Source organism: Paenibacillus paeoniae (assembly GCF_003388735.1).
GTDB lineage: Bacteria > Bacillota > Bacilli > Paenibacillales > Paenibacillaceae > Pristimantibacillus > Pristimantibacillus paeoniae.
The window spans coordinates 1-56091 of record NZ_QUBQ01000010.1 but is presented as its reverse complement, the minus strand read 5'-3'; the positions used below and the strand labels follow the sequence as shown (position 1 = coordinate 56091).

The 56091-nt window shown below is 48.6% G+C and carries 70 protein-coding genes and 1 other annotated feature (1 of these 71 only partly in view); of the genes, 67 read left to right on the top strand and 3 right to left on the bottom strand.

Translation table 11 applies throughout. From position 1 onward, the window contains the following. From cysE to truA, 58 genes are all read left to right on the top strand, one after another. Window positions 1–606, top strand: the 3' portion of a protein-coding gene (gene cysE, locus DX130_RS25915) for a serine O-acetyltransferase (RefSeq protein ID WP_116050290.1). The gene continues 27 nt to the left of window position 1, outside the view; only the last 606 of its 633 coding nucleotides appear in the window; its start codon lies beyond the left edge, outside the window; the stop codon is at window positions 604–606. A 31-nt stretch (window positions 607–637) separates the two neighbouring features. Next, window positions 638–2059, top strand: coding sequence for a cysteine--tRNA ligase (cysS, locus tag DX130_RS25910; protein WP_116050288.1), 1422 nt, complete (start codon window positions 638–640; stop codon window positions 2057–2059). After that, window positions 2056–2502: a Mini-ribonuclease 3 gene (locus tag DX130_RS25905; RefSeq protein WP_420818559.1), complete on the top strand. Its 447-nt coding sequence runs from the start codon at window positions 2056–2058 to the stop codon at window positions 2500–2502. Before cysS ends, DX130_RS25905 begins: the two co-directional genes overlap by 4 nt. Before the next feature lie 810 nt (window positions 2503–3312). Beyond that, window positions 3313–4068: a 23S rRNA (guanosine(2251)-2'-O)-methyltransferase RlmB gene (rlmB, locus tag DX130_RS25900; RefSeq protein WP_116050285.1), complete on the top strand. Its 756-nt coding sequence runs from the start codon at window positions 3313–3315 to the stop codon at window positions 4066–4068. Between the two features lie 3 nt (window positions 4069–4071). Then, a complete protein-coding gene (locus DX130_RS25895) occupies window positions 4072–4596 on the top strand; it encodes an NYN domain-containing protein (RefSeq protein WP_116050283.1) in 525 nt (174 codons plus the stop codon). Between the two features lie 180 nt (window positions 4597–4776). Continuing rightward, window positions 4777–5430 (top strand): RNA polymerase sporulation sigma factor SigH, encoded by a 654-nt coding sequence (gene sigH, locus DX130_RS25890; protein WP_116050281.1) that lies wholly within the window; start codon window positions 4777–4779, stop codon window positions 5428–5430. 297 nt (window positions 5431–5727) lie between these two features. Then, on the top strand, window positions 5728–5877 hold the full coding sequence (rpmG, locus tag DX130_RS25885; RefSeq protein WP_082967189.1) for a 50S ribosomal protein L33: 150 nt from the start codon (window positions 5728–5730) through the stop codon (window positions 5875–5877). 18 nt (window positions 5878–5895) lie between these two features. After that, window positions 5896–6105, top strand: a complete 210-nt coding sequence (gene secE / locus DX130_RS25880) for a preprotein translocase subunit SecE (protein WP_116050280.1) — start codon at window positions 5896–5898, stop codon at window positions 6103–6105. A 24-nt stretch (window positions 6106–6129) separates the two neighbouring features. Beyond that, window positions 6130–6663 carry a transcription termination/antitermination protein NusG gene (gene nusG / locus DX130_RS25875; protein WP_116050278.1) on the top strand — a complete coding sequence of 178 codons (534 nt, stop codon included), beginning with the start codon at window positions 6130–6132 and terminating at the stop codon, window positions 6661–6663. A 58-nt stretch (window positions 6664–6721) separates the two neighbouring features. Continuing rightward, on the top strand, window positions 6722–7147 hold the full coding sequence (gene rplK, locus DX130_RS25870; protein ID WP_116050277.1) for a 50S ribosomal protein L11: 426 nt from the start codon (window positions 6722–6724) through the stop codon (window positions 7145–7147). 130 nt (window positions 7148–7277) lie between these two features. Beyond that, entirely contained in the window at window positions 7278–7970 is a 693-nt protein-coding gene (gene rplA, locus DX130_RS25865; RefSeq protein WP_116050275.1) for a 50S ribosomal protein L1, read from the top strand. 19 nt (window positions 7971–7989) lie between these two features. Next, window positions 7990–8151 (top strand) — a sequence feature (ribosomal protein L10 leader region). A 59-nt stretch (window positions 8152–8210) separates the two neighbouring features. Then, window positions 8211–8714 carry a 50S ribosomal protein L10 gene (gene rplJ, locus DX130_RS25860; RefSeq protein WP_116050273.1) on the top strand — a complete coding sequence of 168 codons (504 nt, stop codon included), beginning with the start codon at window positions 8211–8213 and terminating at the stop codon, window positions 8712–8714. An 89-nt stretch (window positions 8715–8803) separates the two neighbouring features. Beyond that, complete coding sequence (gene rplL, locus DX130_RS25855; protein WP_116050271.1) at window positions 8804–9163, top strand: 50S ribosomal protein L7/L12; 360 nt, start codon at window positions 8804–8806, stop codon at window positions 9161–9163. 349 nt (window positions 9164–9512) lie between these two features. Then, the gene (locus DX130_RS25850; RefSeq protein WP_116050270.1) at window positions 9513–10109 is read left to right on the top strand and encodes a class I SAM-dependent methyltransferase; all 597 of its coding nucleotides are present in this window, start codon (window positions 9513–9515) and stop codon (window positions 10107–10109) included. Between the two features lie 346 nt (window positions 10110–10455). Then, window positions 10456–14001 (top strand): DNA-directed RNA polymerase subunit beta, encoded by a 3546-nt coding sequence (gene rpoB, locus DX130_RS25845; RefSeq protein ID WP_116050268.1) that lies wholly within the window; start codon window positions 10456–10458, stop codon window positions 13999–14001. A gap of 101 nt (window positions 14002–14102) precedes the next feature. After that, on the top strand, window positions 14103–17729 hold the full coding sequence (gene rpoC / locus DX130_RS25840) for a DNA-directed RNA polymerase subunit beta' (RefSeq protein WP_116050267.1): 3627 nt from the start codon (window positions 14103–14105) through the stop codon (window positions 17727–17729). A gap of 251 nt (window positions 17730–17980) precedes the next feature. Further along, window positions 17981–18208: a hypothetical protein gene (locus DX130_RS25835; protein ID WP_116050265.1), complete on the top strand. Its 228-nt coding sequence runs from the start codon at window positions 17981–17983 to the stop codon at window positions 18206–18208. A 44-nt stretch (window positions 18209–18252) separates the two neighbouring features. Then, window positions 18253–19344, top strand: a complete 1092-nt coding sequence (locus DX130_RS25830) for a hypothetical protein (protein ID WP_116050263.1) — start codon at window positions 18253–18255, stop codon at window positions 19342–19344. A gap of 156 nt (window positions 19345–19500) precedes the next feature. After that, on the top strand, window positions 19501–20289 hold the full coding sequence (locus tag DX130_RS25825; RefSeq protein WP_116050262.1) for a hypothetical protein: 789 nt from the start codon (window positions 19501–19503) through the stop codon (window positions 20287–20289). Between the two features lie 218 nt (window positions 20290–20507). Beyond that, window positions 20508–20927 (top strand): 30S ribosomal protein S12, encoded by a 420-nt coding sequence (gene rpsL / locus DX130_RS25820; RefSeq protein WP_116050260.1) that lies wholly within the window; start codon window positions 20508–20510, stop codon window positions 20925–20927. Window positions 20928–20993: 66 nt separating this feature from the next. Next, window positions 20994–21464, top strand: a complete 471-nt coding sequence (gene rpsG / locus DX130_RS25815; protein ID WP_116050258.1) for a 30S ribosomal protein S7 — start codon at window positions 20994–20996, stop codon at window positions 21462–21464. 29 nt (window positions 21465–21493) lie between these two features. Beyond that, window positions 21494–23572 carry an elongation factor G gene (fusA, locus tag DX130_RS25810; RefSeq protein ID WP_116050256.1) on the top strand — a complete coding sequence of 693 codons (2079 nt, stop codon included), beginning with the start codon at window positions 21494–21496 and terminating at the stop codon, window positions 23570–23572. Between the two features lie 120 nt (window positions 23573–23692). Next, window positions 23693–24883 (top strand): elongation factor Tu, encoded by a 1191-nt coding sequence (tuf, locus tag DX130_RS25805; RefSeq protein WP_116050254.1) that lies wholly within the window; start codon window positions 23693–23695, stop codon window positions 24881–24883. A 293-nt stretch (window positions 24884–25176) separates the two neighbouring features. Beyond that, window positions 25177–26154 carry an ABC transporter substrate-binding protein gene (locus DX130_RS25800; RefSeq protein WP_116050252.1) on the top strand — a complete coding sequence of 326 codons (978 nt, stop codon included), beginning with the start codon at window positions 25177–25179 and terminating at the stop codon, window positions 26152–26154. A 101-nt stretch (window positions 26155–26255) separates the two neighbouring features. Next, complete coding sequence (locus DX130_RS25795) at window positions 26256–27167, top strand: ABC transporter permease (protein ID WP_116050251.1); 912 nt, start codon at window positions 26256–26258, stop codon at window positions 27165–27167. Then, a complete protein-coding gene (locus DX130_RS25790; RefSeq protein ID WP_116050249.1) occupies window positions 27167–27961 on the top strand; it encodes an ABC transporter ATP-binding protein in 795 nt (264 codons plus the stop codon). Before DX130_RS25795 ends, DX130_RS25790 begins: the two co-directional genes overlap by 1 nt. A 1007-nt stretch (window positions 27962–28968) precedes the next feature. Further along, a complete protein-coding gene (gene rpsJ / locus DX130_RS25785; RefSeq protein WP_005544556.1) occupies window positions 28969–29277 on the top strand; it encodes a 30S ribosomal protein S10 in 309 nt (102 codons plus the stop codon). Between the two features lie 39 nt (window positions 29278–29316). Next, window positions 29317–29940: a 50S ribosomal protein L3 gene (gene rplC, locus DX130_RS25780; RefSeq protein WP_116050247.1), complete on the top strand. Its 624-nt coding sequence runs from the start codon at window positions 29317–29319 to the stop codon at window positions 29938–29940. Window positions 29941–29968: 28 nt separating this feature from the next. Then, window positions 29969–30592: a 50S ribosomal protein L4 gene (rplD, locus tag DX130_RS25775; RefSeq protein WP_116050246.1), complete on the top strand. Its 624-nt coding sequence runs from the start codon at window positions 29969–29971 to the stop codon at window positions 30590–30592. Further along, on the top strand, window positions 30592–30885 hold the full coding sequence (gene rplW, locus DX130_RS25770) for a 50S ribosomal protein L23 (protein WP_116050244.1): 294 nt from the start codon (window positions 30592–30594) through the stop codon (window positions 30883–30885). Before rplD ends, rplW begins: the two co-directional genes overlap by 1 nt. A 17-nt stretch (window positions 30886–30902) precedes the next feature. Next, window positions 30903–31733, top strand: a complete 831-nt coding sequence (rplB, locus tag DX130_RS25765) for a 50S ribosomal protein L2 (protein WP_116050243.1) — start codon at window positions 30903–30905, stop codon at window positions 31731–31733. A 67-nt stretch (window positions 31734–31800) separates the two neighbouring features. Beyond that, the gene (rpsS, locus tag DX130_RS25760) at window positions 31801–32082 is read left to right on the top strand and encodes a 30S ribosomal protein S19 (protein WP_068679361.1); all 282 of its coding nucleotides are present in this window, start codon (window positions 31801–31803) and stop codon (window positions 32080–32082) included. A 43-nt stretch (window positions 32083–32125) separates the two neighbouring features. Continuing rightward, window positions 32126–32461, top strand: a complete 336-nt coding sequence (gene rplV / locus DX130_RS25755) for a 50S ribosomal protein L22 (RefSeq protein WP_116050241.1) — start codon at window positions 32126–32128, stop codon at window positions 32459–32461. A 13-nt stretch (window positions 32462–32474) separates the two neighbouring features. After that, on the top strand, window positions 32475–33137 hold the full coding sequence (gene rpsC / locus DX130_RS25750) for a 30S ribosomal protein S3 (protein WP_068679357.1): 663 nt from the start codon (window positions 32475–32477) through the stop codon (window positions 33135–33137). 2 nt (window positions 33138–33139) lie between these two features. After that, window positions 33140–33574: a 50S ribosomal protein L16 gene (gene rplP, locus DX130_RS25745; protein WP_068679355.1), complete on the top strand. Its 435-nt coding sequence runs from the start codon at window positions 33140–33142 to the stop codon at window positions 33572–33574. Then, window positions 33564–33764: a 50S ribosomal protein L29 gene (gene rpmC / locus DX130_RS25740; protein WP_116050239.1), complete on the top strand. Its 201-nt coding sequence runs from the start codon at window positions 33564–33566 to the stop codon at window positions 33762–33764. The genes rplP and rpmC overlap by 11 nt, the downstream gene beginning before the upstream one ends. Before the next feature lie 51 nt (window positions 33765–33815). Further along, window positions 33816–34079: a 30S ribosomal protein S17 gene (rpsQ, locus tag DX130_RS25735; protein WP_116050237.1), complete on the top strand. Its 264-nt coding sequence runs from the start codon at window positions 33816–33818 to the stop codon at window positions 34077–34079. Window positions 34080–34128: 49 nt separating this feature from the next. After that, window positions 34129–34497: a 50S ribosomal protein L14 gene (gene rplN / locus DX130_RS25730; protein ID WP_087570318.1), complete on the top strand. Its 369-nt coding sequence runs from the start codon at window positions 34129–34131 to the stop codon at window positions 34495–34497. Between the two features lie 51 nt (window positions 34498–34548). Then, the gene (rplX, locus tag DX130_RS25725; protein ID WP_116050236.1) at window positions 34549–34902 is read left to right on the top strand and encodes a 50S ribosomal protein L24; all 354 of its coding nucleotides are present in this window, start codon (window positions 34549–34551) and stop codon (window positions 34900–34902) included. Between the two features lie 31 nt (window positions 34903–34933). Further along, complete coding sequence (gene rplE / locus DX130_RS25720) at window positions 34934–35476, top strand: 50S ribosomal protein L5 (protein WP_116050235.1); 543 nt, start codon at window positions 34934–34936, stop codon at window positions 35474–35476. A 26-nt stretch (window positions 35477–35502) separates the two neighbouring features. Beyond that, window positions 35503–35688 carry a type Z 30S ribosomal protein S14 gene (locus tag DX130_RS25715; RefSeq protein WP_013312154.1) on the top strand — a complete coding sequence of 62 codons (186 nt, stop codon included), beginning with the start codon at window positions 35503–35505 and terminating at the stop codon, window positions 35686–35688. 32 nt (window positions 35689–35720) lie between these two features. Then, window positions 35721–36119, top strand: a complete 399-nt coding sequence (rpsH, locus tag DX130_RS25710) for a 30S ribosomal protein S8 (RefSeq protein WP_116050234.1) — start codon at window positions 35721–35723, stop codon at window positions 36117–36119. Window positions 36120–36150: 31 nt separating this feature from the next. Then, window positions 36151–36693 (top strand): 50S ribosomal protein L6, encoded by a 543-nt coding sequence (rplF, locus tag DX130_RS25705; protein WP_116050233.1) that lies wholly within the window; start codon window positions 36151–36153, stop codon window positions 36691–36693. 60 nt (window positions 36694–36753) lie between these two features. After that, on the top strand, window positions 36754–37122 hold the full coding sequence (gene rplR, locus DX130_RS25700; RefSeq protein WP_116050232.1) for a 50S ribosomal protein L18: 369 nt from the start codon (window positions 36754–36756) through the stop codon (window positions 37120–37122). A 24-nt stretch (window positions 37123–37146) separates the two neighbouring features. Beyond that, window positions 37147–37644: a 30S ribosomal protein S5 gene (gene rpsE / locus DX130_RS25695; RefSeq protein ID WP_116050230.1), complete on the top strand. Its 498-nt coding sequence runs from the start codon at window positions 37147–37149 to the stop codon at window positions 37642–37644. 13 nt (window positions 37645–37657) lie between these two features. After that, window positions 37658–37837: a 50S ribosomal protein L30 gene (rpmD, locus tag DX130_RS25690; RefSeq protein ID WP_116050228.1), complete on the top strand. Its 180-nt coding sequence runs from the start codon at window positions 37658–37660 to the stop codon at window positions 37835–37837. A 55-nt stretch (window positions 37838–37892) separates the two neighbouring features. Continuing rightward, window positions 37893–38333 (top strand): 50S ribosomal protein L15, encoded by a 441-nt coding sequence (rplO, locus tag DX130_RS25685; protein WP_116050227.1) that lies wholly within the window; start codon window positions 37893–37895, stop codon window positions 38331–38333. Continuing rightward, window positions 38334–39635 carry a preprotein translocase subunit SecY gene (gene secY, locus DX130_RS25680; RefSeq protein WP_116050225.1) on the top strand — a complete coding sequence of 434 codons (1302 nt, stop codon included), beginning with the start codon at window positions 38334–38336 and terminating at the stop codon, window positions 39633–39635. Between the two features lie 80 nt (window positions 39636–39715). Next, the gene (locus tag DX130_RS25675) at window positions 39716–40366 is read left to right on the top strand and encodes an adenylate kinase (protein ID WP_116050224.1); all 651 of its coding nucleotides are present in this window, start codon (window positions 39716–39718) and stop codon (window positions 40364–40366) included. Beyond that, on the top strand, window positions 40366–41130 hold the full coding sequence (gene map, locus DX130_RS25670) for a type I methionyl aminopeptidase (protein WP_116050222.1): 765 nt from the start codon (window positions 40366–40368) through the stop codon (window positions 41128–41130). The genes DX130_RS25675 and map overlap by 1 nt, the downstream gene beginning before the upstream one ends. Window positions 41131–41134: 4 nt before the next feature. Further along, window positions 41135–41416, top strand: a complete 282-nt coding sequence (locus DX130_RS25665) for a KOW domain-containing RNA-binding protein (RefSeq protein WP_116050220.1) — start codon at window positions 41135–41137, stop codon at window positions 41414–41416. Window positions 41417–41419: 3 nt separating this feature from the next. Then, window positions 41420–41635, top strand: a complete 216-nt coding sequence (infA, locus tag DX130_RS25660; RefSeq protein WP_015847200.1) for a translation initiation factor IF-1 — start codon at window positions 41420–41422, stop codon at window positions 41633–41635. Window positions 41636–41681: 46 nt separating this feature from the next. Next, window positions 41682–41795 carry a 50S ribosomal protein L36 gene (gene rpmJ / locus DX130_RS25655; RefSeq protein ID WP_003333770.1) on the top strand — a complete coding sequence of 38 codons (114 nt, stop codon included), beginning with the start codon at window positions 41682–41684 and terminating at the stop codon, window positions 41793–41795. 19 nt (window positions 41796–41814) lie between these two features. Next, window positions 41815–42183: a 30S ribosomal protein S13 gene (gene rpsM, locus DX130_RS25650; protein ID WP_116050219.1), complete on the top strand. Its 369-nt coding sequence runs from the start codon at window positions 41815–41817 to the stop codon at window positions 42181–42183. 19 nt (window positions 42184–42202) lie between these two features. Next, window positions 42203–42598 (top strand): 30S ribosomal protein S11, encoded by a 396-nt coding sequence (rpsK, locus tag DX130_RS25645; RefSeq protein ID WP_116050217.1) that lies wholly within the window; start codon window positions 42203–42205, stop codon window positions 42596–42598. A 124-nt stretch (window positions 42599–42722) separates the two neighbouring features. After that, window positions 42723–43667 (top strand): DNA-directed RNA polymerase subunit alpha, encoded by a 945-nt coding sequence (locus tag DX130_RS25640; RefSeq protein ID WP_116050216.1) that lies wholly within the window; start codon window positions 42723–42725, stop codon window positions 43665–43667. A 47-nt stretch (window positions 43668–43714) separates the two neighbouring features. Beyond that, window positions 43715–44080, top strand: coding sequence for a 50S ribosomal protein L17 (gene rplQ, locus DX130_RS25635; RefSeq protein WP_116050214.1), 366 nt, complete (start codon window positions 43715–43717; stop codon window positions 44078–44080). Window positions 44081–44368: 288 nt separating this feature from the next. After that, the gene (truA, locus tag DX130_RS25630; RefSeq protein WP_116050212.1) at window positions 44369–45157 is read left to right on the top strand and encodes a tRNA pseudouridine(38-40) synthase TruA; all 789 of its coding nucleotides are present in this window, start codon (window positions 44369–44371) and stop codon (window positions 45155–45157) included. Window positions 45158–45392: 235 nt separating this feature from the next. Here the strand turns inward: truA and DX130_RS25625 are convergent, their stop codons facing one another. Then, a complete protein-coding gene (locus DX130_RS25625; RefSeq protein ID WP_116050211.1) occupies window positions 45393–46364 on the bottom strand; it encodes a DUF4097 family beta strand repeat-containing protein in 972 nt (323 codons plus the stop codon). A 473-nt stretch (window positions 46365–46837) separates the two neighbouring features. Here DX130_RS25625 and rplM point away from each other — a divergent pair, with 473 nt between their 5' ends. From rplM to DX130_RS25595, 6 genes are all read left to right on the top strand, one after another. Further along, window positions 46838–47275 carry a 50S ribosomal protein L13 gene (rplM, locus tag DX130_RS25620; protein ID WP_116050209.1) on the top strand — a complete coding sequence of 146 codons (438 nt, stop codon included), beginning with the start codon at window positions 46838–46840 and terminating at the stop codon, window positions 47273–47275. Window positions 47276–47295: 20 nt separating this feature from the next. Next, entirely contained in the window at window positions 47296–47688 is a 393-nt protein-coding gene (gene rpsI / locus DX130_RS25615) for a 30S ribosomal protein S9 (protein WP_028609625.1), read from the top strand. Window positions 47689–47940: 252 nt separating this feature from the next. Further along, the gene (locus DX130_RS25610; RefSeq protein WP_116050208.1) at window positions 47941–48636 is read left to right on the top strand and encodes a phosphoadenylyl-sulfate reductase; all 696 of its coding nucleotides are present in this window, start codon (window positions 47941–47943) and stop codon (window positions 48634–48636) included. Between the two features lie 39 nt (window positions 48637–48675). Continuing rightward, window positions 48676–49842, top strand: coding sequence for a sulfate adenylyltransferase (sat, locus tag DX130_RS25605; protein ID WP_116050206.1), 1167 nt, complete (start codon window positions 48676–48678; stop codon window positions 49840–49842). A gap of 151 nt (window positions 49843–49993) precedes the next feature. After that, window positions 49994–50794: an N-acetylmuramoyl-L-alanine amidase CwlD gene (cwlD, locus tag DX130_RS25600; RefSeq protein ID WP_116050205.1), complete on the top strand. Its 801-nt coding sequence runs from the start codon at window positions 49994–49996 to the stop codon at window positions 50792–50794. Between the two features lie 113 nt (window positions 50795–50907). Next, entirely contained in the window at window positions 50908–52017 is a 1110-nt protein-coding gene (locus DX130_RS25595) for an Mrp/NBP35 family ATP-binding protein (RefSeq protein ID WP_116050203.1), read from the top strand. A 119-nt stretch (window positions 52018–52136) separates the two neighbouring features. Here the strand turns inward: DX130_RS25595 and gerD are convergent, their stop codons facing one another. Then, complete coding sequence (gene gerD / locus DX130_RS25590) at window positions 52137–52808, bottom strand: spore germination lipoprotein GerD (RefSeq protein WP_116050202.1); 672 nt, start codon at window positions 52806–52808, stop codon at window positions 52137–52139. 271 nt (window positions 52809–53079) lie between these two features. On the opposite strand from gerD, the gene DX130_RS25585 reads away from it, so the two are divergent. Next, a complete protein-coding gene (locus DX130_RS25585; RefSeq protein WP_240644706.1) occupies window positions 53080–53703 on the top strand; it encodes a KinB-signaling pathway activation protein in 624 nt (207 codons plus the stop codon). A gap of 6 nt (window positions 53704–53709) precedes the next feature. On the opposite strand, the gene pdaB is transcribed toward DX130_RS25585, so the two are convergent. Further along, window positions 53710–54510, bottom strand: a complete 801-nt coding sequence (gene pdaB / locus DX130_RS25580; protein WP_116050200.1) for a polysaccharide deacetylase family sporulation protein PdaB — start codon at window positions 54508–54510, stop codon at window positions 53710–53712. 149 nt (window positions 54511–54659) lie between these two features. Between pdaB and DX130_RS25575 the strand changes: the two genes are divergently transcribed. Further along, complete coding sequence (locus DX130_RS25575; RefSeq protein WP_338068662.1) at window positions 54660–55292, top strand: stage II sporulation protein M; 633 nt, start codon at window positions 54660–54662, stop codon at window positions 55290–55292. 357 nt (window positions 55293–55649) lie between these two features. Next, complete coding sequence (locus tag DX130_RS25570) at window positions 55650–55874, top strand: hypothetical protein (RefSeq protein WP_116050199.1); 225 nt, start codon at window positions 55650–55652, stop codon at window positions 55872–55874. Window positions 55875–56091 lie beyond the last annotated feature (217 nt).

Here is a 56091-nt window from a genome sequence, read left to right as displayed (position 1 = left end):
TTGACGGTATTCGAAAACGATCCCGCCGCACGCAGCCGGTTTGAAGTCATTTTTACGTATTCGGGCGTCCATGCCATATGGGCTCATCGTATCGCGCATCCGCTCTACAGAAGGGGATGGTTCACGCTTGCACGTGTCATCTCCCAGGTCAGCCGGTTCATGACCGGCATCGAGATTCATCCGGGCGCCAGAATTGGGGATCGCTTGTTCATCGACCATGGAATGGGCGTTGTGATAGGCGAGACTTGCGAGATTGGGGATGACGTAGTCATTTATCAAGGGGTTACGCTCGGCGGAACAGGGAAAGAAAAGGGTAAGCGTCATCCTACAATTGGTAATAATGTAGTTATCGGCTCCGGTGCAAAGGTGCTGGGCTCTTTCGCGGTAGGAGACAACTCCAGTATTGGCTCTAATTCCGTCGTGCTGAGGGAAGTGCCGGAGAATTGTACAGTAGTCGGCAATCCCGGCCGGGTAGTTCGTCGCAATGGAGAACGAGTGGGCGACCGTCTCGACCATACGCAGTTGCCTGACCCGGTGATCGAGATGTTCCGGGCGATGCAAAAAGAAATCGACGGGCTCAGATCCGAGCTCGATGAGATGAAATGAAGCTTACGAAAGCGGGAGGAGAAGTAAAGTCATGACAGTTTCCATCTATAATTCGCTCACACGTTCGAAAGAGGGCTTCCAGCCTATCGAACAGGGCAAGGTTAATATGTATGTGTGCGGACCAACGGTCTATGACTATATTCATATCGGGAATGCAAGGCCGATTATCTTTTTTGACGTGGTACGTCGATATTTGGAGGATACCGGGCTTGAGGTGCAATACGTGGTAAACTTTACGGACGTGGATGATAAGCTGATCCGCAAAGCTGACGAGCTTGGTACGACTGTACCGGAAGTGGCGGAGAAGTTCATTGGCGCGTTCTATGAGGACATCGAGGCGCTGGGTGTGCGCAAGGCGACGCTGAATCCGCGTGTAACGGAACATATTCCTGAGATCATTGCGTTTATTGCTGGTCTGGTGGAGAAAGGCTATGCTTATGCGAGTGAAGGCGATGTATATTTCCGGACGGCATCGTTCGAGGATTACGGCAAGCTGTCGCATCAGAATATTGATGAGCTTCAATTCGGCATTCGCGTAGAACTCGGAGACCGCAAGGAGAATCAAGGCGACTTCGTCCTGTGGAAAGGTGCAAAACCTGGCGAAATCAAATGGGATAGCCCTTGGGGACCGGGCCGTCCGGGCTGGCATATCGAATGCTCAGCGATGGCGCGCAAATACTTGGGCGATACGCTCGACATTCATGGCGGCGGACATGATCTTCAGTTCCCGCATCACGAGTGCGAAGTAGCGCAATCGGAATCGTTGACGGGCAAGCCGTTTTCTAACTATTGGATGCATAACGGCTTCGTTCATATCAATAATGAGAAAATGTCCAAGTCGCTGGGCAATGGCATTACGGTCAAAGAGATTGTGAAACAGGTGAAGCCGCAAGCGATTCGTTATTTCATGCTGGCTACTCACTATCGCAGTCCGCTGAATTTCAGCGATGACACGATTGCACAGGCGGAAAACAGCATTGAACGAATTGCAAATTGCTATTCTAATTTGAAGCATAGGTTGAATGCGGAGGATAACACTGCTGCTGTTGAGTCTGAGTTTGGCTCGTTGGATGCTCTGCGTTCCAAGCTTGCGGATATTCAGGCACAATTCCATGCGAAGATGGAAGATGATTTCAGCACGCCTGATGCGATTACGGCTTTGTTCGAATTGGTGACGGAAGCAAACGTATATCTGCAGGATCAGCATGCGCCGGTAGAAGGCATCAAGCTTCTGGTTGAAGCGTTCGACAAGCTGGACAATGTGCTGGGACTTTTGCCTCCTGCGGGTGGCGATGATCTGTTGGACGACGAAATCGAAGGATTAATCGTGGAGAGAACGGAAGCGCGGAAGTCGAAAAACTGGGCGCGTGCGGATGAGATCCGCGATTTGTTGATTGAGAAAAACATCGTGCTTGAGGATACGCCTCAAGGCATTCGCTGGCGGCGCAAATGATGCGCCCTATCGAAGAAAACGGCGGTGTACCCATTGGATACAATCCACTGGCTCTCCATGCTCCGCCTTTAAAGACCGGGTTGATTAATCCTGTTGTTTTGGCGTATATGGGGGATGCGGTGTTCGAGCTGTTGGTGCGCCAGTATCTCATTTCATTGCCGAACAACAAGTCTCACCATATGCACAAAGAAGCGACAAAGTGGGTGTCGGCCAAAGCGCAACGAGAGCTGCTGGAGAGATGGCAGCCTCATCTGACTGAGGAAGAGGCAGATATCGCTCGAAGAGGACGCAATACAAAGTCGGGGAGTCCACCGAAGAATGCTGATCCCGCCGATTATCGAATGGCAACCGCGCTGGAATGCCTGGTGGGCTACCTTTATTTTGAAGGACGTCTGGAACGTATCGGTGAGTTGTTCCATATCGCCTTGTCGGGGCGAAAGTAAGTCAAAGGCTCGTTGAGTGAAATGGAGTATAATAGTACCGGAGCGGGCGAGAATAGTCGTCTGCTTGTGGTGGTAATTACATCCCGTCCGGAAATTATAAGGTTTCAAAAGTTCGCCAGGTAAGAAGTGAATAAGTCGATTATATCGGCTTAAATGGTGCGGAAGAGTGGTTGAGTAGTGAATAAGTCGATTATATCGGCTTAAATGGTGCGGAAGAGTGGTTGAGTATTAAATAGGTCGATTATATCGGCTTAAATGGTGCGGAAGAGTGGTTGAGTAGTGAATAGGTCGATTATATCGGCTTAAATGGTGCGGAATACCAGTGGAGTGACGAAAAAGTCGATTGAATCGGCTTAAACGGTGCGGAAGAGTGGTTGAGTAGTGAATAGGTCGATTATATCGACTTAAATGGTGCGGAAGAGTGGTTGAGTAGTGAATAGGTCGGTTATATCGACTTAAATGGTGCGGAAGAGTGGTTGAGTAGTGAATAGGTCGGTTATATCGGCTTAAACGGTGTGGAAGAGTGGTTGAGTAGTGAATAGGTCGGTTATATCGGCTTAAATGGTGCGGAAGAGTGGTTGAGTAGTGAATAAGTCGATTCAATCGGCTTAAATGGTGCGGAATACCAGTGGAGTGACGAATAGGTCGATTGAATCGACTTATGTGGTGCAGATAGCTAGCAGGTCGGGTAATAGAGTAGTACAATCGACTATTATGCCCTGCCATTAGCTGTTGGGCTACCCAACGTAAAGTTGTGCAAATCATATACAACGTAAACATCACAGAACCAACAATGACAGGAGGGCAATTATGTCCGTAGAAGTAAATCAGGATGAGCTTATTGCAGGCAAGCATCCGGTACTGGAAGCCCTGCGTTCTGGGCGGGAAATCAATAAAATCTGGATCGCCGAGGGCTCGCAAAAAAGCGTAACCCAGTCCATTACAGCCGAAGCCAAGAATCAGGGAATCGTCGTTCAGTTCGTGGACAAGCGTAAGCTCGACAACATGGCGCAAGGTGTAGCGCATCAAGGTGTTATCGCGCAAGCCGCTGCTTTTGCCTATGTAGAAGTAGAGGAGTTGCTCCAGATCGCGAAGAGCAAAGAGGAAACGCCGTTCTTGCTTTTACTCGATGAAATCGAAGATCCGCATAACCTGGGATCCATACTGCGTACAGCGGAATGTACCGGCGTGCATGGCGTTATTATTCCGAAGCGTCGTGCAGCGGGGCTTACTGCAACGGTGCTCAAGACATCGGCAGGCGCAGCTGAGCATGTGCCGGTTGCCCGCGTCACAAACCTGGCGCAGACGATCGACAAGCTGAAGGAAGCGGGTGTCTGGGTCGCGGGAACTGACGTAAGTGCGAAGCAGGATGTCTACAAGACGAAATTCGATATGCCGCTCGCAATCGTAATTGGCAATGAAAGCAAAGGGATGGGGCGTCTGATCAAAGAAAAATGCGATTTTCTCGTCAAGCTTCCGATGTTGGGACAGCTTAACTCTTTGAATGCATCCGTTGCCGCTGGCGTGCTTATGTATGAGGTCGTTAGGCAGCGCCGGAGCGAATAGGTCATGAATCGGCGCAATGACGTCCTGCTTGTGGACGGCTACAATATCATCGGGGCTTGGCCAGAGCTGGAGAGGCTGAAGGAGCATGATCTGGAGGACGCCAGGGACAAGCTCCTGGATATGCTGGCGGACTATCAGGGTTTCACTGGCATGCAGGTGTACGTGGTCTTTGATGCCCATCAAGTTCCGGGACTGGGATCGACATTCAAGCAGCATAAGCTGACCGTCGTCTATACGAAGGAAAAGGAAACGGCGGACGAGTGCATCGAGAGGCTGTGCAACGAGTTAATTGCACGGCGGCGCAATCTCTATGTTGCAACGTCCGATCTGGTGGAGCAGCATGTCGCCTTCGGCAAGGGCGCACTCCGTCTATCTGCCAGAGAACTGCTTATCGATATCGGCCAGAATCGGAAGGCCATCGAGCAGTCCATTCGGGAGGAGAAGCCTCAGAAGCGCAATTCAGTGGACCAAAATATTAGCCTTGATGTGTGGAGTAAGCTCGAACGATTGCGAAGAGGTGAAAAATAAAGGAAATCGAACTCGCAGCAACCGCTTTCATAGAGTGGCACAAAGTTACATTTTTGCTATAAAATCGATGGTTTTCGGGACGCTCATTGGTTGACGGTGTAAGGTTACATAATGTATACTGACTCTATATTTCCTAAGAATCTAGCGCGGTGTACGCCTGGCAGGCCGGAGGGATAGTTTGTGAGTATCGACCTCAAAGAATGGAGTACGCTTGAATATGAAAGCAGTACGGACGAAGATATCGTAGAGGCGGTCCGTAACGGCGACAGCGTAGCGCTGGAATATCTGATTAACAAATATAAGAACTTTGTAAGAGCCAAGGCCCGCTCGTACTTCCTGATCGGCGCCGACCGCGAGGATATTGTGCAAGAAGGCATGATCGGTCTGTACAAGGCGATTCGGGATTTCAAGGGCGACAAGCTTGCAAGCTTCAAGGCCTTCGCTGAATTGTGCATAACGAGACAGATCATTACCGCGATTAAGACAGCGACCCGCCAGAAGCATATTCCTCTTAATTCTTACGTATCGCTGGACAAGCCCATCTACGACGAAGATTCCGACCGGACTTTGCTTGATGTGATTTGCGGCACGCGAGTGTCCGATCCTGAGGAGCTTATCATTAACCAGGAGGAATTCGTAGGATTGGAGGACAAGATGTCCGAGATTCTAAGCGATCTCGAACGGAAGGTTCTTATGCTTTATTTGGACGGACGATCCTATCAAGAGATTGCGGTTGATCTTGATAGGCATGTGAAGTCAATTGACAACGCTTTGCAGCGCGTGAAGCGCAAGCTGGAACGGTATCTCGAAGTGCGGGATATTGGCGGTAGATAGGAAGCATCTGACAACGGACTGTCTTTTCTGTCTGACGTTTTTCAGACAGTGAAGACAGTCCATTGGTTTAAAAGAAGAGGTTTCGACCATACTGGTAGAATCCAATTTCGAATCCAGATGCCAATTATTCGCAATGCCGGACGGCTCCTTCTTTCGTTGACACGAGGTATGCCTTGTGATAAAGTGTTTAGGTAGGCCTAAATTCGAGGTTTTTTTCGTTTTGGCGATTGGAATCAATGAACTTACTATATAGCTTCAATGATTCGTATTTTTAAGCAGTTCGGGAGGTGTAATTCAATGCGGGTAATCATCACGTTGGCATGCACAAACTGCAAACAGAGAAACTATGCTACGACCAAGAACAAGCGCAATCACCCCGACCGCATCGAGTTGAAGAAGTTTTGCAAGTTCTGTAACGAGCAGACTCCTCATCGCGAGACGCGATAGCCCATTGGAGGTGTAACAATGGCTTTTTTGACGAAGGTGAAGCAAGGCTTTGGTACGACGTTTAGTTTTTTTGCCGACAGCTGGGCGGAACTAAAGAAGGTTCGCTGGCCGAATCGTAAAGAGTTGACAAGCTATTCCTTGATCGTTCTGTTCACGGTAATAGTTGTGACAATTTACTTCTGGCTTCTTGACATCGGGATCTCGGAATTGGTTCAGCTGATTGTTTAAGAAGGGACCAAAGGTGGATTATTGATGGAGAAAAGATGGTATGTCGTGCATACTTACTCTGGCTATGAGAACAAGGTGAAAGCCAATCTGGAGAAGAGGGTTGAATCCATGGGCATGGAAGACAAAATCTTCCGCGTGCTCGTTCCAATGGAAGACGAAGTGGTGGAGAAGGACGGGAAGAAGAAAACCGTCCAGCGCAAGGTCTACCCCGGCTACGTTCTTGTGGAAATGGTTCAAACCGACGATTCGTGGTACGTTGTTCGGAATACGCCAGGTGTAACGGGATTCGTTGGATCGACAGGATCCGGCTCCAAACCGACTCCACTGTTGCCTGATGAAGTGGAACAAATTCTGAAGCACATGGGAATGGAAGAGCCGAGACCGAAGATCGAATTCGAACTCAAAGAAACTGTTCGCGTCAAGGTAGGTCCTTTTGCGGACTTTGTCGGTTCGGTAGAAGAAATTCTGCTCGACAAAGCGAAGCTTAAGGTTCATGTCAACATGTTTGGCAGGGAAACCCCGCTTGAGCTGGACTACACTCAAGTGGAGAAGATATAACCATCCGGTTTCCGGAGCAGGCAATGCGCTTGTATTTCAAGGCAAGGAGGTGTGAGTCATGGCAAAAAAGGTCATCAAGATGGTCAAACTGCAAGTTCCTGCAGGTAAAGCAAACCCAGCGCCACCAATCGGTCCGGCACTAGGTCAAGCAGGCGTTAACATTATGGCGTTCTGTAAAGAGTTCAACGCTCGTACCGCGGATCAGGCAGGTCTGATTATTCCAGTCGTGATCACTGTATTCGAAGACCGTTCCTTCACATTCGAGACGAAAACTCCGCCGGCAGCAGTATTGCTCCGCGTAGCAGCAGGTATCGAGAAGGGTTCGGGCGAACCGAACAAGAAGAAAGTCGCAACGGTTAAACGCGAGAAAGTTCGCGAAATCGCTGAGACAAAAATGCAAGACCTTAACGCAGCTTCCGTAGAGGCAGCAATGCGTATGGTTGAAGGTACTGCTCGCAGTATGGGCGTAACCATCGTTGACTAATTTCGCTTCTGTCTGACTAGACAAGCGATAGGATGTCTTCGGACATCTCGCTTTGCGAAGCGTCGCTTCGCAAGTGGGAGGATCATCCCTAGGAGGATGAACCGTTATAACCACGAAGGAGGAACTTACAATGGCTAAACATGGCAAAAAATATGTAGAAGCTGCTAAGCTGATTGACAGCGAAGCAACTTACGAGCCTTCTGAAGCAATTGATCTTGTGAAGAAGGCAGCAACAGCTAAGTTCGACGAGTCCGTCGAAGTAGCAGTTCGTCTGGGTGTAGACCCGCGTAAACAAGACCAAGCGGTTCGCGGCGTTGTCGTACTTCCGCATGGTACTGGTAAAACGAAACGCGTTCTCGTTTTCGCGAAAGGCGAAAAAGTGAAAGAAGCGGAAGCTGCTGGCGCTGACTTTGTTGGCGATGCAGACATGATCAACAAAATCCAACAAGGCTGGTTCGACTTCGACGTTTGCGTAGCAACGCCGGACATGATGGCTGAAGTTGGTAAGCTCGGCCGTATCCTGGGCGGTAAAGGCCTTATGCCTAACCCGAAAGCAGGTACTGTAACGTTTGACGTTGCAAAAGCCGTTCAAGAAATTAAAGCAGGTAAGATCGAGTACCGTCTGGACAAAGCGGGTCAAATCCACGCTCCAATCGGCAAAGTATCGTTCGACGCTGAGAAGCTGAACGAGAACCTGAAAGCTCTGATCGACGCTCTTGTTCGTGCGAAGCCAGCTTCCTCGAAAGGCGTTTACCTGAAAAACATTGCTGTTTCCTCCACAATGGGTCCTGGCGCTCGCGTCTCGACTGCAACGTTCCGCTAAGTCGGATAGGAAACGCTATTGAATTCGAATACGCATACCGTAGACAGTAGGTGCCCATAAGGGCTTAATTTCCTACCGAGGTGTTATGATAAAACGTTTGGGAATGCGGCAGGTTAGCCTGCTTGCGATCAACGACATCATGGCCTTCGCATCGTCTGCGAAGGCCTTTCTCATGCACCCTGGGAGAGGGGAAATCCGTCGTATTCACGGGATGTATAATAATTACGGGAGGTGTACAGTTTGGCTAACGCAAAGATCATCCAAGAGAAACAAGAAGCGGTTGCTGTGATCCAGTCGAAATTGACTTCGAGCTCCAGCACGGTTATTGCCGACTATCGCGGATTGAACGTTGCGCAAGTTACTGAACTTCGTAAGCAGCTCCGCGAGGCGGGCGTTGATTTCCAAGTTCTGAAAAACTCGCTCGTTCGCCGCGCTACTGAAGGTACAGAATTTACGGCGCTTAATGACATTCTGACAGGACCTACTGCTGTTGCATTCAGCGGCGACGACGCTATTGCTCCGGCAAAAATCCTGAATGACTTCGCTAAGAAGAACGACGCTTTGAAATTGAAAGGCGGCGTTGTTGAAGGTAAAGTCGTAGATCACGAACAAATCAAGGCTCTTGCAGAGCTTCCTTCTCGCGAAGGTTTGCTTTCCATGCTCCTCAGCGTGCTTCAAGCTCCAGTTCGCAACTTCGCCCTTGCGGTTAAAGCGGTTGGAGAGAAACAAGAAGCAGGCGCTTAATCACTTTTGTGATATAACCGGGGTCGGACTTGTGTCGGCTTCGTAACTTGCAACAAACAAAAACTAAACCAATTTCGGAGGTATATACCATGTCTAAAGAGCAAATCTTGGAAGCAATTAAAGGTATGACTGTTCTTGAACTGAACGATCTTGTTAAAGCAATCGAAGAAGAATTCGGCGTAACAGCTGCAGCTCCAGTTGCAGTAGTAGCTGGCGGCGCTTCTGAAGCTGCTGCTCAAACTGAATTCGACGTTATCTTGACAAGCGCTGGCGCTTCCAAAATCAACGTTATCAAAGCAGTTCGCGAAATCACTGGTCTTGGCCTGAAAGAAGCTAAAGATCTGGTTGACGGCGCTCCAAAAGCAATCAAAGAAAAAGTTGGCGAAGATGAAGCTAACAGCGTGAAAGCTAAGCTTGAAGAAGCTGGCGCTTCCGTAGAAGTTAAGTAATTTAACTTCATTATATGACAGCTTGATTAGCTAATTGGCGAACCTTGCTGAAGGACCCCTTAGAACCGCATGGTTTTAAGGGGTTCGTTGTATGTTGTAGAGGTTGTTCAAAAAGTCCGCTTTTGATCACGAAGGGATCAGGAGACCTACTCGACATCGAATATGGCATTCAGCCGGAACTTCCGGTGCTCACGTAGTTTTCACTACGCTCCGCTCCTCATTTCCTGGCTGCTTCCCATCTTCTGCAGCGTTTTGAAAAAACGCATCATTGGAAGCATAAGCTCATGTGCTGAAAACCGGACTTTTTGAACTCGTATGTATAGGGAAATATGCTTAAGGAGGCTGAAGGATGTCTGGGCATTATTACTCCAAGACGCCAGAGGTGAATCATAACAGGCAGACTCATCCCGATTCGCTCAGAGGATATCCGATGAAGTTCGTTACAGATGCCGGTGTTTTCTCGAAGACGGGTGTCGATTACGGGAGTAGAGTTCTAATTGAGGCGATGGTGCTTCAAGAAGGAGATCGCGTTCTGGACGTAGGATGCGGCTATGGTCCTATTGGACTGACGGCAGCGAAGCTGGTAGGCTCCGGGCATGTGACGATGATCGACATTAATGAACGGGCTATTGAGCTTACTAAGGAAAATGCGAGACTAAATGGTATTGCCAATATAACAGCGGTTCAAAGTGACTTGTTTGAGGGGGTCCGTTCTGAGAGATTCAATGTTCTATTAACCAACCCTCCGATCAGGGCGGGGAAAGCGGTTGTACACCGAATCTTTGAACAAGGATATGAATTATTGGAAGCTGGCGGCAGTATGTGGGTCGTCATTCAGAAGAAGCAAGGAGCTCATTCCGCTATGGATAAGCTTGAAGCGATATTCGGAGAAGTGGAAGAAGTGACGAAGGACAAGGGCTATCGTATACTGCGGGCGCAAAAATAAGCCCAAAAAAGATTTGACTTGACATTTTGAATATGGTAGTATTATTAAATGTCAGCATAAAATTGCTCGAAATCTCTTTAGTCAACTAAAATGTCAAGTGCAAATTTTAAGCGCGGAATGCATACTTTTGTGGCAATTGACGTATAATGTTTACATTTTGGGCAAAATTACTTGATATGACACCATCGCACCCGCGCTGTGAATGGTAGCTGCCGGAAACATGCTCTTTTTTCGAACACTATTCGATAAGGGCTTTTCTTTATTTATCTATAGAGGCGGTTGATGCCGCCTGGGTAACGCAGCGAAGTATCGATGCTGTGAGACAGACATGAGGGGTGAGGTTAAGTTGGCAGGACAACTTGTTCAGTATGGTCGGCGGACGCGGAGAAGCTACGCTCGGATCAACGAGGTGCTGGAAGTCCCGAACCTGATTGAAATCCAACAAAAATCGTATGAGAAGTTTCTGGAGACGGATCTGATTGAGCTGTTCCAGGATATCTCGCCGATTTCGGACTTTACGGGTAATCTATCGCTTGAGTTTATCGATTATAACTTGGGCGAGCCGAAATATTCGGTGGATGAATCAAAAGAGCGCGACGTGACGTATGCGGCACCGCTGCGCGTGAAGGTTCGTCTGTTCAATAAGGAAACGGGCGAGGTTAAGGAACAAGAAGTGTTCATGGGTGATTTCCCGCTGATGACGGAGACAGGCACGTTTATTATTAACGGCGCCGAGCGCGTTATCGTCAGCCAATTGGTTCGCTCCCCAAGTGTGTACTTCAGCACGAAGGTTGATAAGAACGGGAAGAAAACGTACACGGCAACGGTTATTCCGAACCGTGGCGCTTGGCTGGAGCTGGAGACAGACGCCAAAGACATTATTTACGTTCGTATCGACCGGACCCGGAAAATACCGGTAACGGTGCTTTTGCGTTCACTAGGCTTTGGCACAGACGCGGAAATTTTGGAATTGCTCGGCCATGACGAGTACATTCGCAATACGCTGGACAAGGATAGCACGGATTCTACGGAGAAAGCGCTGATTGAAATTTATGAGCGTCTTCGTCCGGGCGAGCCTCCTACCTTGGACAATGCGAAGAGTCTCTTGGTCGCGCGCTTCTTTGACCCGAAACGATATGACCTGGCCAATGTCGGCCGTTACAAGATAAACAAGAAGCTGCACATCAAGAACCGCCTGTTCAATCAGCGTCTTGCAGAGAATCTGGTTGATCCGTCCACAGGCGAGATCATCGCAGAGTCCGGCCAGATGATTGACCGTCGTCTTCTGGATGAGATTCTCGACAAGCTCGAGAGCGACGTAGGCTTTAAGACATACCATGTGGCTAACGGTGTATTGGATGCTGATAGTATTCCACTACAAGCGATCAGTGTATTCTCGCCGCTGGACGATAATAAAGTAATTAAAGTTATCGCCAATGGTATTATCGACAAATCCGTTAAGCATATTACGCCTGCGGACATCATTTCGTCGATTAACTATTTCATCAACCTGCTGCATGGCGTTGGCAGCACGGACGATATTGACCATCTGGGCAACCGTCGTCTGCGCTCTGTTGGCGAATTGCTGCAGAACCAATTCCGTATCGGTCTATCCCGTATGGAACGTGTCGTACGCGAGCGGATGTCCATTCAGGACGCGAATGCGATCACGCCTCAAGCGCTGATCAATATTCGTCCCGTTATCGCATCGATCAAAGAGTTCTTTGGTTCATCCCAGCTGTCCCAGTTCATGGATCAGACGAACCCGCTAGCGGAACTTACGCATAAGCGCCGTCTGTCCGCACTCGGACCTGGCGGTCTGACGCGTGAGCGCGCAGGCTTCGAAGTTCGTGACGTCCATCACTCTCACTATGGCCGTATGTGTCCAATTGAGACGCCGGAGGGTCCGAATATCGGTCTGATCAACTCCTTGTCCACGTTCGCTCGCATTAACGAATATGGTTTTATCGAAGCACCATATCGTTGGGTTGATCCGAAAACAGGCACGGTAACCGAGCAGATTGCTTATCTGACGGCAGATGAAGAGGACAACTACGTTATCGCTCAGGCGAATGCACGGTTGACCGCTGACTCCAAGTTCGCGGATGAGCAGACGATTGTCCGTTACAATAAACAGGCTGACAACATCCTGACTATGCCTAGCGATCGTGTTGACTACATGGACGTATCACCTAAGCAGGTTGTATCGGTTGCAACGGCGCTCATTCCGTTCCTTGAGAATGACGACTCCAACCGCGCCCTGATGGGCTCGAACATGCAGCGGCAGGCCGTTCCGCTTCTTATTCCGAAAGCGCCGCTTGTCGGCACAGGAATGGAGCATAAGGCTGCAAAGGATTCTGGCGTATGTATCGTTGCCAAGTATGACGGCGTCATTGAGCGCGCGTCTGCGAACGAGATTTGGCTGCGCCGCGTAGAGACGATTGACGGCAAGCAAGTGACTGGCGATCTGATCAAGCACAAACTGCATAAGTTCATGCGTTCCAACCAAGGAACATGCATTAACCAACGTCCGCTTGTCCGCAAGGGCGATGTCATCAAGAAAGGCGACATCATGGCAGACGGTCCATCCACTGAGATGGGCGAATTGGCACTCGGACGCAACGTTGTCGTAGCCTTCATGACTTGGGAAGGGTACAACTACGAGGATGCGATCCTGCTTAGCGAGAAACTCGTGAAGGAAGATGTCTACACTTCCATTCACATTGAAGAATATGAATCCGAAGCCCGCGATACGAAGCTGGGACCTGAGGAAATTACGCGCGATATCCCGAACGTGGGTGAAGAAGCGCTTCGCAATCTCGACGAGCGCGGCATTATCCGCGTCGGTGCCGAGATTAGCGCAGGCGACATCCTAGTAGGTAAAGTAACACCGAAGGGCGTAACGGAACTGACAGCTGAAGAGAGATTGCTTCATGCGATCTTCGGCGAAAAGGCTCGCGAGGTTCGCGATACGTCGCTGCGCGTACCGCATGGTACGGACGGTATCGTCGTAGACGTGAAGGTATTCACACGCGAGAACGGTGATGAGCTGCCTCCTGGCGTTAATCAACTGGTCCGCGCTTATATCGCTCAGAAGCGTAAAATCTCTGAAGGCGATAAAATGGCCGGACGTCACGGTAACAAGGGTGTTATCGCCCGCATCATGCCGGAAGAGGATATGCCGTTCTTGCCGGACGGAACGCCTGTAGAAGTCGTTCTGAACCCGCTGGGCGTACCTTCCCGGATGAACATCGGCCAGGCGCTCGAAGTTCACCTTGGCATGGCGTGCAAGCACTTAGGTCTGCACGCTGCTACTCCTGTATTCGACGGCGCTCGTGAGAACGACGTATTCGATACGATGGAAGAAGCCGGCATGCAACGTAACGGTAAGACGGTTCTTTATGACGGACGTACAGGCGAATCCTTCGAACGTGAAGTAACCGTCGGCGTCATGTATATGATCAAGCTGGCGCACATGGTTGACGACAAAATCCATGCCCGTTCTACGGGTCCTTACTCGCTTGTTACGCAGCAGCCACTCGGCGGTAAAGCCCAGTTCGGCGGACAGCGTTTCGGTGAGATGGAGGTTTGGGCGCTCGAGGCCTACGGCGCAGCCTATACACTGCAAGAGATTCTTACAGTCAAATCCGACGACGTGGTCGGCCGTGTGAAGACGTACGAATCGATTGTCAAGGGCGAGAATGTACCGGAGCCAGGCGTTCCTGAGTCGTTCAAAGTATTGATCAAAGAGCTTCAAAGCTTGGGCATGGACGTAAAGATCCTGACCGAGAATGAAGAAGAGATCGAAATGAAAGAAATCGATGATGAAGATGAGGCAACTGGCGACAAGCTCAACCTCAACCTAGAAGGCGCAGAAGCAGGCGTTGAATAACACGATGACTGAGCTTCAATTGGGAGCTGCTTCGGCGGCCCCGCAATTGAAGTTCAGCTTCTTATAAGACACAGTCATACATGACGAAGGAGGGTTGCTCCTTGTTGGACGTGAACAACTTCGAGTATATGAAAATTGGTCTGGCTTCGCCGGATAAAATTCGCTCGTGGTCCCGCGGAGAAGTCAAGAAGCCGGAAACCATTAACTACAGAACGCTAAAGCCCGAGAAGGAAGGTCTCTTCTGCGAGAAGATTTTTGGACCGACCAAGGATTGGGAATGTCATTGCGGTAAGTACAAGCGTGTACGCTATAAAGGCGTAGTCTGCGATCGCTGCGGAGTAGAAGTTACTCGTGCAAAAGTACGCCGTGAACGTATGGGCCACATCGAGCTTGCAGCTCCTGTATCCCATATCTGGTACTTCAAAGGTATTCCGAGCCGCATGGGTCTTGCACTGGATATGTCCCCTCGTTCCCTTGAGGAGATCATCTATTTCGCATCTTATGTCGTGACGGACCCAGGCGATACGCCGCTTGAGAAAAAACAGCTCCTTTCCGAGAAGGAATACCGCAGCTACCGTGAAAAGTATGGCTACGGATTCCAAGCCGGCATGGGTGCTGAAGCGGTTAAGAAGCTGCTTCAAGACATCGAAGTCGAGCGTGAGCTTGAGAAGCTGAAGGAAGATCTTCGCACGGCACAAGGCCAACGCCGTAACCGCGCGATTAAGCGTCTTGAAGTTATTGAAGCATTCCGCAACTCGGGCAATCAGCCGGAGTGGATGATTCTTGACGTACTGCCGGTTATCCCGCCGGAGCTTCGTCCGATGGTACAGTTGGATGGCGGCCGCTTCGCGACCTCTGACCTGAATGACTTGTACCGCCGTGTTATTAACCGGAACAACCGTCTGAAACGTCTGCTTGATCTGGGCGCTCCGGACATTATCGTACAGAATGAGAAACGTATGCTTCAGGAAGCGGTTGACGCCTTGATCGACAACGGCCGTCGCGGTCGTCCGGTTACAGGACCAGGCAACCGACCTCTGAAATCCCTCAGCCACATGCTGAAGGGTAAGCAAGGACGTTTCCGTCAGAACTTGCTCGGTAAACGTGTCGACTATTCTGGTCGTTCTGTTATCGTCGTAGGTCCTAACCTGAAAATGTTCCAGTGCGGCCTACCGAAGGAAATGGCGCTGGAGCTGTTCAAGCCTTTCGTGATGAAGGAGCTTGTGAACAAAGGTCTCGCTCACAACATCAAGAGCGCAAAACGTAAAGTTGAGCGCGTAAGTCCTGAAGTATGGGATGTTCTTGAAGAAGTGATCAAGGAGCATCCGGTTCTTCTGAACCGTGCCCCTACGCTTCACAGACTGGGTATCCAGGCATTCGAGCCGATTCTGGTTGAAGGCCGCGCCATCAAGCTTCATCCGCTCGTCTGTACGGCTTACAATGCCGACTTCGACGGTGACCAAATGGCCGTTCACGTTCCGTTGTCCGCAGAAGCGCAAGCGGAAGCTCGCCTTCTCATGCTGGCATCCGGCAACATCCTGAACCCGAAAGACGGCAAGCCTGTTGTTACGCCTTCCCAGGATATGGTTCTCGGCAGCTACTATCTGACGATGGACAACATTGAATCCAAAGGCACAGGCTCCGTGTTCGCAACGGTAAACGAAGCGATCTCCGCTTACCAACGCGGTATCGCATCTCTGCACGCGCGTATCTTCATTCCGGTAAAGGTTCTGAAGAAAACCAACTTTACAGAGCAACAGCAAGCTTCCTTGCTCGTTACGACTGTGGGTAAAGTCATCTTCAACGAAATCTTCCCAGAAGATTTCCCTTACATCAATGAAGCGACGAAGTCTAACTTGCTGCAAGGCACGCCTGATAAGTACTTTGTGTACGAAAAAGGTGCCGATCTGCAGAAGTTCATCGATGACCTGGCTACACCGGGCGCGGTAGGCAAAGATTACCTTGGTCATATTATTGCGGAGTGCTTCCGTCAATACCATACAACGCTGACTGCGGTTATTCTGGACCGTATCAAGCAGCTTGGTTTCACGTATTCCACGAAAGCGGGTATTACGATCGGCGTATCCGACGTTATTATTCCGAAGGAAAAAGCGGGAATCATGAAAGCTTCCGACGAGAAGGTCGCTATCGTTATGAATCAGTACCGTCGCGGTCTGATTACGAACGAAGAGCGTTATGACCGGATCATCAGCATCTGGAGCAAATGTAAGGACGAGATTACAGAAGTCCTCATGAAATCGATGGATCGTTACAACAACATCATGCTCATGGTGGATTCCAAAGCACGGGGTAACAAATCCCAGATTACACAGCTTGGCGGTATGCGTGGTCTGATGGCGAATCCATCCGGCCGTATCATCGAGTTGCCAATCAAATCGAACTTCCGTGAAGGCCTGACGGTCCTCGAGTACTTTATCTCGACGCACGGTGCGCGTAAAGGTCTTGCCGATACAGCGCTTCGTACAGCCGACTCCGGTTACCTGACTCGTCGTCTTGTAGACGTTGCCCAGGACGTAATCGTCCGCGAAGATGATTGCGGTACGGATAAAGGCTTCGCCGTTAGCAAGATCCAGGATGGCAAAGAAGTTATCGAGGATCTGTATGACCGTATCGAAGGTCGTTACGCATTCGAGACGATCCGTCATCCACAGACGGGTGAAGTCATCGTCAACCGCAGCGAGCTGATCGATTCGAACAAAGCCGATGCGATCATCGATGCTGGCGTAGAGCGTCTACAAATTCGCTCTGTCCTTAGTTGTCGTGCGCGTCATGGCGTATGTAAGATCTGTTACGGCCGCAACTTGGCGACTGGCAAGCACGTTGAGATCGGCGAAGCGGTAGGCATTATCGCGGCGCAATCGATCGGCGAGCCGGGTACACAGCTGACGATGCGTACGTTCCATACAGGCGGCGTTGCCGGCGACGATATCACGCAAGGTCTTCCGCGTATTCAGGAGCTCTTCGAGGCTCGTAATCCGAAAGGCCAAGCGATCATCTCCGAGCTTGACGGCGTCATCAAGGAAATCCGCGAAGCGAAAGACCGTCGCGAGATCGAGGTACAAGGCGAAGCCGAGTCCAAGGTCTACGCAGTCACTTACGGCTCGCGTATCCGCGTAGCGGAAGGCCAGCATATCGAAGCAGGCGACGAACTGACAGACGGTTCGATCGATCCGAAGGACATGCTTCGCATCAAAGGCATCCGTGGCGTACAGAACTACATCCTGCAAGAGGTACAGCGCGTATACCGTAACCAAGGCGTTGAGATCAACGATAAGCACGTCGAGGTTATGATTAAGCAAATGCTGCGCAAAATCCGCATCGTCGATGCCGGCGATACGACTCTATTGCCAGGTGCATTCGTAGACATTCATGAATACGAATCAGCTAACCGCGAGGCGATCTTCGCAGACAAAGAGCCAGCGGTAGCGAAGCCAGTATTGCTTGGTATTACGAAAGCGTCCCTTGAGACGGACTCGTTCTTGTCTGCAGCATCCTTCCAGGAGACGACTCGTGTCCTGACAGATGCAGCAATCAAAGGCAAGGTCGACCAGCTTCTTGGTCTGAAAGAGAATGTTATCATCGGTAAGCTGATCCCGGCTGGTACGGGTATGCAGCGCTACCGCAACATTCGCTTCAAGGGTCTTGAAGAGGAAGTAACCGAAGCAGCTGAACTTGGCGAAGCTACGGAAGCTGTAGTAGTTGAGTAAGACAAATCGTCTATAGACGGTTCACATAAAGCGACACATGTTCCTCACACGCTATGCGAGTGATACATGTGTCGCTTTTCTTTTGCCCAAGGAGGAAACCTGACGGCATAATGCGGAATATGCTAGTTAGTAATAAACCATTTTTTGTTGAAATGGAGATTTTGGGGCAACTTTGAAGTTAGGTGGAGCGTTCTATAAGATGAGGGTGCGATACCAGCTTCTTTATAGCCATCATAAAGGAGTTGAATGTAGTGAAGAGCATCTCGCTAAAGCTGCTTGTTCTGATCTTGTTAATTGCGCTGGCTATCATTTCAATATGGTTGGAGCGTAAAGCAGATGAAGGAAGCAGTAATGGAGTGAAGGGTGATCAATCAGCTTTTGTCAATCATCAGGAGGACTTGTTGAAGCTGGAGAGAAATATAATCGGTATGCGGCATAAAGCCAGAGCTGTTTATCCCTCACAGAATAGGTGTATATAAATAGAGTGTGTTTGTTCAGGATGATGATATAAGGAGCGATGAATGTGAGGTATAAATCAATATACGTTACCCTATCCGCTATAGCAGCATTTCTCCTGTTAGCCTCCTTGTTATGGGAAAGGAAAGGGATTGAAGAGGTCATAGCCGAGCATGAGCTGGATATGGCTGAATACACAAACTATGACAAATTGTATGCGCTTGCGAAGAATGATGAGCAAATTAGTGAATTAAACTTTTTAAAAGCCCATGATGTGATGCGTCCTGGTGTGTGGCTGCGTGAAGGGCTTATCATTGTTGGCGAGCTTGCACAAGATCAGAAGCGTGTTACGTTAGAGGAAATCAAAGAGAAGCTGGAGACATATACGGACGATGAGACGATCAAGAAGCAGCTCAATCAAATGGCTGGAGCGCCTGACTGGCTAGGCGGCGGCGACGTTGGCCGGGTTATCTATTATTTGAACGATGCTGGAACGGATGCGATTCATTTCTCTTATGGCGTTATTTCTTATGTGCATCAAGACAGCGATGGAGCAGAGCAGGTGGAACTGCTGCATAAGCCGGAGCAATATGAAGCCCAGGCCTACAGGCAACGACTGAATGTACCGGATCAGGCCATTACTACAGAGTTGAAGGATATATGGGAACAAGCTGAACTTATCGTCGAAGGCCGTTATGAAAAAAAACTTGGCACGACACATAGAGCATCCAACTACTATTCAGATGAATACTCATTCGTTGTAGATCATGTTTTATATGGCGGCACGAATGAAGAAAAAATTTCTATATCCATCCTAAGCTATGAATTAATTGCATTAAGGCATGACGATCGGTTATATGAAGTGAAAAGAGCAAGGCCGTATTTTGAAAGGATTGAGCTAGGCAAGCCATATATGTTGTTTTTGACGACACGCGCGGGATTTGATGAATACGTTCCGGCAAGCCTACCATTTCAAATTTCCTTTGATGATAATGGGGTTGCAACCCTGGATTATCTGCGAAATGCCAGTGAGGATGTTAAGATTACTCCAAATGGAGACAAACTGATCTTTATCCGAGATGCACTTGGTCTAGAACAAACGGAACAAATTAGCGGAATGAGCCGTGAGCAAATTATAGAGCAGTTGCAGACACGCTAAGCAATCCTTTCTATCATGTAGACTAGAAGATGCGATAGACCTTCATTCGAAGGAGGTATGGTTCAATCAATCCAACAAGCAGCAGGCGGAGGGCCGATTAATAGGGTAAATTTGAACGATATGACATGACACTTAAGCAGCAACAAGGAGAATCATATGACTACCAAATACAAGTTGGACGATCTATTGGATATAATCAGGAAGCGTCTAGAGATTCAGGACGATGCAGACTGCTTTCATGCAAATATAGCAGGCATACAGACAGCATTTGAAAAAAAGGGAGCGGAAGAGCTCGTCATTACAACAGACTTTATGTACATGACGCTCCATCCTGGTCAGGTTAATGAACATCACAATAAACTCATTGAGATGGTTGAATTCGGACATACAGAGTATAAGGAGCCCCTCAATTTGGATCATCCCATTGAGATCGCGGCTTTTCTGAGTGATGACCTGGACGAAACAAAGAAGAGCCAGTCCAGTCCTTTTAATTTTGTATTGAAGGTGTGGAAGCATAGATACGACATTGAGGATGTGGCGGACAAGTTCGAAATGATATTCGAGGAGACGCATTTGGAGCTAGAGAGTGTGAGCGAGGACGAAATCGTAATCCGTGCAAATGGCGCGGAGGTATACGCGCATTCGTTCGAGTCTTATGCGGACAAGCTGCTGGAGCAGGATCAAGGAATTATTTATGAACAAATTCATTTGTCTATTACGGGGAAGGTTGCTGTCATAGATTCATGGCATATTCCTTCAGAGAGATCTGCCATTGCAGTTAGTACAGTCTTAAACTTTCTAGTTACCTATTATCATTCCATTCTCATCAAAGCAAATCTCATGCATAGCGCGGAGATTATTCGTTCTAGAAACATCCGGTCAGACGATGTAATTATTGATGGAGTAAGCTATGAAGTCTATCTGGGCCCGAGTGCAATGATCTAATCACAAAATAAACTTTTGTAAAGATATCTATTCGACATAAAACAACCCATTTCACGCTTGACATGTATATGTGCGAAGTGATAATATATCGGAGTGTGCCTGACGACTAGGCTTATGGAATACTCAAGTTCAATAATGAACCGCCTGGCTCTGTGGGCTTAAAATTGGGTGAAATGTCTACCATCATAAAGACATGAATAAAGGGAGGGGGTGGCAACATGCCAACAATTAACCAGCTCGTTCGTAAAGGACGTCAAGCGAAGGTCGTTAAATCGAAATCGCCAGCCTTGCAAAAAGGCTTTAACGCTCTGAAACGTGAATCAACTGACATCAGCGCGCCTCAAAAACGCGGTGTGTGCACTCGTGTAGGTACTATGACTCCGAAAAAACCGAACTCCGCGCTTCGTAAGTATGCGCGTGTACGTTTGACTAACCGTGTTGAGGTTACAGCGTACATTCCAGGTATCGGTCATAACCTTCAAGAGCACAGCGTGGTTCTGATCCGCGGCGGTCGTGTAAAAGACCTTCCGGGTGTTCGTTACCATATCGTGCGCGGCGCATTGGATACAGCAGGTGTTAACAACCGTAACCAATCCCGTTCGAAATACGGTACTAAGCGTCCAAAAGTTAAGAAATAAGTATAACACTACCTTGTTGATAACAAGCTAGAACAAGTTACTATTAGAAGAAAGGGGGACTTTCTCATGCCACGCAAAGGTCCTGTAACGAAACGTGATGTGCTTCCGGATCCGGTTTACAATAGCAAACTGGTTACCCGCCTAATCAACCGTATTATGATCGACGGTAAGAGAGGCACTGCACAAACATTGTTATATGATGCATTCAAACTGATCCAAGAACGCTCGGGAAAAGATCCAATGGAAGTGTTCGAAGCAGCTTTGAAAAACATTATGCCGGTTCTTGAGGTTAAAGCTCGTCGTGTAGGCGGCTCTAACTACCAAGTACCAATCGAGGTTAAGCCTGAGCGCCGTACGGCTCTTGGTCTTCGTTGGCTCGTGAACTACTCGCGTAACCGCGGCGAGAAAACGATGACAGAACGTTTGGCTGCTGAAATTCTGGATGCTTCCAACAACACTGGCGCATCCGTTAAAAAGCGTGAAGACACGCACAAAATGGCTGAAGCAAACAAAGCGTTTGCTCACTACCGTTGGTAGGATAACCATTAACGAGAGGAGACATATTCATGGCAAGAGAGTTCTCCTTGGAAAATACGCGTAATATCGGTATTATGGCGCATATTGACGCTGGTAAAACCACAACTACTGAACGGATCTTGTTCTTCACAGGCCGTACCCACAAAATCGGCGAGGTGCACGAAGGTGCAGCTACGATGGACTGGATGGAGCAAGAACAAGAGCGCGGCATCACGATTACGTCTGCCGCGACAACCGCTCAATGGAAGGGTAACCGCATTAATATCATCGATACCCCAGGTCACGTTGACTTCACAGTAGAAGTTGAACGTTCCCTACGCGTATTGGACGGGGCCGTTGGTGTTTTCAGTGCGAAAGAAGGCGTTGAGCCACAGTCTGAGACTGTATGGCGTCAAGCTGACCGTTATGGCGTTCCTCGGATCGCTTATGTTAACAAGATGGATATCATCGGCGCAGACTACCTGAATGTTGTTAAAGACATGCGTGAGCGTCTGCAAGCAAATGCCGTTGCTATTCAGTTGCCAATCGGCGCTGAATCCGACTTCGTTGGCGTAATCGACATCATCGAGCGCGTAGCGTATACGTACAAAGACGATCTTGGTAAGGATCCGATCCAATCCGAGATTCCGGCTGAGTACAAAGAGCAAGTCGAAGAACTTCGTCTTGAGCTGGTAGAGAAAGTTGCTGAACTGGATGAGGAACTGATGATGAAGTATCTGGAAGGCGAAGAAATTACGATTCCAGAACTGAAAGCAGTCCTTCGTAAAGGTGTTTGCGAAGTTAAGATCTTCCCAGTTGTTGCAGGCTCCTCGTACCGTAACAAAGGTGTTCAATTGGTATTGGATGCAGTTGTTGACTACCTGCCTGCACCGGTTGACGTACCAGCAATCAAAGGTACGCTTGAAGACGGTGAAGAAGCAGTTCGTCTTTCATCTGATTCCGAGCCGTTCTCGGCTCTGGCATTCAAAATCATGACAGACCCTTACGTTGGTCGTTTGACGTTCTTCCGTGTATACTCTGGTGTCCTGAAGTCCGGTTCGTATGTTCTTAATGCAACTAAGAACAAGCGTGAGCGGATTGGCCGGATTCTGCAGATGCATGCGAATAGCCGTCAAGAGATCTCCGAAGTACACTCGGGCGATATTGCAGCTGCAGTAGGTCTGAAGGATACAACTACAGGTGATACGCTGTGTGACGAGAAGTCCCCAATCGTTCTTGAATCGATGAACTTCCCTGAGCCAGTTATCCAAATCGCTATCGAGCCTAAGACGAAAGCAGACCAAGATAAACTTGGCGTTGCAATCTCCAAGCTCGCTGAGGAAGATCCTACATTCCGTGCTTATACAGACGAAGAAACGAACCAAACGATCATCGCGGGTATGGGTGAGCTTCACCTTGAGATCCTCGTTGACCGTATGCTTCGTGAATTCAAAGTTGAGACGAATGTTGGTAAACCTCAGGTTGCTTACCGTGAAACTTTCCGCCAAGCGGCTAAGGTTGAAGGTAAGTTCGTTCGTCAGTCCGGTGGTAAAGGTCAGTTCGGTCATTGTTGGGTTGAGTTCCAACCTCAAGAGGCTGGTACAGGCTTTATCTTCGAAAGCAAAGTCGTGGGTGGATCAATTCCTCGTGAATTTATCGCTCCGATCCAGGCTGGTATCGAAGAGTCGATGAAGAACGGCGTTATCGCTGGCTTCCCGCTCGTTGATATCAAAGCTACTGTTGTCGATGGTTCCTACCATGACGTCGATTCCTCGGAGATGGCGTTTAAGATTGCAGGTTCCCTGGCGCTTAAAGCTGCGAAAGAAAAATGTAAGCCTGTCCTTCTTGAGCCAATCATGAAGGTTGAAGTTACTGTTCCTGAAGAGTACATGGGCGACGTAATGGGCATGCTGAACTCCCGTCGTGGTCGTATCGAAGGTATGGATGCGCGCGGTGGCGCGCAAATTATCCGTGCTAAGGTGCCTCTCTCCGAGATGTTTGGTTATTCCACTACACTTCGTTCCGGTACACAAGGACGCGGCGTATTCTCGATGGAGCTTTCTCACTACGAAGAAGTTCCTAAGTCGATCTCCGAAGAGATCATCTCCAAGCATAAAGGCGGAGAGTAATTTTACTCGAAGTCCCACTGCAACAAATGTTTTTAATTGGCCGTCATCAGGTATGCTTGCACTCTCGGTGTCGGCCCACCCATAAAAAATATCAAGTTATATTGAGGAGGACTCAGTTCAATGGCTAAGGCAAAATTTGAACGTAACAAACCGCATGTTAACATCGGTACAATCGGTCACGTTGACCATGGTAAAACAACACTGACTGCTGCGATTACAACTGTACTTTCCAAAAAATACGGCGGCGCGGCAATCGCATTCGACCAAATCGATAAAGCTCCAGAAGAGCGCGAGCGCGGTATCACTATCTCCACAGCTCACGTTGAGTATGAGACTCCTAACCGTCACTACGCTCACGTTGACTGCCCAGGTCACGCCGACTATGTTAAAAACATGATCACTGGCGCGGCTCAAATGGACGGAGCAATCCTGGTTGTATCCGCATCTGACGGCCCAATGCCACAAACGCGCGAGCACATCTTGCTCTCCCGCCAAGTAGGCGTTCCTTACATCGTTGTATTCTTGAACAAATGCGACATGGTTGAAGACGAAGAGCTTCTTGAACTGGTTGAGATGGAAGTTCGCGACCTTCTTTCCGAGTACGAGTTCCCAGGCGACGACACTCCAATCATCCGCGGCGCTGCTCGTGAAGCACTGCAAAACCCAGATGGTCCTTGGGCTGAGAAAATCATCGAGTTGTTCGAACAAGTCGACACTTACATCCCAACTCCAGAGCGCGACACGGCTAAGCCTTTCCTTATGCCTGTCGAGGACGTATTCACAATCACAGGCCGTGGTACAGTTGCTACAGGTCGCGTAGAGCGTGGTATTATCAAAGTTGGCGACGAGATCGAAATCATCGGTCTTCAAGAAGAAACTCGCAAATCCGTTGTTACGGGCGTTGAGATGTTCCGTAAATTGCTTGACTCCGCTCAAGCAGGCGACAACGTTGGCGCATTGCTTCGCGGTGTAGACCGTAAAGACATTGAGCGTGGTCAAGTATTGGCTAAGCCGGGTTCGGTTAAGCAACATACGAACTTCACAGCTCAAATCTACGTTCTGACTAAAGAAGAGGGTGGCCGTCATAAGCCTTTCTTCACTGGCTACCGTCCACAATTCTATTTCCGTACAACTGACGTAACAGGTATCATCAACCTGCCTGAAGGTACTGAAATGGTAATGCCTGGCGACAACATCACAGTTACTGTAGAACTGATCTCACCAATCGCAGTTGAAGAAGGAACTCGCTTCTCCATCCGTGAAGGCGGTCGTACTGTAGGCGCTGGCGCTGTAGCTACAATCCAAAAATAATGCGATGCAGCGTGAGCTGCATAGCATAGAACTGCTCCGAGCTTTGCTCGGGGCAGTTTTTTGTTTTTAATAACTCTTGGGTTGCTTTCCTTAATATTAAGATTGACGTGAATTCCTTGCACCTATAAGATATGTATATAAATTAATGAAGCTGTCCAATAGCAACAGCTTTGTGGATGTGTCATACACATTGACTTTATTTGGGTACAGCAATAGCGCAATAGTGTGTTAATGTGTCGGTCATTTCCATCAGAATGAATCGTAAGGCATAATTAGAGAGGGGTTAATTGAATATGAAAAAAAAGTTTTGGCTTGGATTGGGACTAGCGGCGCTTATGGCCGTATCTGCCGCTTGCAGCAGTGAGAAGGCGGACTATACCATCGCAATTTCCCAGATTGTAGAGCATCCTTCATTAGACGCTACTCGCGAAGGATTTCTGAAAGCGCTTGACGATGCAGGGCTGAAAGTGAAGGTAGACTACAACAATGCTCAAGGCGATCCAAACAACTACAAGTCCATTGCTGAAAAGATTGCTTCCGGTAAAGCGGACTTGGCTCTAGGCATTGCTACAGATACAAGTAGCGCTTTGGTTGAAGCTGTGAAGGAGAAGCCAGTATTGTTCGCAGCTGTAACAGATCCGTTGGCAGTAAAGCTTGTACCACAGCTTAAAGCGCCTGGTGGTAATGTCACGGGTGCGTCTGATACGAATCCTGCAGCCATTGTCCAACTGATGGATTTTATCGCGAAAGAGCTTCCAGATGTCAAAAAAGTCGGTGTTGTCATCAATGAAGGTGAGACCAATGCAGTTGTTATGACCAACATTGCTCAAGAGGCGCTAGCTAAACATGGCATTGAAGTCGTTAAAGCGGCTGTTGTGAACAGCTCTGATGTTCAACAGGCGGCTCAATCATTAGTTGGCCGTGTAGATGCAGTGTATGTCACGTTGGATAACACAGTTGTAGAAGGTGTAGAAGCCATTATTGACGTAGTGAACAAAAACAAAATTCCATTCTTCTCGGCTGACCGGGATACCGTTGAGAAAGGCGCATTTGCGACGGTAGGATTCAAATACTTTGATCACGGTTATGAGGTAGGCCAGATGGCTGTCGAGATACTGAAAGATGGCAAGAAACCTGGAGATCTTGATGTTCGTACGCCTGAGAAATTGGACTTTATCCTTAACTTGTCTGCAGCAGAGGATCAAGGCATTACCGTAACGGACGCAATGAAGGCTTATGTGAAGGACCCGGAGAACAACATTATTAAGTAATCCGGTTGTGAACCATTGAATCATGAAATAGTACTATGGGGTGATCGGACTACTGATTCACCCCATTGTTATTACTTATAGGAGAGGAGGGCGCATCATCCATGTTCGTTTCTTTACAAGGCGCTATTGAAAGCGGATTGCTGTATGCGCTTATGGCACTAGGTGTCTATATTACATTCCGGATTCTTGACTTTCCTGATCTTACGGTAGATGGAAGTTTTACAACCGGAGCCGCCATTGGCACTGTGATGACCATTGCAGGAACGCCTCCATGGTTGGCGGTGATTTGCGCATTTATGGGAGGGGCGCTTGCAGGAACGCTAACGGGATTGCTTCATACAAAAGGAAAGATTAATGGACTGTTATCTGGCATTATTATGATGATTGCTTTATATTCCATTAACCTTCGTATATTAGGCAAACCTAACGTATCGCTACGTGGAGAGCCTAATTTTTTTGATGGAGTAACCGTGCTTTCTATAGGTCTCTTTCTAGCTATAGTGGCAAAGGTAGGATTAGATTTGTTCTTTAAGACAAATACGGGTCTCAGCTTGCGCGCCACCGGCGACAACAGCCGAATGATCCGCAGCTTTGGCGCAAATACGGATATTACGATTATTATGGGCGTAGCATTGTCCAACGCTTTGGTAGCTTGTTCGGGCGCATTAATTGCGCATTCGCAAAATGCTGCTAACAACTCGATGGGTATTGGTATGATCGTAATCGGTTTGGCATCCGTCATTATAGGTGAGGCCATCTTCGGGGCCAAAACCATTTTCAGGGCAACTCTGGCTGTTGTGTTAGGCGCAATTGTTTACCGTATTATTTATGCATTGGCGCTGCGCGTGGAATGGCTGGATGCTCAGGACATGAAACTGATAACAGCAGTCATTATTGTTTGCGCACTTGTTATCCCTTCAGTACGCAGAGCAATCAAGTCAAAATCCACTGCTAAGAAGCGAACAGAGGAAGTGTTGGCTTCTATGGAGCAGACAAGTGGGGGTGAACGCTGATGCTTATGGTTCAAGGAGTATCCAAGCTGTTCAATCCGGGTACCGTTGACGAAAAAATAGCTTTGTTAAATGCCAACCTTCATCTGAAACAGGGTGATTTCGTCACAGTCATTGGGAGTAACGGTGCCGGGAAATCGACACTGATGAACATTATATCGGGTGTGATGAAGCCTGATGCCGGACATATTTATATCAAAGATACTGAAGTGAGTCAGTTATCTGAATATCATCGAAGCAGATGGATAGGCCGTGTTTTCCAAGACCCTATGGCTGGAACCGCCCCGCGTATGACGATTGAAGAAAATCTGGCTATTGCATACAAGCGAGGCAAGGCGCGTGGGCTAACCTTTGGTGTTACAGGAAGGACTCGCAAAATTTTCCGTGAAGAACTCAGCCGTCTTGGTATTGGTTTGGAGAATCGGATCACGGCAAAGGTAGGGCTGCTGTCCGGCGGCGAACGACAAGCGCTCAGCTTGCTGATGGCGACGTTCACACGCCCGCAGATCCTTTTGCTCGACGAGCATACTGCTGCGCTTGATCCGGCTCGTGCAGAGCTTGTCACGACACTGACGGAGAAAATCGTTCGTGAGCTGAATCTGACAACGTTAATGGTCACGCACAATATGGAGCAGGCTATACGTCTCGGCAATAGACTTATCATGATGGATAAGGGCAAAATTATTCTTCAGGTAGACGAAGAACAGAAGAAGGGACTTACTGTCGGGCAGTTGCTCGGCGAGTTCGAAAGAATTAGCGGCAAGAAGATGGCTGACGATCGGGTCGTGCTTGGTTAGTCTAACGAGTGAGTCTGATTAGTAACTATTCTGTTAGGAGTAAAGCAGCGGTGTGATGCCGCTGCTTTTTTCGTTACACTATTTATATAGAAGAAACTCGTTTAAGGAGCTGTTGCAGCTAAGCACTCAAGCACATATATAATCTTTCGGAAATGAATGCGATGACAGATTCCAAGTCGGCTATATCGACCTAATGAGAGTGAGTGCAATCAGCATAAAGCTGAAAGTCGTTAAGATCGACCTAAACGTATACGGACGAGCAAAATGCGCATTTAAGTCGGCTATACCGATCTAAAGGGGAAAACTCGTGCAGAATAGAGATTTAGGTCGATCATACCGACCTAAACGTATACGGACGAGCGAAATACGCATTTAAGTCGGTTATACCGACCTAAAGGGGGAAATTCGTGCAGAATAGAGATTTAGGTCGATTATACCGACCTAAACGTATACGGACGAGCGAAATACGCATTTAAGTCGATTATACCGACCTAAACGTATACGGACGAGCGAAATACGCATTTAAGTCGGTTATACCGACCTAAAGGGGGAAATTCGTGCAGAATAGAGATTTAGGTCGATCATACCGACCTAAACATATACGGACGAGCAAAATGCGCCTTTAAGTCGGCTATACAGACCTAAATACCGTATATGTGTTCAGCACGAGATTTTTAGTCGTTTAGGTCGGCCTAAAATAAAAGTTATGTGCTTAGTACGGGAAGACGTTACAGTTGGGTTGCTCCGCCATCATTTTCAGGCCCAATATTCGCTTACTCAAAAGCCCATAACGACGCGGTTTCCCGCGTGAATAACAATTATTCAGAAAGAAGGAAGTTTTAGTTGCAAATGCCCGCCCAATCCGATATAATATTGACTGTTGGTCTGACGTTGCGTTGATGTGAGAGGTTGCCGACACACCCGGCTCCTTTGCCATGGAGCTTGTGAAGGGTTTTCTCACGGAGTATGTCCGATTAAAAAATTGGGCGATAGAAGGAGGGACTTATATGGCAAAGCAAAAGATTCGTATCCGCTTGAAAGCATACGATCACAGAATTCTTGACCAATCCGCTGAGAAAATCGTGGAAACTGCAAAACGTTCCGGTGCAGGCGTATCCGGGCCGATTCCGTTGCCAACGGAAAAGCAAATCATCACTATTCTCCGTGCGGTGCACAAGTACAAGGATTCCCGTGAGCAATTCGAAATGCGCACACACAAGCGCTTGATCGATATTGTGAATCCTACGCCGCAAACGGTTGATGCGTTGATGCGTCTGGATCTGCCATCCGGTGTAGATATCGAAATCAAACTGTAAACCGTATATACGATCATAGAGAGGAAATGAGGTGTCAACATGAAAGGTATCTTAGGGAAAAAACTTGGAATGACTCAAGTATTTACTCCTGAAGGCAACGTAATTCCAGTAACGGTTATCGAAGCTGGTCCTAACGTGGTTCTTCAGAAGAAAAACGTAGAAACTGACGGCTACGAAGCTGTTCAACTTGGTTTCTCCGATAAGAAAGAGAAGAGATCGAACAAGCCAGAGATCGGCCACGCTAAGAAAGCTGGCGCGACTCCTAAGCGCTACGTTCGTGAAATTCGCGGGATTAACCTTGGTGAGTATGAAGTTGGCCAGGAAGTGAAAGCTGACTTGTTCGCAGAGGGCGAATTCGTTGACGTAACAGGTATTTCGAAAGGTAAAGGCTTTGCCGGCGTTATCAAACGTTGGGGACAAAGCACTGGACCAATGTCTCACGGTTCCCGCTATCACCGCGGACCAGGTTCCATGGGTTCCATTCAAGCGAACCGCGTACCGAAAGGCAAACGCCTTCCAGGTCACATGGGCAACGAGACAATCACGATTCAAAAACTCGAAGTTATCCGTATCGACACAGAACGCAACGTGATTCTGGTCAAAGGCTCCATACCGGGTCCTAAAAACGGCTTCGTTAAAGTAAAACAAACGGTTAAGAACTAATCGCTCTTGAGGAAAGGAGGAACACGAAATGCCTAAAGTAACAGTATTTAATGTGAGCGGTTCGCAAGTAGGCGAATTGGAACTGGCAGATAGCGTATTCGGTATCGAGCCTAACACTCATGTTATGCATAGCGCTGTCGTTCTGCAGCAAGCTGCAGAGCGTCAAGGAACGCACAAAACGAAAGGTCGCTCCGAAGTACGCGGCGGCGGTCGTAAGCCTTGGAAACAAAAAGGCACAGGCCGCGCACGTCAAGGTAGCATTCGCTCCCCGCAATGGGTTGGCGGCGGTACTGTCTTCGGTCCAACGCCACGCACATACGGATTCAAATTGCCTAAGAAGGTTCGCCGTCTGGCTATCAAATCCGCTTTGTCTTCCAAAGTGATCGCTGAGAGCATCATTGTTCTGGATCAACTGACATTCGCGGCTCCTAAGACGAAAGAATTCGCAGGCATCCTTAACAACCTGAAAGTGGACCGCAAGGCACTGGTTGTTACGGCTAACTACGAAGATAACGTAGCATTGTCCGCTCGCAACATCCCTGGCGTGAAGTTCGTCGCAGCTGACGGCATCAATGTTCGTGATGTGCTTGTGTACGACAAGCTGATTATCACTAAAGAAGCAGTAGAGAAAGTACAGGAGGTGCTTGCGTAATGAAAAATCCACGCGATATTATCAAGCGCCCGGTTATTACGGAACGTACGAGCGATTACATGGCTGTCAAACGTTATGTGTTTGAAGTAGATCTTCGCGCGAACAAAACCGAAATCAAACAAGCTATTGAACAAATCTTTAACGTAAAAGTAACCGGCGTTAACACAATGCGTGTTGCAGGTAAACCTAAACGTTATGGCAAACATAGCGGTTACAGACCTGACTGGAAGAAAGCAATCGTTCAATTGAGCGATGACAGCAAAGAACTTGAGTTCTTTGAAACGTCTGTTTAGAAAAGGAGGGAATACAAGTGCCAATCAAAAAGTACAAACCGACATCTCCTGCACGTCGTAACATGTCCGTATCTACTTTCGAAGAGATTACGACAAGCACACCGGAGAAATCGTTGCTGGCTCCGCTTTTCAAAAAAGCAGGCCGTAACAACCAAGGTAAAATTACGGTTCGTCACCATGGCGGCGGACATAAACGTAAATATCGTATCATCGATTTCAAACGTACGAAGGATGGCGTTGTGGGTAACGTTGCGACGATCGAATACGATCCGAACCGTACTTCCAACATCGCACTGATTCACTACGTTGACGGCGCGAAAGCTTACATCATCGCACCGAAAGGTCTTAAAGTAGGCGATCAAATCGTTTCCGGACCAGAGTCGGATATCAAAATCGGCAACACTTTGCCGCTTAAAAATATCCCAGTTGGTACAGTTATCCACAATATCGAGTTGAAACCGGGCAAGGGCGGCCAATTGGTTCGCGCAGCTGGTACAGAAGCTCAATTGCTGGGTAAAGAAACAGACTATGTATCGATCCGTCTTAGCTCTGGCGAAGTTCGTCGCATCCTGAACACTTGCCGTGCAACAATCGGTTCCGTTGGCAACGAAGATCACGAACTCGTGAAAATCGGTAAAGCTGGCCGTTCCCGCTGGCTCGGCAAACGTCCTGAAGTACGCGGCGTCGTAATGAACCCGAACGATCACCCACACGGTGGTGGTGAAGGCCGCGCTCCAATCGGACGCAAGTCGCCATTGTCCCCATGGGGCAAGCCGACTCTGGGCTACAAAACTCGCAAGAAAAAGAAAGCATCGAGCCAATACATTATTCGTCGTCGTACGAAGTAATAGTTGCTTGATTCAATCCGCGTGATGGAGCCATCACGCCAGTGCTTATGCGAAGGGAGGATTTTACATGGGTCGCAGTTTGAAGAAAGGTCCGTTCATCGACGGCTATCTGCTAAAGAAAGTCGAGGATCTGAACGAGACAAACAAAAAGGTCGTTATTAAGACTTGGTCCCGTCGCTCGACCATTTTCCCGCAATTTATCGGCCACACTTTTGCAGTCTATGATGGTCGCAAACACGTGCCGGTATATGTGACTGAGGATATGGTTGGACACAAGCTTGGCGAATTCGCGCCAACTCGTACGTACAAAGGCCATGCCAGCGATGACAAAAAAACGGGCAGACGTTAATTTGCCCTTTATCATTTTTCAATGAACGAGAGGAGGTTCCCACATGCCAGAAGCTAAAGCGCACGTTAAGTTCGTACGTATCGCTCCTCGCAAAGCGCAGCTCGTAGCGGACTTGATTCGCGGCAAGCAAGTAGGCGAGGCGATCGCGATTTTGCGTCACACGCCGAAATCGGCTTCCCCGATTATCGAGAAGCTGCTCAACTCCGCAATTGCGAACGCTGAGCATAACTACCAGCTAGACGTAAACAAATTGGTCGTGTCGCAAGTATTTGCGAACCAAGGGCCAACAATGAAACGTTTCCGTCCTCGTGCAATGGGACGTGCTAGCAGGATTAATAAAAGAACCAGCCACATCACCTTGGTGGTATCTGAAAAATAAGGAGGGATAACGTGTGGGTCAAAAGGTAAATCCAGTCGGCCTTCGTGTCGGGATTATCCGTGATTGGGAATCCAAATGGTACGCTGGCAAAGACTTTGGCGATCTTCTACTAGAAGACGTTAAAATTCGTGAGTACTTGAAAAACAAGCTGAAAGACGCTGCAGTTTCCCACATCGAAATCGAACGCGCGGCTAACCGCGTGAACGTGACGATCCAAACGGCTAAGCCGGGTATGGTTATCGGCAAGGGCGGTTCCGAAGTAGAAAACTTGCGTACGGAGCTTGGCAAGATCACTAAAGGCAAAAAAGTTCACATCAACATCTCTGAAATCAAACAAGCTGATCTGGATGCTATCTTGGTAGCTGAAAGCATCGCTCAACAATTAGAGCGTCGGGTATCTTTCCGTCGCGCATTGAAACAAGCGATCCAACGCTCCATGAGAGCAGGCGCTAAAGGGATTAAAACAGCGGTTAGCGGACGCCTTGGCGGCGCTGAAATCGCACGTTCGGAAGGCTACAGCGAAGGAACGGTTCCGCTTCATACGCTGCGCGCAGACATTGACTACGGCACAGCAGAAGCACATACAACTTACGGCCGCATCGGCGTAAAAGTATGGATCTATCGCGGTGAAGTCCTTCCTACGAAGAAGAAAGCTCCCCAGGAAGGAGGCAACTAATCATGTTGGTACCTAAACGCGTAAAACACCGTAAGCAACAACGCGGTAACATGAAAGGCCGCGCTAAAGGCGGCACTACAGTAGCATTTGGTGAGTACGGCCTTCAGGCGCTTGAGCCATCTTGGATTACGAACCGTCAGATCGAAGCGGCTCGTATCGCGATGACACGTTACATCAAGCGTGGCGGTAAAGTATGGATTAAAATTTTCCCTGACAAACCGATCACTCAAAAGCCTCTCGAGGTACGTATGGGTAGCGGTAAAGGTAATGTTGAGAAATGGGTAGCCGTTGTTAAACCGGGCAAAATCATGTTCGAGCTTGCTGGCGTACCTGAAGAAGTAGCTCGTGAAGCAATGCGCCTTGCGGCTCACAAACTACCTGTAAAAACGAAGTTCGTGAAACGCGAAGAAGTGGGTGGTGAAGCAAATGAAGGCTAGTGAATTTCGTAACCTTACCTCTGTTGAAATTGAACAACAGGTCGCTGGTTTCAAAGAAGAACTGTTTAACCTTCGTTTCCAATTGGCTACTGGCCAACTGGACAACCCGACTCGGATTCGTGACGTGCGTAAGGAAATAGCTCGTGCTAAAACCGTTTTGCGTGAGAGAGAACTCGGAATCAGCAGCTAATAGATCCTTACCAAGACAAGTACGATCACGGATGAAGGAAGGAGGAAGAACATGAGCGAACGCAATGCCCGCAAAGTTCAAATCGGCAAAGTCGTAAGCGACAAAATGGATAAAACAATCGTGGTGGCTGTAGAAACCTACAAAAAACATGATTTGTACCATAAACGCATCAAGTACACGAAAAAGTACAAAGCGCATGACGAAAACAACCAAGCGAAAATTGGCGATACCGTAAGAATCATGGAGACTCGTCCACTATCGAAAGACAAGCGCTTCAGACTGGTAGAAATCGTTGAAGTAGCTATCGTTCTCTAAATAGCGCAATCAGTACCCTAGCATTTTTTCCGAAAGGAGGACGCCAAAAATGATTCAACCATTTACACGTTTAAGAGTTGCCGACAACTCTGGCGCTAAAGAATTGATGTGTATCCGCGTTTTGGGCGGCACAGGCCGTCGCGTAGGTCACATTGGCGATTTGATCGTTTGCTCCGTCAAACAAGCAACACCAGGCGGCGTTGTCAAAAAGGGTGACGTAGTTAAGGCGGTTATCGTTCGTACGAAACGTTCCGTTCGTCGTAAAGACGGTTCCTACATCGCATTCGACGAGAATGCTGCTGTAATCGTTAAGGAAGATAAGAGCCCACGCGGCACACGTATCTTTGGACCAGTTGCTCGTGAGCTTCGCGATAAGGATTTCATGAAAATCGTATCGCTTGCACCAGAAGTAATTTAATGATCAACCAGATAAAACCTGAAAGCTTAAGCGAGCAGGAGGTGTAACAAAATGCCAAGGCTGAAAAAAGTATTGGAATCCCACAATAACAAGCTGCACGTTAAAAAAGATGACACGGTTATCGTCATTACCGGTAAAGACAAAGGTAAGAAGGGCCGCGTCATCGCAGCTTATCCGCGTGAGAACCGCGTACTTGTAGAAGGTGTGAACATGGTGAAGAAGCATTCGCGTCCTTCCCAAGCGAACCCGCAAGGCGGTATCATCGAGCAAGAAGCTGCGATTCATGTGTCGAACGTCATGCACATTGATCCTAAGAGCGGCGGGGTAACTCGCATCGGATACAAAGTGCAGGATAACGGCAAAAAAGTACGGATTGCTAAGAAATCCGGAGCAGTGATCGACTAATCGTTAATGTAGGAAAGGAGGTCCATGATCAATGACAGCAAGATTGAAAGGTCGCTTTCTTAATGAAATCACTCCTGCTTTGATGCAGAAGTTCAACTATACTTCGGTTATGCAAGTGCCGAAAATTGAGAAAGTCGTAATCAACATGGGTGTTGGCGAAGCGGTTTCCAACTCCAAAATTCTTGATGTAGCAGTTGAAGAATTGCGCATCATTTCCGGTCAAAAGCCGGTTGTCACTCGTGCTAAAAAGTCTATTGCAGGCTTTAAGCTTCGTGAGGACATGCCAATCGGGGTTAAGGTTACGCTGCGCGGCGAGCGCATGTATCACTTCCTTGATAAACTGTTCAACATTTCGCTTCCACGCGTACGTGACTTCCGCGGTGTATCAACCAAAGCATTCGACGGTCGCGGTAACTACACGCTGGGCCTTAAAGAACAGCTGATCTTCCCAGAGATCGAGTACGATAAAGTTGATAAAGTACGTGGTATGGATATCGTCATCGTAACGACGGCGAAATCGGACGAAGAATCTCGTGAGCTGCTGACCCAAATGGGCATGCCGTTCGCGAAGTAATCCACTTTTAGGAGGTGTAATACCCAGTGGCAAAAACTTCGATGAAAGTGAAGCAACAACGCACACCGAAATTCAAAGTGCGCGCTTATACGCGCTGTGAGCGTTGCGGCCGTCCGCACTCTGTTTTGCAAAAGTTTAAAATTTGCCGGATTTGTTTCCGCGAATTAGCATACAAGGGCCAGATTCCTGGCGTTAAAAAAGCAAGCTGGTAATCAAGCCTAGTTCGGGAAGGAGGTTCACATAAATGGTTATGTCTGATCCGATTGCAGATATGTTGACACGTGTTCGTAACGCGAATCTCGTTCGTCACGAGACTGTGGAAATGCCTGCTTCGAAAGTGAAGAAGCAAATCGCTGAAATTTTGAAGCGCGAGGGCTTTATCCGCGACGCAGAATATATCGAGGACAACAAACAAGGGATTATCCGTATTTTCTTGAAATACGGCCCTAACCAAGAGCGCGTTATCACTGGTTTGAAGCGTATCTCGAAACCAGGCCTGCGTGTTTACACGCAAGCAACTGAGATTCCTCGCGTGCTTGGCGGACTTGGAATAGCGATCATTTCCACGTCCAAAGGCGTAATGACAGATAAAGAAGCTCGCCAAGTTAAATCTGGCGGCGAAGTTGTCTGCTACGTTTGGTAAGAAATAAGTCAGAAAGACAGGAGGTGTAACAATGTCCCGTATTGGTCGTAAACCAATTGCAGTCCCTGCTGGTGTAAGCATCAACTTGGACAACACAGTGATTACTGTAAAAGGACCTAAAGGCACGCTTTCCCGTGAAATTCATAAGGAAATGAAAGTGAATGTAACGGAGAACGAAATCGTGGTTGAACGTCCTTCCGACAATAAATTGCATCGTTCCCTGCACGGAACGACTCGCAGCATTATCGCAAACATGGTGACAGGCGTTACAGACGGCTTCTCGAGAAATCTTGAGCTGGTAGGCGTAGGTTACCGTGCAAGCAAATCTGGCGACAAAATCGTGTTGAACGTTGGTTACTCTCACCCGGTTGAGATTGCTCCCGAGAGCAACATCGAGTTTGAGGTTCCAGTTAACACGAAAATTACCGTTCGCGGTATCGACAAAGAGCGCGTAGGCGCTGTTGCCGCTCAAATCCGTGCCGTACGCGAGCCTGAGCCGTATAAAGGCAAAGGTATCAAATACGAAGGCGAGCGCATCATCCGCAAAGAAGGTAAAGCTGGTAAGAAGAAATAAGGAACGTGAAACGTTCCTTAAGATAGCTTCCTAAGGCAAAAGGAAAGGAGTGAACCAAGCATGATTACGAAAGGCGACAAAAACAAGGCTCGTCTGAAAAGACACCTTCGTGTTCGTAAGAAAATCAACGGTACAGCAGCACGTCCGCGTCTGTCTGTATTCCGTTCCTCCAAGCACATTTACGCACAATTGATCGACGACGTAGCAGGTGTAACACTGGCTTCCGCATCCACTAAGGATAAAGAACTAGTTGAAGCGATTGGAAACGGCGGCAACGTTGATTCCGCTGCGAAAGTTGGCGAGTTGATCGCACAACGCGCTCAAGCAAAAGGCGTAACTGTGGTCGTATTCGACCGCGGTGGTTATCTGTATCACGGCAGAATTCAGGCGCTGGCAACAGCAGCTCGCGAAGCAGGCCTGAGTTTCTAATATCTAATAAGGAGGTAAAATGACTTGCGTGTAGATCCTAATACGTTAGAACTGACTGAAAAAGTCGTTCATATCAACCGCGTAGCAAAAGTTGTTAAAGGCGGACGCCGCTTCAGCTTCAGTGCGCTTGTAGTAGTTGGCGACGGTAAAGGCTACGTTGGCGCAGGGATCGGTAAAGCGGGCGAAGTACCTGATGCGATTCGCAAAGGTATTGAAGACGCTAAGAAAAACCTGATCCATGTACCACTCGTAAACACAACAATTCCTCACCTTGTAATCGGAAGTTTCTGTGCAGGAGAAGTTCTTCTGAAGCCAGCTTCCGAGGGTACAGGTGTTATCGCAGGCGGCCCGGTTCGTGCAGTTCTTGAACTTGCAGGCGTAGGCGACATTTTAACGAAATCTCTTGGTTCTTCGAATTCCCTGAACATGGTAAACGCGACTCTTGAGGGTCTCTCCCGTCTGAAACGTGCGGAAGACGTTGCCAAGCTGCGTGGAAAAACAGTCGAAGAGCTGTTAGGTTAAGGAGGGGTATACGATGGCAAAATTGCAAATCACCCTCGTTCGCAGTTTGATTGGCCGCAACGAGAAACAACGTGCAACGGTTGAATCGCTCGGCCTTCGCAAAATTCGTCAATCGGTCGTTCTTAACGACAACCCGGCTATCCGCGGCATGGTTAACCATGTTAGCCACTTGGTCAAAGTGGAAGAAGTTTAATACCATTTACCGATAGCTCGGACATTTACGAAATCTACAAGGAGGTGCACGAACGATGAAATTGCATGACTTAGCACCAGCACCGGGCTCGACTCAAGCGCCTAAGCGCAAAGGTCGCGGTATCGGTACCGGTAACGGCAAGACGGCCGGCAGAGGTCACAAAGGTCAAAACGCTCGCTCCGGCGGCGGTGTTCGCCCAGGTTTTGAGGGCGGCCAGAACCCATTGTACCGCCGCGTTCCGAAGCGTGGCTTCAACAACCCTTTCCGTACCGAATATGCGATTGTCAACATTGAAGAGCTGAACAGCTTTGCAGCAGGTACTGAAGTTACACCAGAAGTTCTTCTTGAACAAGGTATTGTCAAAAATCCTTTGGCAGGAATCAAGATCTTGGGTAATGGTGAATTGAATGTAGCTCTTACTGTTAAGGCGAAAAAGTTCTCTCAATCTGCGGTAGAGAAAATCCAGGCTGCCGGCGGTAAAACCGAGGTGATCTAATTGTTCACAACCGTGTCCAACATATGGAAAGTGGCGGATCTGCGTACACGGATCCTATTCACGCTTTTCATCCTATTCATTTACCGGATCGGATCTTTTATTCCTGTACCGGGTGTTAACAAAGATGTCTTCAAGAACATGGATTCACAGGGCGCTGATTTGTTCGGTCTTCTGAACACCTTCTCCGGAGGAGCGCTCTTCCAGTTCTCCATCTTCGCGCTTTCCATTACACCATACATTACAGCTTCCATCATTGTGCAGCTGTTATCGATGGATGTAATTCCGAAGTTTGCAGAGTGGGCAAAAGAAGGCGAAAACGGTAAAAAGAAACTTGCTCAAATCACGCGTTACGGAACAATCATTCTCGGTCTGGTGCAAGGCTTCGCTACGGCGATTGGCTTTAACCGTCAGTTCGGCTTTGAGATGATTCCTGGCGCAACCTTCGTAGATTACCTGGTCATTGCTATCATCCTTACGGCGGGCGTTGCCTTCCTGATGTGGCTTGGCGAGCAAATCACGGAGAGAGGTATCGGCAACGGTATCTCGATTCTGATCTTCTCGGCGATTGTATCCGGCATTCCGGGTCACATTCGTACGATTTATGAAGATCAATTTGTTGGTGCTCAAGATCAGCTTTTCTTGAACATTGCTAAGGTAGTACTGATCCTAGTTGCGGTTATCGCAATTATCGTTGGTGTTATCTTCATCCAGCAAGGTATTCGGAAGATTCCGGTTCAATACGCGAAGCGTGTTGTTGGACGCAAAATGTACGGTGGACAATCGACTCACATTCCGATGAAGGTTAATGGCGCAGGGGTTATCCCGGTCATCTTCGCGGTTTCGTTGCTCATGTTCCCGACTACAATTGCGAACTTCTGGTCTGATAAGGCTTGGGCGCAATGGATTATCAACAATATGCAGCATGACCAAGCGCTTGGCATGGTCCTGTACGTATTGCTAATTATCGGTTTCACTTTCTTCTACACATTCGTGCAAATTAATCCGGTGCAAATGGCTGATCAGATGAAGAAGAACGGCGGTTACATTCCTGGCATTCGTCCGGGCAAGCCAACTTCGTCCTATCTGACTCGCGTATTGTCGCGGATCACCTTGACGGGTGCGATCTTCCTGGCGGTTATCTCCGTTTTCCCGGTGTTCTTCGGAGCATTGGCAGGATTACCGCGCTCGGTGCAGCTTGGTGGTACTTCGCTCCTCATCGTTGTCGGCGTTGCGCTTGATACGATGAAGCAGATCGAGGGCCAGTTGATCAAACGCCATTACAAAGGGTTTATCAATAAATAACATTAGGTTCGAAGGCGGGCTGCAGCGCATTCGCGAGTAGCCCGAACGAGCCTATTGTGTTTAAAGCGAGGAACACGGTAATGAACATTTTATTCATGGGCCCTCCAGGAGCCGGCAAAGGTACGCAAGCTGAGCGTATCGTAGAAGAGTTCGGTATCCCGCACATTTCGACCGGCGATGCGTTCCGCCTTGCGATGAAGCAAGAGACGCAGCTTGGTTTGAAAGCGAAGGAATATGTAGATCAAGGTCTGCTTGTTCCGGATGAAATTACAAATGGTATCGTGAAAGAGCGTCTTGCTCTGGATGATTGCCTAAAAGGGTTTTTGCTTGACGGATTCCCTCGTACGCTCCAGCAAGCCGAAGCGCTTGATGCGATGCTGAGCGAGCTCGGCCGCAGCATTGACCATGTCGTGAACTTGAAAGTTGATCGCGGATTGTTGCTTGCTCGTTTGACGGGTAGACGAATCTGCAAATCTTGCGGAACGACCTACCATGTATTATTCAATCCTCCGAAAGTCGAAGGCGTCTGCGATAAAGACGGCGGAGAGCTGTATCAGCGTTCTGATGATACAGAGGAGAAAGTGGGCACGCGCCTGGACGAATATACGTCCAAGACGGCTCCGCTTCTTGATTACTACAGCGGTAAGGGTCTCCTACGCGAAGTCGACGGCGAGAAAGATATTGATGTCGTAACATCCGATATCGTTTCCTGCTTGAAAGGTACGTTGTAATGATTATATGCAAATCCGAATCGGAGCTGCGATTAATGAGGGAAGCCGGACGCATCGTTGCGGAGACGCATCGACTAATGGCACAGGCGGTTAAGCCGGGAGTCACCACTGGTGAACTCGACGAGATTGCTGAGAAGTACATTAGAAGCCAAGGCGCAATTCCTTCATTTAAAGGTTACAATGGATTTCCTTCCAGCATATGCGCTTCTGTCAATGACGAGCTGGTACACGGCTTCCCTGGATCACGCAAGTTGAACGAAGGCGATATTATTAGTATTGATATCGGCGCGCAGTATGAAGGCTTTCATGGTGATTCCGCTTGGACCTACGCGGTCGGCAGCGTAACGCCGGAAGTTCAAAGGCTGCTAGACGTAACGGAAGAATCGCTTTATGCGGGTCTTGCGCTCGTGAAGCCGGATGTCAGACTTTATACGGTATCGCACGCCATCCAGAAGGTAATTGAAGCAGCAGGCTTCTCAGTTGTTCGGGAATACGTAGGGCACGGGATCGGCGCGGATCTGCATGAAGAGCCGCAAATACCGAACTACGGCATACCGGATAGAGGGCCGCGGCTGAAACCGGGTATGGCGCTTGCAATCGAGCCGATGGTTAATATCGGAGAGCGATATGTTCGGACGCTCGAGGACAATTGGACAGTGGTAACGCAAGACGGCTCCTGGTGCGCTCATTTTGAGCATACGGTTGTCGTCACGGAGGACGGCTTTGAGATTACGACCATACTGCCGGAGCAGACAGAGGCTTAAGTCGATGGAAACTCAACCGCAGATTGGCCAGTTTGTCAAAGTGCTTCGAGGCAAAGACGAAGAGAGCTATGCCGTTGTGATCGCCATCATCGACGAGCGATTCGTCCTGATTGCGGACGGCGACAAGCGAAGATTCGATTCGCCGAAGAAAAAGAACGTTCTACATTTACAGTTACAGCCTGCCATCAGTCAAGAGGTTACAACCAGCTTGCATGAGTCTGGCAGGGTGACCAATGCCAAGTTACGTTATGTGATTCAGAAGTATGCGTATGCGAAAGGAGAATGACGGTTGGCTAAAGAAGACGTCATTGAGGTCGAAGGCACGGTTATTGAGCCGTTGCCAAATGCCATGTTCAAGGTGGAGCTGGAGAACGGTCATCAAATTCTCGCCCATGTTTCCGGCAAGCTCAGAATGCACTTTATCCGCATCCTGACAGGAGACAAAGTGGTTATACAGTTATCGCCTTATGATTTATCAAGAGGGCGCATCACCTATCGGAAGTAAGCCGTGACTTACGGCTTGCCCACGAAAGATTCGGGAGGTAATCACAATGAAGGTTAGACCTTCGGTAAAGCCGATTTGCGAAAAATGCAAAGTCATTCGTCGTAAAGGCAACGTTATGGTGATTTGTGAAAATCCGAAACACAAACAAAAACAAGGTTAAAAGGAGGGAAATATAGCCCATGGCACGTATAGCTGGTGTAGATATTCCGCGCGACAAGCGCGTTGAAATCGCCCTGACGTATATTTTTGGTATCGGTAAAACGACTTCTCAAAAAATTATTGCTTCGACTGAAGTAAATCCGGACACTCGCGTTCGCGATTTGACTGAAGACGAGCTGGCTCGTTTGCGCGAAGCCATCGACAAATCGGTAAAAGTGGAAGGCGACTTGCGTCGTGAAATTTCACTTAACATTAAACGTCTGACTGAGATCGGCTGCTACCGTGGTCTTCGTCACCGTCGCGGTCTTCCTGTTCGCGGTCAACGTACGAAAACTAACGCGCGCACACGCAAAGGTCCTCGTCGTACTGTAGCGAACAAGAAGAAATAAGAAGGGAGGATAATGATCAATGGCTAAACCAAAAAAAGTCGTTCGCACGAAACGTCGCGACCGGAAAAATATTGATAGCGGCGTGGCTCATATCCGTTCCACGTTCAACAACACGATCGTTACCATCACTGATCCGCACGGTAACGCAATTTCATGGGCTAGCTCCGGCAACCTTGGTTTCAAGGGTTCCCGCAAAAGCACCCCGTTTGCCGCTCAAATGGCTGCTGAATCCGCTGCGAAAGCAGCAATGGAGCACGGCATGAGAACGGTCGAAGTTATGGTTAAAGGACCAGGCGCAGGCCGTGAAGCTGCGATTCGTTCGCTTCAAGCTGCTGGACTGGAAGTTAACCTCATTAAGGATGTTACGCCAGTTCCACACAACGGATGCCGTCCGCCAAAACGTCGTCGCGTATAGTCTGATCCACGGTGGTATCAAATAACTGCAACTTGTGAATAATGGTTGTGAAGGTTTGGCATACTACGAGATTTGACATAAAAACGACAAGGTAACGGAGCGACGTTTGAAGGAGGGTACTATTGTGATTGAGATCGAAAAGCCGAAAATCGAAACCGTAGAACTGAACGATGAAGGAACCTACGGACGTTTCGTGGTCGAGCCGCTGGAACGCGGATACGGCACGACGCTTGGAAATTCGCTTCGCCGAATTCTGTTGTCGTCATTGCCTGGTGCGGCTGTAACGTCGGTTCAAATTGACGGCGTGCTGCATGAGTTTTCTACGGTTCCTGGAGTGATTGAAGACGTAACGGAAATCATCCTGAACCTGAAAGGCCTGTCGCTCAAAATCCACTCCGACGAAGAGAAGGTGCTGGAAATCGACGCGGAAGGCGAAGGCAACGTAACAGCGGGAGACATTCGGGCAGATAGCGATGTCGAGATTTTAAGCCCTGATCTTCACATTGCGACCTTGGCCTCCGGAGCGCGACTCCATATGCGGATTTTTGCTAATCGGGGACGCGGTTACGTGCAAGCGGACCGGAACAAGAGCGACGATCAACCGATTGGCGTCATTCCTGTCGATTCGATCTACACGCCCATTACTCGAGTTAATTACAGCGTAGAAAACACTCGCGTCGGCCAAGTCACTAACTATGACAAGCTGACGCTGGAAGTATGGACGGATGGCAGTATTCGCCCTGAAGAGGCTGTAAGCCTCGGCGCTAAAATATTGACCGAGCACTTGGACTTGTTCGTTGGATTAACGGATGAAGCCAAAGATGCGGAGATCATGGTTGAGAAGGAAGAAGATAAGAAAGAGAAAGTCTTGGAGATGACCATCGAAGAGCTGGATCTTTCGGTACGTTCATATAACTGCTTGAAACGTGCGGGCATCAATACCGTTCAAGAGCTGATCACGAAATCCGAAGAGGACATGATGAAGGTTCGTAACTTGGGCCGCAAGTCGCTTGAGGAAGTTCAAGAGAAGCTGGAAGAACTGGGTCTTGGCCTTCGCATGGAAGAATAGCAGTACACAGCTAGATCTGACAACAGAGCAAGGGAGGGGAAAACAAGATGGCATATCAAAAATTGGGACGTGACGCTAGTGCACGGAAAGCATTGTTCCGTGACCTCGTTACTGATCTGTTCCTGTATGAGCGCATTCAAACGACTGAAGCTAAAGCGAAAGAGGTTCGTTCTATCGCTGAAAAGTTGATCACTAAAGCTAAGAAAGGTGATCTTCACGCTCGTCGTCAAGTGGCAGCATTTGTGCGTCGCGAATCCGTAGACGGTGAGCAAGACGCAATCCAAAAGCTGTTCTCCGAACTGGCTACTCGCTACTCGGAGCGTGCAGGTGGATACACGCGTATCCTTAAGCTGGGTCCTCGTCGCGGCGATGCCGCGCCTATGGTTTACCTTGAGCTGGTTGACCGCGCGTAGGTTGTTGCAAGAAAAGGGTGGTCCCTCTGGGCCCACCTTTTTTGTTTGCCAGCGAGAAAGAAACGGGTATCGGTTATGGCCAGCTAGAGCGCTGCATTTAATGAGATTAGTAGTATGAGCTAAGCAGGTCGATTTCACCGACTTAAATAAATGAGAGTAGGCGTGGCAGACGATTTAAGTCGCTGAAATCGACTTACAGTAGCAGTTGAGGCAGAATGGAGCAGATTAGGTCGATTTCATCGACCTAATCGTTCACTTGCACATGATAAGGGGTAGAGGGTGACAACTATGCGCAATATCGGCGTAAAGGTCAGTTATGATGGAACGAACTTTAACGGCTTTCAGTCGCAGCCATATGGACGGACGGTGCAGGACGAGATTGAGAAAGCTATTAAACATTTGTCGGGGGAAAACATCATCATTATAGGTTCAGGCCGGACGGATGCGGGGGTTCATGCGTTAGGACAAGTATTTAACTTTCATACGTCGTCGACGATACCGACCGAGCGATGGGCGATTGCGCTTAACACTCGGCTTCCAAAAGATATTGTTATTCTGGACGCATGGAATGTACCGGATAACTTTCACTCCAGACGCTCGGCGAAGCGGAAGACCTACCGGTATACGATCGATATGGGCAAATTTCCGGACGTATTCGCCAGATCGTATCGCTTCCATCATCCGACCAAGCTGAATGCTGAAGCGATGGCAGAGGGAGTACGGCATCTCATTGGCACGCATGATTTCACCTCCTACACGTCTATCCATTCGACGAAGCCTCATCATATTCGCACCATCTATGAAGCATACTTTGAACAGGAAGGTGGGGCGCTTCATCTCTATATTACGGGAAATGGCTTTCTCTATAATATGGTCCGCGTCATTATGGGGACATTGCTGTGGGTAGGACAAGGCAAGCTAAAGCCGGATGATATGAAACGCATTCTGGAAGGCAAATTACGTTCGCTAGCCGGTCCTACTGCTATGCCGCATGCCCTGACTCTAATGGATGTGGAATATGGCGAAGGCGGAGTTGCAGATCACTTAAACAGCAGCATGGATGAGGATGACGAGTGAGGAACTCTCTCTGTTCATGAGGACAGCGTAGCGATAGGAGTGGAACGGGACTAACCCCGTAACGTCAGACAAATCCAAATACCTCCAAGGCTATCCCCATATCTGATGACATGGATCTTTTTCTTGAAGGTGTTTGGATTCTTGTCTTACTAACAAGGGTAGTCCCAGTCGGATGTTTTTACATTTTGCATGCATTCAACTTAACGGGTAGCCGCAGGCAATCCTTGCATCAGTATTATTTCAGAGTAAAGTTCCCTGAACCTGTCTTAACGTTCAGCTTAGTTTCGCCGCTGCCGAACTTGCCTTTGATACTGCGGGAGCCCTTCGATCCGCTGTCATAGGTGAAGTCGTCCTTCTGAATGACGCCTTCTCCGGAACTTGCTTTGAACTGCACGCTGAGGGAGTTTGGATTGTTGGCCAGTGTGATGGTTACATTGCCAGCACCCGTATTAAGCTCAGTATCACGGGTAATGCTGTCTGCCTCCACCTTAATATTGCCTGAGCCCGTCTTTCCCTTCAGCGCCGCTGTGCCATCCTTGAAATGCACGTTGCCACTGCCTACTTTAAAGCTAATGTTGTCCGATTCATACCCCTTCATCGAGAGGTTTCCGCTTTGCGTAGTGAGATCCATGCTCTTGGCCGTTATCGAGCGTAAATTAAGGTTTCCGCTATTAACGGTGACGATCAGGTTATTGCTCGTTTTGAGCTCGGTTGCTTTCACATTGCCCGAGTTGGTGTGCAGTTTCGTGTTCTCAGCATTTATCCCTTGGACGGCCAAGTTGCCGCTATTCAGATCTACACTTAGCTGACTCCATGTTTTCTCCGGCAGCTCGACCGTCATTTTTACGCCATTAAGACCAAAGCCGAAGCGAAAGCCACGGTCGCTTTTCAGGGAGAGCTGAAGGGTACCCTCTTTCTTGCTGCTTTCAATCTTTAAGTTTTTGACGTAGTTTTTGGAAGCCCAGCCTTCCAGCTTTATGACGACATCAGAGCCGCTGCCTGGTACAAGGACGACATCTGTGCTGCCTGATGATATGTCGAGATTGCGGATATCGCTGGCGTCAATCGTCTCCTGTTCGCTCACCTCGGTTGCTAAGACGTTGCGAATGCTTTCGAACGTGGTATTGCTTCCGTTCTCATATACGTAGAGCACGCCAATGATGCCTACGATAATTAAAATAATGCCAATCGTGGTTTTGGGTCTCATTGTTATTCTCTCTCCTAATGTACAGCACTCAAGAACAAACCCACTCGTTCATGATGCCTGTTATTATCCTCATTGTAGCAATCTGAAGAAGTTGAAGGAACAGTCCCTTGATGGGGGAGGACTCGGTCTGGAGACCGAGATTTGTACGACGGGAGCGGTATGTATCGTCTCGGAGGGCTTTCAATTGGATTACAACGATGCAAGCTTGAACTCCGTCTCTTGTACTGGTGGCCGATCAGTCTTATTATAAGTTCGAAGTTCAAAAAAACAGCTTTGCTTTTATGAAAGAAAACGGAAAAACAACTTGCACTTTGCTAGGCTATATTGTATCATATAACTTGTGCTTTCTTAGTGGCTCTCCCACAGCCCCGACTAAGAATGGCCACCAAATGCAAGTTTCAACGATGAATATCAAACCAACGGAAACGTTGTTATAAAAACGATTATTGTAACAGAATTAAGGAGGATCATCCATGCGTACCACCTATATGGCTAAGCCAAATGAAGTTGAGCGTAAATGGTTCGTCATTGATGCGGAAGGCAAAACCCTTGGTCGTCTGGCTAGCGAAGCTGCAAGCCTGATCCGTGGCAAGCACAAACCGCAATTTACGCCGCATGTTGACACTGGCGATTTCGTTGTCGTGATCAACGCTGAGAAAATTGTTCTTACAGGCAACAAAATGGCAAACAAAATGTACTACCGTCACTCCATGTACACTGGCGGCCTTAAGGTCACTCCAGCTCATGAAATGGTTAAGAACAAGCCAGAGCGCGTAATCGAACTGGCTGTGCACGGCATGTTGCCTAAGAACCGTCTTGGTAACAAAATGAAGCTTAAATTGAAAGTTTACGCAGGTGCGGAACATCCACATCAAGCCCAAAACCCTGAAGTCTACGAGCTTCGCGGGTAATAAAGAGGAGGACACGTTTCATGGCTCAAGTGCAATACTATGGAACCGGTCGTCGTAAACACTCTGTTGCACGTGTACGTCTTGTGCCGGGTGAAGGACGAATCATTGTTAATAAACGCGATTTGAATGAATATTTCGGTTTGGAAACACTCAAGCTGATCGTAAAACAACCGCTTAACCTGACTGACACATTGTCCAAATACGATGTATTGGTTATCGCTAACGGCGGCGGCATGTCCGGTCAAGCTGGCGCAATCCGCCACGGTATCTCCCGTGCTCTGCTGAAAGCAGACCCTGAGTTCCGTCCGGCTCTGAAGCGCGCAGGCTTCCTGACTCGCGATCCGCGTATGAAAGAACGTAAAAAATACGGTCTTAAAGCGGCTCGTCGCGCTCCACAGTTCTCGAAACGTTAATCGATGTTCACAAAACGCTTTCTCTGTTCTCAGAGAAGGCGTTTTTTTGTGTATTTCTTTTTGGATACCACTAAAACACTTAGGAACATGCCCGTGCTGCCATGAATCTAATGATATATCTTAGCCCAACTCCACCTTTTGATGGTATTTTTTAAGTAAATGTGTAAAGTTCTGATTGAACTAGCGTGATGAAAGGCATATAATCAATAATACAGACTACTTTACTTGGAATTGATAACGGAGGTCATACGTATGAATCTGTTTGAGAAGGAAGCACTTATTGCACAAAAGGCTGTCGAGTTGGAGAATACGACACCGGAGGACATTATTCGTTTTGCCGTAGAAACATTTCCGAATATTACGTTTGCGTGCAGCTTTGGAGCGGAAGATGTCGTTCTGGTAGACATGCTGCAGAAGGTTAGCCCGAAGACGGATATTTTCTACTTAGACACGGATTTCCATTTCAACGAGACTTATGAGACACGTGATCGGCTTGTCGAGCGTTATCCAGGCATTCCTTTCGTAGAAGTGAAACCGGAGATTACACCTGAAGAGCAAGCAGCTCAATTCGGCGATGAGCTGTGGAAGTCCGATGCCAACAAATGTTGCGATATTCGCAAGGTACAGCCACTGACGAAGATTTTGTCCAAATACGAAGCATGGATTACGGGCATTCGCCGTGATCAGGCGCCAACGCGCGCCAACTCGAAGAAGATCGAATACGATGTGAAATTTGGACTGGTAAAGTTTAATCCGATTGCGCATTGGACGAATGAAGATGTGTGGAACTACATCCGTGAGCACGACATTGTCTACAATCCCCTGCATGATAATTACTACCCAAGCATTGGATGCGAATATTGCACACGCCAGGTTATGCCGGGCGAGGATCCGCGTGCGGGACGCTGGTCGGGACAAGAGAAGACGGAGTGCGGGCTTCATAAATAAATCATTTGCGAAGGCATATATAGGAGGACTTTAACGAATATGAGTCAAATCTTACCTCATGGCGGCTTGCTGGTTAACCGGATCGCCGATGGCGCAGAGCGCGAAGCGCAGCTGCAGGAAGCAAAGGGCCTTAATTTTATTACCATTAATACATGGACGATATCCGATCTGGACCTCATCGGCGTAGGTGCATTTTCACCTCTGACCGGATTTTTGAACAAAGAAGATTATACATCTGTCATTGAGAAGACCAGACTGGCAAGCGGACTAGTGTGGAGTATTCCCATTACGCTGGCAGTGGATGATGCAAAAGCATCGGAGTTGAAGGTAGGCGAGAAAGCAGCGCTGATCGGCGAGGACGGTGTTACCTACGGAACGATTACTGTGGAGAGCGTATATACGGTTGATCAAAAAGTAGAAGCCGTGAATGTGTTCAAAACAGACGATACGGAGCATCCAGGGGTACAGAAGCTATTAGAGCGGCCGTCAACCTATGTAGGCGGACCAATTACCGTTCTGAACCGTCCGCAGCCGGAGAAGTTCCAGGAATTTTACTTCGACCCTGCCGAGACGCGCAGATTGTTCGCAGAGAAGGGCTGGAAGACGGTAGTAGGCTTTCAGACCCGTAATCCCGTTCACCGCGCACATGAGTATATCCAAAAGACGGCTATGGAAATAGTCGATGCTCTTTTCTTAAACCCGCTTGTCGGAGAGACGAAATCGGATGATGTTCCGGCGAATGTACGGATGAAGAGCTATCTGGCGCTGTTGGATAACTACTATCCGGCAGATCGTGCTTTCCTCGGCGTATTCCCTGCTGCAATGCGTTATGCAGGTCCGCGTGAAGCGATCTTTCATGCGATCGTTCGGAAAAATTATGGCTGCACTCACTTTATCGTGGGGCGCGATCATGCAGGAGTAGGCGATTATTACGGTACTTATGAGGCTCAGGATCTGCTGAAGTCGATCCCGGCTGAAGATTTGGGCATTACACCGCTATATTTCGAGCATAGCTTCTTCTGTACAGCTTGTGGTAATATGGCTACGTCGAAGACATGTCCGCATGACAAGGCATCCCATTTGACGCTGTCCGGCACGAAGGTGCGCGCGATGCTACGCGACGGCGTATGTCCTCCTCCTGAATTCTCGCGACCAGAGGTTGCGAAGATTCTGATCGAAGGCATGACGGAGCAGCCGGTCGGCTAATAAACATGAAGTGGGGATCGCAATTGCCGATCCGGCACATAATTGACCATCTCGTCCCATATATATGAATGTGCGCTTAAGGCTTATCCTAGTCGAACGTTGACTTGCCTTATCGCGCATTCATTGAGAGGGAAGACGAGGTGGTTTTTTGATGCGCGGAATGAGGCGACACTTTGTCGTATGGATGACTTATAAGGGAGCGCTGCGTCTGGGCGTAGCCTGTCTGGTCATTGTGCTTGCCGCTGTGCTGCTTCGCAAGAGCTTGCCTGCGTCAAGCACTTGGTCGTATTGGACATTGCCGCTCTCCGGCAAAACGATTGCGATTGATGCGGGACACGGGGGAGCGGATGGAGGCGCGGTGAGCAAGAGCGGTATTATCGAGAAGGATTTGAATTTGGCAATCGCCCTTTACTTGCGTGATTACTTACAGGAAGCCGGCGCTGCCGTCATAATGACCCGAGAAGGGGATTATGATCTCGCTTCAGGAGATGCTCATGCCTACAGCAAGCGCAAGACGGAGGATTTGAAGCGGAGGGCGACACTTATTAACGAGAGTGGAGCTTCAGTGGTGGTCAGCATTCATATGAACAGTATTCCGCAACAGAAGTGGTCGGGCGCCCAGACGTTTTATCAGCCTGACAATCATCCGGACAATCGGATCCTTGCTGCCTTTATCCAGGACGAGATCAAGCGCAATCTGGAGAATACGACCCGTATTGCCGCCAAGGTAGGAGATGTCTATCTGATGAAGGCGATTCGAGAAATACCGACTGCGCTTGTTGAAGTAGGCTTCCTATCCAACCCCGGAGAGGCGAGTCGGCTCGCGGATACGGAATATCAGAGGAAAGTTGCGGCTTCGATCTATCAGGGCGTCTTAAGATATGCTTCTGGTGAGAAGCTGAGCGGCGGTTCGGAGCGAGAGTTGGACCTTCAAAATGGAAACGGGAGGTAGCCTGTTGCTTGCCGCAAATAGCGCAATCGTTCATGCTCCTTTCATGTAACAAAGGATTCCTGTGTTATAATAGTAGGGAAGCTCTCTTAACTCATAAAGGTGGGACACATACGATGTTGACACGCGAAAAAGCAATCGAGGCCATCGAATCAGCAATGGCCAAGCAGCAATATCGCGCGGAAGGCGCTAGCTTCCGCGATGTCATGGTTCGGAACCGTCAAGTATCGTTGACGGTTCTTGGAGCGAGCGCGGAAGTGCAGCCCGCGCTCGAGGCCTCGCTTCGCGAGGCACTGGCGCCCCTCGGCGTCGAAACCGTGCATTGCCGGTTTCGGGACGAGGAAGCGCCAGCTGCCGCGGGCGGCGCGCAGTCTGCGCCCGCGGAAAGTGCGGCGCCGGGCGGCCATGCCGGCGCCAAGGCTGACGGCCCCGTACAGGGACACGGGGCCGATTTGGCCAGCCCGCTGCTGTCTTCTAGCAGCGGTACGACCTTTATTGCCGTCGCCAGCGGCAAGGGCGGCGTCGGCAAGTCCACGGTGACCGTCAATCTGGCGGTCGCCTTGGCTCGCAAAGGAAAGCGCGTCGGTATCATCGACGCGGATATCTACGGCTTTAGCGTGCCCGATATGATGGGCATCGAAGAACGTCCGGTCGTTGTCAATGATCGTGTCATCCCGATCGAGCGTTATGGCGTGAAAGTTATCTCGATGGGCTTCTTCGTGGAGGACAACAGCCCGATTGTATGGCGCGGTCCAATGCTTGGCAAGATGCTGCGCAACTTCTTCCAGGAGATCGAGTGGGGCGAGCTGGATTACATGCTGCTTGACCTGCCGCCGGGAACAGGGGACGTTGCGCTTGACGTGCATCAGATCATTCCGCAAAGCAAAGAAATTATCGTCACGACGCCGCATGCCACAGCTGCATTCGTAGCAGCCCGTGCAGGTGCGATGGCCATTAAGACGGAGCATGAAATTATCGGTGTCGTCGAGAATATGTCCTACTTCGTATCCAAGTCGGGAGAAAAGGAATACGTATTCGGACGCGGCGGCGGCGGTAAGCTGGCGGAGACGCTACATTGCGATCTGCTCGCGCAAATCCCGCTCGGCGCTCCGGACAACCACCCGTCGGAACCCGACTTCTCGCCCTCGGTCTATAAGGTTGATTCGGAGACGGGCAGCTTGTATCTGGAGCTGGCAGAGGGTGTAATCCAGCGCTGCGGGAAGTAAACCGCCCAAGCTCGGCTCACGCTGCGAGAGAAACGTAAGGAATCAAAAACCCGAACAGTCTGGCTTGCCGTAGTGGCAGGCTTGATGTTCGGGTTTTTTTGGGCACAAAGGGGAGGTTGTTACTCCATGCCTTCTTCGTCTTGCGAGCCTTGATCCTCTTCCTGTCCTTTTTGCTCATCTTGCTTTCCTTTTTTCACCTTCTCATCCGGCTTCGGCTGCAGCTCTTCTTGTACCGCTGCCTTCATGAGATCAAGCACTTCGAGCCGGAAGAGCGGATTCTGCATCGATTCCTGCATAAGCGACATGACTTCCTTGCGGTATTGGGCGCTCTTCAGTACTTCGAGAATCAGTTTCTCCATCTCCGGGTTTCTCATGGTTTTGATCAGCTCTTGCTGGTATGCGGGGTCCTTGATCAGTTCTTTATGGATATCCTTATTATCTTTGTTAACCGCTTTGGCGAATTCGCCCGCAAATCTGGTGTCGGTCATAAGCTTGCGAATGACCTTGTCATAATCGGGGGAACTGATGACATCCTTGACAGCGAGACGAACCTCCTCCTGATCTTGTACGGATAAGAGCTTGGAGGACTGCGCCGTATAGCCTGAGAGCTGCTCGGCTGATTGCTGAAGCGCCTTTTGGGCATCCTCTGTCTTCAGAATGTCAATCACCATGGATTTCATGTCCTTATAACTGAGCTGTTGCTGGGCGTTACCCGAAGATTCGGAACCGCAGCTTGTCAGCAGCAATGTTAACGCCAGTATAGATGCTGATAAAGTCCAACGGATGCGCATATCCTGCTTGCTCCCTTCTATGTCATGGCTGAGCTGTATAAATCGGTGGGGGGCGGAGGTGCCAGTGTGTCGAAGATTCATCGACATGGGCGGCCCTGCGCCTAATCGTGTTTATTATGCGCATTGTTCACTGTTTTATCATGGACGGGCATTAGCTTTTTGTTGTGATCGTGGTAAAATAAAGGGAAAACCTTCAGGGAATCGTGCAAAACAAGACCATCTTATTGAGGCTCGAATGGCTTCCCAAAACTTTATAGGGGGATTTAAACGCGTGAACATAAAAAAATGGTTCTTTTTATTTTGGAGCACCATGGCCATCGGTGCGCTAGTATGCGTTGCCGCCGGTACGATTATGCTGCTTACGAATCAGGACTTTGGTTTCCTCGGCTTTGAAGCGACCGGCTTCAATGCGATGATGATGGCGATCTCGGGCCTCATGATCGGTGCTTTCAGCCAAATGGGCTTTTTCGCTTATCTAACACTTAACTACATCGCCCTTAGTGTATTCCGCAAAAAATACTTATGGAATGCATTGCAAGGATATACGACGTTGTTTGCCGTTTTCGCACTGGGATACGTCCTGTATGAAGATCGCACGAACAATTGGTTCTTCTGGGTGCTTCCGCTTGTGACATTGGCATTGTCGCTCCTAGTATCCTGGCTGAAAGTAAAGCAAACCAAAATAACGGCTTTCATACCAACGATGTTTCTCATGTTTACGGTGACATTCATTGAAGCATGGCCAGCGTTGCAAGGGGAGACGAACGTCGCGGCTATTATCTTTATGATGGTTCCATTGTTCGTCTGCAATGCGTACCAAAATATGATGATGCACCGTCTCCTCAAAAAAGATACGGCCAACTCCACGGTAACCCCCGCGAAATCGGCCGTTTAAGCTTATTTATTCTGCTGCGCTAATTTGCCCTTTGGCGTTGGATTGGCGGTCCTGAACGGGACTGCCCTCCGTCTCCGTCTGCGTGATGAGCTGCGTTACATTGACGAAGTCATAACCTTCGGCACGCAATTGATCAACAATAGCCGGCAGAGCTTCATGGGTCTGAGTGACGGTGTCGCTCGCATGCATGAGAATGATATCGCCTGGATGGGTGCGGGTGACAACGCGATTGATGATTTTATCGGTTCCGATATTCATCCAATCCATGGAGTCCGTATCCCATTGAATGACTTTATACTGCAGTTCTTCTGCGATACGAAGCACTCTCTTGTCGAAGTCGCCATTAGGGAGACGGATCAGATTGGGCTGCTTGCCGGTTAGATCGGATAGAATAGTGTGGGCCGTCGTAATTTGCTTGCGGATATCTTCATCGCTAAGTTTGCTGTAGAAATCATGCTTGTGGCCGTGACTGCCAATCTCATAGCCAGCGTCTTGTATCTTTTTCACCAGATCGGGATGGGACTGGCTCCATACGGACGATACGAAAAAGGTCGCGTGGCTAATGTTTTTCTCCTTCAGTGCTTGAAGAATGGGCTCGGCACGCTTGTCTCCCCAACTGATGTCGAACGTAAGTGCGACCACCTTCTTATCAGTAGGTACGTTGTAGATGGCAGCAGGCTGTTGAGGGGCGAATACGGTAATGTTATCCCGTTCGGCATAGATGATGCCAATAGAGAATACCAGCGCAATTGCAATGAAGAAGTACTTCTTTAATTTCTTGCCGTTCAAGACATAAAACATATTCATGGGGAAAAGCGCTCCTCTCTTCGCTTCGCCCCGGGTAGAGGCGTCAGCTATTTACATTAGTAGTACAATCTATGCTCGTACCACTACGAGTTATTCATTATAATTTGGCAAGAAGAGATTTAATTACGGGTTCTCTATAATCGGGAGGTGTGCGTTTGTTCAAGCTCAGCGCCATCATACAGCACTTTAAAGATATGCGAGGCTATATCGGATTTGCGGCTGTTTTATTTTTTGCCGGTATTGTTGTCGGGGGAACGAATGAAGGTTTCCACTCTTTTCTTGAATCACAGCTGGCAGGGTTAGGTCAACTTGTCGAAGCAGTAGATAAGAGCAGCAATCCTACTTTGATGATGATGGTTGTCATTTTCCTTAATAATGCGATCAAGTCGATATTAGTGATGTACCTAGGCGCATTCTTTGGCATTTTGCCACTTATGTTCCTCGCTATTAATGGAATGGTAATCGGCTTTGTATTGAAAGTTACAGCAGAATCGCCAAATGCACTACCGGTATGGGAGTTGGTTGTCAAAGGTTTGCTGCCTCATGGCATTATTGAGATCCCTGCCATTATCATTGCTTGTGCATATGGAATGAAGTTCGGCACATTAGTATTCAGAGCGACAGGGAACTTATTGTTTGTCAGAAGCAATTTGCCTCTGATTGGGCGGGAGATAGAGCACTTCGCGATTCGAACCGTACCGATGATGGTCATTTTGACCGTAGGTCTGCTTGCAGCATCCATTATCGAAAGTACAATAACCGTGTGGTTATTGAAGTCGTAATAGGTAAACTTGCGACTTTGTCCTTTATAGGGCAGTAGTGGATTTTGAAATGAAACGAGGCATAATTTCCTTAAGCTTTATAAGGAGGTTATGCCTTTCTCTGTATCATTGGAGTATTCATTGAAGATCAGTGTCTCAATACTGATAGCAACAGCATTAGTTTAGGAAGTTTTATGGTAGGAATAGTGCAGAAACTCGTCCTTTGAAAAAATCGAGGGCTGAGCGGTGTAATAATATTTCCAATATTTGAGCATAACAGTAAGGCGGTGTCCAAGCGCATTTGCGAAGGTGCCGCCTTTTGTTCGTCTTATGACGGTCCATATGCGCTATATACCCCAAAGGAGGCCGCTTACGGTTATGCTCGGAATATTATTCAACGACAAAGAGTGCAAGGAACTCGATTACGTATTGCGCAAGGAACTGGATGAGATGCTGCTTGATCTGAATGACTCCCGATTAGATGGCGATATCAAGAGTGCCATAGCAAGAAGGTACAAAATCATCTTCAGAATGTATGCTCGAATCGCTTCCCCAAAGGAGCTTTCGCGCTACGCGCTTAATGCGAGAACATACCGATCCTAAGGCTAAAAAAAGCTTTTTAAAAAAATATAAAAAAAGGGGTTGCATTTAATTGGGCCCCTGTGATATATTATTACTTGTCGCCGCTGAGACATACGGCCGACACGCAAGAAACGAAAGACAAGAGATTGTTCTTTGAAAACTGAACAACGAGCGAAACTGCCCGATACAATCGCAAGATTGAATCGATAACGAAGTTTACTTAATCAGCTTGCTGGTT

What these genes read in the sequence shown, in the direction of transcription:
- rpsM (WP_116050219.1), top strand. Translation starts at nt 41,815, where the DNA reads ATGGCACGTATAGCTGGTGTAGATATTCCGCGCGACAAGCGCGTTGAA.
- rpsS (WP_068679361.1), top strand. Translation starts at nt 31,801, where the DNA reads ATGGGTCGCAGTTTGAAGAAAGGTCCGTTCATCGACGGCTATCTGCTA.
- rpmG (WP_082967189.1), top strand. Translation starts at nt 5,728, where the DNA reads ATGCGGGTAATCATCACGTTGGCATGCACAAACTGCAAACAGAGAAAC.
- map (WP_116050222.1), top strand. Translation starts at nt 40,366, where the DNA reads ATGATTATATGCAAATCCGAATCGGAGCTGCGATTAATGAGGGAAGCC.
- rplN (WP_087570318.1), top strand. Translation starts at nt 34,129, where the DNA reads ATGATTCAACCATTTACACGTTTAAGAGTTGCCGACAACTCTGGCGCT.
- rpsG (WP_116050258.1), top strand. Translation starts at nt 20,994, where the DNA reads ATGCCACGCAAAGGTCCTGTAACGAAACGTGATGTGCTTCCGGATCCG.
- cysS (WP_116050288.1), top strand. Translation starts at nt 638, where the DNA reads ATGACAGTTTCCATCTATAATTCGCTCACACGTTCGAAAGAGGGCTTC.
- DX130_RS25795 (WP_116050251.1), top strand. Translation starts at nt 26,256, where the DNA reads ATGTTCGTTTCTTTACAAGGCGCTATTGAAAGCGGATTGCTGTATGCG.
- rplK (WP_116050277.1), top strand. Translation starts at nt 6,722, where the DNA reads ATGGCAAAAAAGGTCATCAAGATGGTCAAACTGCAAGTTCCTGCAGGT.
- rplF (WP_116050233.1), top strand. Translation starts at nt 36,151, where the DNA reads ATGTCCCGTATTGGTCGTAAACCAATTGCAGTCCCTGCTGGTGTAAGC.
- DX130_RS25625 (WP_116050211.1), bottom strand. Translation starts at nt 46,364, where the DNA reads ATGAGACCCAAAACCACGATTGGCATTATTTTAATTATCGTAGGCATC.
- gerD (WP_116050202.1), bottom strand. Translation starts at nt 52,808, where the DNA reads ATGCGCATCCGTTGGACTTTATCAGCATCTATACTGGCGTTAACATTG.
- nusG (WP_116050278.1), top strand. Translation starts at nt 6,130, where the DNA reads ATGGAGAAAAGATGGTATGTCGTGCATACTTACTCTGGCTATGAGAAC.
- rlmB (WP_116050285.1), top strand. Translation starts at nt 3,313, where the DNA reads ATGTCCGTAGAAGTAAATCAGGATGAGCTTATTGCAGGCAAGCATCCG.
- rplR (WP_116050232.1), top strand. Translation starts at nt 36,754, where the DNA reads ATGATTACGAAAGGCGACAAAAACAAGGCTCGTCTGAAAAGACACCTT.
- rpmJ (WP_003333770.1), top strand. Translation starts at nt 41,682, where the DNA reads ATGAAGGTTAGACCTTCGGTAAAGCCGATTTGCGAAAAATGCAAAGTC.
- DX130_RS25595 (WP_116050203.1), top strand. Translation starts at nt 50,908, where the DNA reads ATGTTGACACGCGAAAAAGCAATCGAGGCCATCGAATCAGCAATGGCC.
- rplV (WP_116050241.1), top strand. Translation starts at nt 32,126, where the DNA reads ATGCCAGAAGCTAAAGCGCACGTTAAGTTCGTACGTATCGCTCCTCGC.
- DX130_RS25825 (WP_116050262.1), top strand. Translation starts at nt 19,501, where the DNA reads ATGACTACCAAATACAAGTTGGACGATCTATTGGATATAATCAGGAAG.
- DX130_RS25800 (WP_116050252.1), top strand. Translation starts at nt 25,177, where the DNA reads ATGAAAAAAAAGTTTTGGCTTGGATTGGGACTAGCGGCGCTTATGGCC.
- DX130_RS25850 (WP_116050270.1), top strand. Translation starts at nt 9,513, where the DNA reads ATGTCTGGGCATTATTACTCCAAGACGCCAGAGGTGAATCATAACAGG.
- pdaB (WP_116050200.1), bottom strand. Translation starts at nt 54,510, where the DNA reads ATGAATATGTTTTATGTCTTGAACGGCAAGAAATTAAAGAAGTACTTC.
- DX130_RS25905 (WP_420818559.1), top strand. Translation starts at nt 2,056, where the DNA reads ATGATGCGCCCTATCGAAGAAAACGGCGGTGTACCCATTGGATACAAT.
- rpsL (WP_116050260.1), top strand. Translation starts at nt 20,508, where the DNA reads ATGCCAACAATTAACCAGCTCGTTCGTAAAGGACGTCAAGCGAAGGTC.
- rpsQ (WP_116050237.1), top strand. Translation starts at nt 33,816, where the DNA reads ATGAGCGAACGCAATGCCCGCAAAGTTCAAATCGGCAAAGTCGTAAGC.
- tuf (WP_116050254.1), top strand. Translation starts at nt 23,693, where the DNA reads ATGGCTAAGGCAAAATTTGAACGTAACAAACCGCATGTTAACATCGGT.
- DX130_RS25675 (WP_116050224.1), top strand. Translation starts at nt 39,716, where the DNA reads ATGAACATTTTATTCATGGGCCCTCCAGGAGCCGGCAAAGGTACGCAA.
- secE (WP_116050280.1), top strand. Translation starts at nt 5,896, where the DNA reads ATGGCTTTTTTGACGAAGGTGAAGCAAGGCTTTGGTACGACGTTTAGT.
- rpmC (WP_116050239.1), top strand. Translation starts at nt 33,564, where the DNA reads ATGAAGGCTAGTGAATTTCGTAACCTTACCTCTGTTGAAATTGAACAA.
- cwlD (WP_116050205.1), top strand. Translation starts at nt 49,994, where the DNA reads ATGCGCGGAATGAGGCGACACTTTGTCGTATGGATGACTTATAAGGGA.
- rpsJ (WP_005544556.1), top strand. Translation starts at nt 28,969, where the DNA reads ATGGCAAAGCAAAAGATTCGTATCCGCTTGAAAGCATACGATCACAGA.
- DX130_RS25895 (WP_116050283.1), top strand. Translation starts at nt 4,072, where the DNA reads ATGAATCGGCGCAATGACGTCCTGCTTGTGGACGGCTACAATATCATC.
- rplP (WP_068679355.1), top strand. Translation starts at nt 33,140, where the DNA reads ATGTTGGTACCTAAACGCGTAAAACACCGTAAGCAACAACGCGGTAAC.
- truA (WP_116050212.1), top strand. Translation starts at nt 44,369, where the DNA reads ATGCGCAATATCGGCGTAAAGGTCAGTTATGATGGAACGAACTTTAAC.
- rpsK (WP_116050217.1), top strand. Translation starts at nt 42,203, where the DNA reads ATGGCTAAACCAAAAAAAGTCGTTCGCACGAAACGTCGCGACCGGAAA.
- sat (WP_116050206.1), top strand. Translation starts at nt 48,676, where the DNA reads ATGAGTCAAATCTTACCTCATGGCGGCTTGCTGGTTAACCGGATCGCC.
- rpsH (WP_116050234.1), top strand. Translation starts at nt 35,721, where the DNA reads ATGGTTATGTCTGATCCGATTGCAGATATGTTGACACGTGTTCGTAAC.
- rplC (WP_116050247.1), top strand. Translation starts at nt 29,317, where the DNA reads ATGAAAGGTATCTTAGGGAAAAAACTTGGAATGACTCAAGTATTTACT.
- DX130_RS25665 (WP_116050220.1), top strand. Translation starts at nt 41,135, where the DNA reads ATGGAAACTCAACCGCAGATTGGCCAGTTTGTCAAAGTGCTTCGAGGC.
- rplA (WP_116050275.1), top strand. Translation starts at nt 7,278, where the DNA reads ATGGCTAAACATGGCAAAAAATATGTAGAAGCTGCTAAGCTGATTGAC.
- rpsI (WP_028609625.1), top strand. Translation starts at nt 47,296, where the DNA reads ATGGCTCAAGTGCAATACTATGGAACCGGTCGTCGTAAACACTCTGTT.
- rplM (WP_116050209.1), top strand. Translation starts at nt 46,838, where the DNA reads ATGCGTACCACCTATATGGCTAAGCCAAATGAAGTTGAGCGTAAATGG.
- DX130_RS25570 (WP_116050199.1), top strand. Translation starts at nt 55,650, where the DNA reads ATGCTCGGAATATTATTCAACGACAAAGAGTGCAAGGAACTCGATTAC.
- DX130_RS25790 (WP_116050249.1), top strand. Translation starts at nt 27,167, where the DNA reads ATGCTTATGGTTCAAGGAGTATCCAAGCTGTTCAATCCGGGTACCGTT.
- rplL (WP_116050271.1), top strand. Translation starts at nt 8,804, where the DNA reads ATGTCTAAAGAGCAAATCTTGGAAGCAATTAAAGGTATGACTGTTCTT.
- rpmD (WP_116050228.1), top strand. Translation starts at nt 37,658, where the DNA reads ATGGCAAAATTGCAAATCACCCTCGTTCGCAGTTTGATTGGCCGCAAC.
- rplQ (WP_116050214.1), top strand. Translation starts at nt 43,715, where the DNA reads ATGGCATATCAAAAATTGGGACGTGACGCTAGTGCACGGAAAGCATTG.
- rplX (WP_116050236.1), top strand. Translation starts at nt 34,549, where the DNA reads ATGCCAAGGCTGAAAAAAGTATTGGAATCCCACAATAACAAGCTGCAC.
- rplD (WP_116050246.1), top strand. Translation starts at nt 29,969, where the DNA reads ATGCCTAAAGTAACAGTATTTAATGTGAGCGGTTCGCAAGTAGGCGAA.
- rplO (WP_116050227.1), top strand. Translation starts at nt 37,893, where the DNA reads ATGAAATTGCATGACTTAGCACCAGCACCGGGCTCGACTCAAGCGCCT.
- rplE (WP_116050235.1), top strand. Translation starts at nt 34,934, where the DNA reads ATGACAGCAAGATTGAAAGGTCGCTTTCTTAATGAAATCACTCCTGCT.
- DX130_RS25610 (WP_116050208.1), top strand. Translation starts at nt 47,941, where the DNA reads ATGAATCTGTTTGAGAAGGAAGCACTTATTGCACAAAAGGCTGTCGAG.
- fusA (WP_116050256.1), top strand. Translation starts at nt 21,494, where the DNA reads ATGGCAAGAGAGTTCTCCTTGGAAAATACGCGTAATATCGGTATTATG.
- rplW (WP_116050244.1), top strand. Translation starts at nt 30,592, where the DNA reads ATGAAAAATCCACGCGATATTATCAAGCGCCCGGTTATTACGGAACGT.